General features: G+C 61.6%; 50 protein-coding genes, 1 tRNA gene and 1 pseudogene (1 of these 52 running past the window's edge). 25 read left to right on the forward strand and 27 right to left on the reverse strand.

The genetic code is table 11. From position 1 onward, the window contains the following. Positions 1-57 precede the first annotated feature (57 nt). The 8 genes from NW855_RS09345 to NW855_RS09380 form a co-directional block, all read right to left on the reverse strand. Positions 58-639: a Tfp pilus assembly protein FimT/FimU gene (locus NW855_RS09345; RefSeq protein ID WP_414508690.1), complete on the reverse strand. Its 582-nt coding sequence runs from the start codon at positions 637-639 to the stop codon at positions 58-60. Between the two features lie 5 nt (positions 640-644). Further along, the gene (locus NW855_RS09350; protein WP_414508691.1) at positions 645-1,763 is read right to left on the reverse strand and encodes a type II secretion system protein J; all 1,119 of its coding nucleotides are present in this window, start codon (positions 1,761-1,763) and stop codon (positions 645-647) included. A gap of 70 nt (positions 1,764-1,833) precedes the next feature. Beyond that, positions 1,834-2,583: a prepilin-type N-terminal cleavage/methylation domain-containing protein gene (locus NW855_RS09355; RefSeq protein ID WP_414508692.1), complete on the reverse strand. Its 750-nt coding sequence runs from the start codon at positions 2,581-2,583 to the stop codon at positions 1,834-1,836. A gap of 57 nt (positions 2,584-2,640) precedes the next feature. Further along, positions 2,641-9,966, reverse strand: coding sequence for a hormogonium polysaccharide biosynthesis protein HpsA (gene hpsA / locus NW855_RS09360; RefSeq protein ID WP_414508693.1), 7,326 nt, complete (start codon positions 9,964-9,966; stop codon positions 2,641-2,643). Between the two features lie 163 nt (positions 9,967-10,129). Further along, positions 10,130-10,726, reverse strand: coding sequence for a response regulator (locus NW855_RS09365; RefSeq protein ID WP_414508694.1), 597 nt, complete (start codon positions 10,724-10,726; stop codon positions 10,130-10,132). A gap of 97 nt (positions 10,727-10,823) precedes the next feature. Next, a complete protein-coding gene (locus NW855_RS09370; RefSeq protein ID WP_011429117.1) occupies positions 10,824-11,414 on the reverse strand; it encodes a pentapeptide repeat-containing protein in 591 nt (196 codons plus the stop codon). Between the two features lie 111 nt (positions 11,415-11,525). After that, on the reverse strand, positions 11,526-12,377 hold the full coding sequence (locus tag NW855_RS09375) for a DNA-formamidopyrimidine glycosylase (RefSeq protein WP_414508695.1): 852 nt from the start codon (positions 12,375-12,377) through the stop codon (positions 11,526-11,528). Between the two features lie 45 nt (positions 12,378-12,422). Continuing rightward, on the reverse strand, positions 12,423-12,644 hold the full coding sequence (locus NW855_RS09380; RefSeq protein ID WP_011429119.1) for a photosystem I reaction center subunit IV: 222 nt from the start codon (positions 12,642-12,644) through the stop codon (positions 12,423-12,425). A 279-nt stretch (positions 12,645-12,923) separates the two neighbouring features. On the opposite strand from NW855_RS09380, the gene NW855_RS09385 reads away from it, so the two are divergent. After that, the gene (locus tag NW855_RS09385) at positions 12,924-13,079 is read left to right on the forward strand and encodes a chlorophyll a/b-binding protein (RefSeq protein ID WP_414395779.1); all 156 of its coding nucleotides are present in this window, start codon (positions 12,924-12,926) and stop codon (positions 13,077-13,079) included. 56 nt (positions 13,080-13,135) lie between these two features. On the opposite strand, the gene NW855_RS09390 is transcribed toward NW855_RS09385, so the two are convergent. The 4 genes from NW855_RS09390 to NW855_RS09405 form a co-directional block, all read right to left on the reverse strand. Further along, positions 13,136-14,806, reverse strand: coding sequence for an NAD+ synthase (locus NW855_RS09390; protein ID WP_414508704.1), 1,671 nt, complete (start codon positions 14,804-14,806; stop codon positions 13,136-13,138). Positions 14,807-14,886: 80 nt separating this feature from the next. Then, positions 14,887-16,752, reverse strand: coding sequence for an excinuclease ABC subunit UvrC (gene uvrC / locus NW855_RS09395; protein WP_414508696.1), 1,866 nt, complete (start codon positions 16,750-16,752; stop codon positions 14,887-14,889). A 332-nt stretch (positions 16,753-17,084) separates the two neighbouring features. After that, on the reverse strand, positions 17,085-19,451 hold the full coding sequence (locus NW855_RS09400) for a transglycosylase domain-containing protein (protein WP_414508697.1): 2,367 nt from the start codon (positions 19,449-19,451) through the stop codon (positions 17,085-17,087). 3 nt (positions 19,452-19,454) lie between these two features. After that, positions 19,455-21,299: a serine/threonine-protein kinase gene (locus NW855_RS09405; RefSeq protein ID WP_011429124.1), complete on the reverse strand. Its 1,845-nt coding sequence runs from the start codon at positions 21,297-21,299 to the stop codon at positions 19,455-19,457. Positions 21,300-21,427: 128 nt separating this feature from the next. Here NW855_RS09405 and NW855_RS09410 point away from each other — a divergent pair, with 128 nt between their 5' ends. Next, positions 21,428-22,345, forward strand: coding sequence for a histone deacetylase (locus tag NW855_RS09410; protein WP_011429126.1), 918 nt, complete (start codon positions 21,428-21,430; stop codon positions 22,343-22,345). Positions 22,346-22,356: 11 nt separating this feature from the next. Here the strand turns inward: NW855_RS09410 and NW855_RS09415 are convergent, their stop codons facing one another. The 12 genes from NW855_RS09415 to NW855_RS09470 all read right to left on the reverse strand — a co-directional run bounded on the left by NW855_RS09415 (position 22,357) and on the right by NW855_RS09470 (position 32,318). After that, a complete protein-coding gene (locus NW855_RS09415) occupies positions 22,357-23,076 on the reverse strand; it encodes a Stp1/IreP family PP2C-type Ser/Thr phosphatase (RefSeq protein ID WP_011429127.1) in 720 nt (239 codons plus the stop codon). Then, a complete protein-coding gene (locus NW855_RS09420; protein ID WP_240530505.1) occupies positions 23,076-24,779 on the reverse strand; it encodes an ABC1 kinase family protein in 1,704 nt (567 codons plus the stop codon). The genes NW855_RS09415 and NW855_RS09420 overlap by 1 nt, the downstream gene beginning before the upstream one ends. A gap of 29 nt (positions 24,780-24,808) precedes the next feature. Next, positions 24,809-25,120 carry a DUF6825 family protein gene (locus tag NW855_RS09425; RefSeq protein WP_414508698.1) on the reverse strand — a complete coding sequence of 104 codons (312 nt, stop codon included), beginning with the start codon at positions 25,118-25,120 and terminating at the stop codon, positions 24,809-24,811. Between the two features lie 139 nt (positions 25,121-25,259). Next, complete coding sequence (locus tag NW855_RS09430; protein ID WP_011429130.1) at positions 25,260-25,985, reverse strand: phycobilisome rod-core linker polypeptide; 726 nt, start codon at positions 25,983-25,985, stop codon at positions 25,260-25,262. A gap of 42 nt (positions 25,986-26,027) precedes the next feature. Beyond that, positions 26,028-26,669, reverse strand: a complete 642-nt coding sequence (locus tag NW855_RS09435; protein WP_414508699.1) for a HEAT repeat domain-containing protein — start codon at positions 26,667-26,669, stop codon at positions 26,028-26,030. Between the two features lie 87 nt (positions 26,670-26,756). Beyond that, positions 26,757-27,527: a HEAT repeat domain-containing protein gene (locus tag NW855_RS09440; protein WP_228375394.1), complete on the reverse strand. Its 771-nt coding sequence runs from the start codon at positions 27,525-27,527 to the stop codon at positions 26,757-26,759. A gap of 72 nt (positions 27,528-27,599) precedes the next feature. Beyond that, a complete protein-coding gene (locus NW855_RS09445; protein ID WP_011429133.1) occupies positions 27,600-27,860 on the reverse strand; it encodes a phycobilisome linker polypeptide in 261 nt (86 codons plus the stop codon). 288 nt (positions 27,861-28,148) lie between these two features. Beyond that, positions 28,149-28,637, reverse strand: coding sequence for a phycocyanin subunit alpha (locus NW855_RS09450; protein ID WP_011429135.1), 489 nt, complete (start codon positions 28,635-28,637; stop codon positions 28,149-28,151). A 147-nt stretch (positions 28,638-28,784) separates the two neighbouring features. After that, positions 28,785-29,303 (reverse strand): phycocyanin subunit beta, encoded by a 519-nt coding sequence (locus NW855_RS09455; RefSeq protein WP_011429136.1) that lies wholly within the window; start codon positions 29,301-29,303, stop codon positions 28,785-28,787. 414 nt (positions 29,304-29,717) lie between these two features. Next, positions 29,718-30,533, reverse strand: coding sequence for a tryptophan synthase subunit alpha (gene trpA, locus NW855_RS09460; RefSeq protein ID WP_011429138.1), 816 nt, complete (start codon positions 30,531-30,533; stop codon positions 29,718-29,720). Positions 30,534-30,586: 53 nt separating this feature from the next. Next, positions 30,587-31,987, reverse strand: coding sequence for an ABC transporter substrate-binding protein (locus NW855_RS09465; protein WP_011429139.1), 1,401 nt, complete (start codon positions 31,985-31,987; stop codon positions 30,587-30,589). Positions 31,988-32,102: 115 nt separating this feature from the next. Next, positions 32,103-32,318 carry a hypothetical protein gene (locus NW855_RS09470; protein ID WP_011429140.1) on the reverse strand — a complete coding sequence of 72 codons (216 nt, stop codon included), beginning with the start codon at positions 32,316-32,318 and terminating at the stop codon, positions 32,103-32,105. A gap of 41 nt (positions 32,319-32,359) precedes the next feature. Between NW855_RS09470 and NW855_RS09475 the strand changes: the two genes are divergently transcribed. Next, a complete protein-coding gene (locus tag NW855_RS09475) occupies positions 32,360-33,172 on the forward strand; it encodes a class I SAM-dependent methyltransferase (protein ID WP_011429142.1) in 813 nt (270 codons plus the stop codon). Between the two features lie 10 nt (positions 33,173-33,182). Here NW855_RS09475 and NW855_RS09480 read toward each other — a convergent pair. Continuing rightward, positions 33,183-33,584, reverse strand: a pseudogene (locus NW855_RS09480) (amino acid ABC transporter ATP-binding protein); the annotation flags it as partial. Between the two features lie 15 nt (positions 33,585-33,599). On the opposite strand from NW855_RS09480, the gene NW855_RS09485 reads away from it, so the two are divergent. From NW855_RS09485 to NW855_RS09500, 4 genes are all read left to right on the forward strand, one after another. Next, positions 33,600-33,872: a hypothetical protein gene (locus NW855_RS09485; RefSeq protein WP_099834698.1), complete on the forward strand. Its 273-nt coding sequence runs from the start codon at positions 33,600-33,602 to the stop codon at positions 33,870-33,872. A gap of 20 nt (positions 33,873-33,892) precedes the next feature. Next, complete coding sequence (locus NW855_RS09490; RefSeq protein ID WP_011429145.1) at positions 33,893-34,138, forward strand: gas vesicle protein GvpG; 246 nt, start codon at positions 33,893-33,895, stop codon at positions 34,136-34,138. A 72-nt stretch (positions 34,139-34,210) separates the two neighbouring features. Continuing rightward, positions 34,211-34,828: a DUF3727 domain-containing protein gene (locus NW855_RS09495; protein ID WP_011429146.1), complete on the forward strand. Its 618-nt coding sequence runs from the start codon at positions 34,211-34,213 to the stop codon at positions 34,826-34,828. Positions 34,829-35,047: 219 nt separating this feature from the next. Then, complete coding sequence (locus tag NW855_RS09500; protein WP_011429147.1) at positions 35,048-36,868, forward strand: NFACT family protein; 1,821 nt, start codon at positions 35,048-35,050, stop codon at positions 36,866-36,868. Here the strand turns inward: NW855_RS09500 and NW855_RS09505 are convergent. Further along, entirely contained in the window at positions 36,855-38,039 is a 1,185-nt protein-coding gene (locus NW855_RS09505) for a serpin family protein (RefSeq protein WP_414508700.1), read from the reverse strand. The genes NW855_RS09500 and NW855_RS09505 overlap by 14 nt on opposite strands. 325 nt (positions 38,040-38,364) lie before the next feature. Here NW855_RS09505 and NW855_RS09510 point away from each other — a divergent pair, with 325 nt between their 5' ends. The 8 genes from NW855_RS09510 (at position 38,365) to NW855_RS09545 (ending at position 46,904) form a co-directional block, all read left to right on the forward strand. Then, positions 38,365-38,931: a DUF192 domain-containing protein gene (locus NW855_RS09510; protein ID WP_414402553.1), complete on the forward strand. Its 567-nt coding sequence runs from the start codon at positions 38,365-38,367 to the stop codon at positions 38,929-38,931. A gap of 124 nt (positions 38,932-39,055) precedes the next feature. Further along, positions 39,056-40,324, forward strand: a complete 1,269-nt coding sequence (locus NW855_RS09515) for a bifunctional sterol desaturase/short chain dehydrogenase (RefSeq protein WP_414508701.1) — start codon at positions 39,056-39,058, stop codon at positions 40,322-40,324. A gap of 185 nt (positions 40,325-40,509) precedes the next feature. Next, on the forward strand, positions 40,510-41,298 hold the full coding sequence (locus tag NW855_RS09520) for a DUF4397 domain-containing protein (RefSeq protein WP_011429151.1): 789 nt from the start codon (positions 40,510-40,512) through the stop codon (positions 41,296-41,298). Positions 41,299-41,372: 74 nt separating this feature from the next. Continuing rightward, positions 41,373-42,230, forward strand: a complete 858-nt coding sequence (locus NW855_RS09525; protein ID WP_011429152.1) for an FAD-dependent thymidylate synthase — start codon at positions 41,373-41,375, stop codon at positions 42,228-42,230. A 26-nt stretch (positions 42,231-42,256) separates the two neighbouring features. Next, entirely contained in the window at positions 42,257-43,030 is a 774-nt protein-coding gene (locus NW855_RS09530) for a class I SAM-dependent methyltransferase (RefSeq protein ID WP_049749699.1), read from the forward strand. 148 nt (positions 43,031-43,178) lie between these two features. Beyond that, the gene (locus NW855_RS09535; RefSeq protein ID WP_099812565.1) at positions 43,179-44,639 is read left to right on the forward strand and encodes a sugar transferase; all 1,461 of its coding nucleotides are present in this window, start codon (positions 43,179-43,181) and stop codon (positions 44,637-44,639) included. Between the two features lie 10 nt (positions 44,640-44,649). Continuing rightward, a complete protein-coding gene (gene purC, locus NW855_RS09540; protein ID WP_414349626.1) occupies positions 44,650-45,396 on the forward strand; it encodes a phosphoribosylaminoimidazolesuccinocarboxamide synthase in 747 nt (248 codons plus the stop codon). Between the two features lie 92 nt (positions 45,397-45,488). Continuing rightward, on the forward strand, positions 45,489-46,904 hold the full coding sequence (locus tag NW855_RS09545) for a DUF2157 domain-containing protein (RefSeq protein WP_414508702.1): 1,416 nt from the start codon (positions 45,489-45,491) through the stop codon (positions 46,902-46,904). A 1,050-nt stretch (positions 46,905-47,954) separates the two neighbouring features. Here NW855_RS09545 and hemC read toward each other — a convergent pair. Further along, positions 47,955-48,941, reverse strand: a complete 987-nt coding sequence (gene hemC / locus NW855_RS09550) for a hydroxymethylbilane synthase (protein ID WP_414402927.1) — start codon at positions 48,939-48,941, stop codon at positions 47,955-47,957. A gap of 275 nt (positions 48,942-49,216) precedes the next feature. Here hemC and NW855_RS09555 point away from each other — a divergent pair, with 275 nt between their 5' ends. The 10 genes from NW855_RS09555 to NW855_RS09600 form a co-directional block, all read left to right on the forward strand. Continuing rightward, positions 49,217-49,678, forward strand: coding sequence for a YlqD family protein (locus tag NW855_RS09555; RefSeq protein ID WP_011429159.1), 462 nt, complete (start codon positions 49,217-49,219; stop codon positions 49,676-49,678). A 137-nt stretch (positions 49,679-49,815) separates the two neighbouring features. Further along, on the forward strand, positions 49,816-51,312 hold the full coding sequence (locus NW855_RS09560; protein WP_240527293.1) for a glycosyltransferase: 1,497 nt from the start codon (positions 49,816-49,818) through the stop codon (positions 51,310-51,312). Positions 51,313-51,385: 73 nt separating this feature from the next. Next, entirely contained in the window at positions 51,386-52,378 is a 993-nt protein-coding gene (gene ilvC, locus NW855_RS09565) for a ketol-acid reductoisomerase (RefSeq protein WP_414402928.1), read from the forward strand. Positions 52,379-52,405: 27 nt separating this feature from the next. Next, positions 52,406-53,713: a serine--tRNA ligase gene (gene serS, locus NW855_RS09570; protein WP_414347049.1), complete on the forward strand. Its 1,308-nt coding sequence runs from the start codon at positions 52,406-52,408 to the stop codon at positions 53,711-53,713. Positions 53,714-53,804: 91 nt separating this feature from the next. Beyond that, a complete protein-coding gene (locus NW855_RS09575) occupies positions 53,805-54,239 on the forward strand; it encodes a BlaI/MecI/CopY family transcriptional regulator (RefSeq protein WP_011429163.1) in 435 nt (144 codons plus the stop codon). Beyond that, complete coding sequence (locus NW855_RS09580) at positions 54,236-55,108, forward strand: M56 family metallopeptidase (RefSeq protein ID WP_099812561.1); 873 nt, start codon at positions 54,236-54,238, stop codon at positions 55,106-55,108. Before NW855_RS09575 ends, NW855_RS09580 begins: the two co-directional genes overlap by 4 nt. Positions 55,109-55,257: 149 nt before the next feature. Further along, positions 55,258-55,329 (forward strand) — tRNA-Asn (locus tag NW855_RS09585). A 384-nt stretch (positions 55,330-55,713) separates the two neighbouring features. Next, on the forward strand, positions 55,714-56,232 hold the full coding sequence (locus tag NW855_RS09590) for an inorganic diphosphatase (protein WP_041438773.1): 519 nt from the start codon (positions 55,714-55,716) through the stop codon (positions 56,230-56,232). A gap of 98 nt (positions 56,233-56,330) precedes the next feature. Next, positions 56,331-57,080: a cytochrome c biogenesis protein CcdA gene (locus NW855_RS09595; RefSeq protein ID WP_011429166.1), complete on the forward strand. Its 750-nt coding sequence runs from the start codon at positions 56,331-56,333 to the stop codon at positions 57,078-57,080. Between the two features lie 76 nt (positions 57,081-57,156). Then, positions 57,157-57,671 carry the beginning of a cytochrome c biogenesis protein gene (locus tag NW855_RS09600; RefSeq protein ID WP_011429167.1) on the forward strand. Its footprint extends 922 nt past the window's final position, so 515 of the gene's 1,437 nt are visible here — the first part of the coding sequence; the start codon lies at positions 57,157-57,159; its stop codon lies beyond the right edge, outside the window.

Below are 57,671 nucleotides of genomic sequence, written 5' to 3' on the forward strand. Positions count from 1 at the left end.
TTTAGTTCCGTAAGACAATATGTTGTTCAGTAAATTCAGGACTAGAGGCTTGCCCAGCTATCCTTCCTCTGGCTCGCTGGTTACATCCTCTGGCTCGCTGGTTACATTGTCACACTCCGGATTGTTGTCCTTGCGGATGGTGCCTATCAAGGTGCTCACCACCACGCAGCGGTTTTCGCCCTGGGAGTAGGTGCTGCTAACTACAAAGCGACCCAGTCGACGGGCGCGGCCATCGGATTCAAAAACCGCCCTTCCGTCATTGAAGGTGTTAGCCACAGTTACAAAATTGTTCAGGCGTAGCCGCTGACAGGGGGTAGGTTCATCGCAGAGGCCCTCCTCATCCTGGATAACCAGAGTCGGCACGTTTGGCTCTGAATTGTCCACCCCCACCACCCAAGCTCGGCCCAGGAGAGAAGCTCTGGCGTTGGTGCGGGCGGTGCGCAGGGCGCGCTCCACCTTGTTTTGGGCATCCTCCAGTTGGATCCGCGCCCAGATGTTGATCCCGGAGGGGACGGCCAGCACGGCCAGAATGCCGATAATAACCACCACCGCCAGGACTTCTACCAGCGTAAAGCCCAGGGATCGAAGCGGCTGAGCTCGGCCAATTGCTTTTTTCTCCAAGGCCAACATGGTGGACATTCCCCCTAGGAGAGCTGACGGTTGATAACACCGCGGGCAGGAACCCGTGTTTGCATTGGCAGCAAGTAGCGCGACACCTCTGAGATATCGACGCTGGTGGCATTTCGGATGTAGCGACGGAAAAGGCCAGGGTTGGCCCGCTCCATGGCCGTGGCGGTGATGTTGATGATCACATCCTGCGGTCGGTCAGCACCGGGGCTTTGCCGCACGCAAACGTAGAAGCCCACGTCGTTTTGGTTATTTCCCAACCCCGAGAAGGTGACGCCGTTGGGTCTGCCGCCGCCAAAGGCATAGCCCTGCGGGCAAGCGGGTGCAACCTGCGGACTTCCCTCCCGGCTGCTGAAGATGTTGGAGACCAAAGTTGTCAGGCGGGGGCCATCTGTGCTGCCGGCAATCGGGATCTGGCGTGCTCGGGCCTGCTCGGAAGGCCAAGCGAGAAAACCATCTCGGAAAGGATCGGGATCTTCGACAAAGAACGGGCTGCGCCCGGCGCAGTCGTTGTTCCCCTGCCTTGCAAAAGGTCTCAGCTCAAAACGCTGGATCCGCGCGTTGCCTTCCCAAGGGGTTGTCGAACCATCCGCCAAGTTGCCAGCGTTGTTGTAGTTGCGGCGCAGGTAGTACACAACCAAGGTGTAGATGCCGCGGCGGCTGACAAGGGTTTCCCAATCCGCATTTTTACCGTTTGTGCGCGGAAACTCAGGAGGTGGTTCGGCGGGCAAGGTGGCACGGCCTTCTCGGATCTGTTGTAAGGTGGGGTTGCCCGCGTAGCATCCTTGCGGGATCGGCTCCAGCTTCCAAAAGGCGACAACCGGGATAGCGCCCGCGGGTTGGCGGATCCAGCCGGGGGTGTAAAGCCGCTGGATAACATCCGGGATCCCGTCTCCATTGGGTTGTTCGGTGTCGTTGTAAATGTAGAGAGCCTCCGCCAGATCCTGCTGGATATATTCCATGGCTTGGGTCAGCTCCGCCTGCACCTGGGTGCGCCCTGTCTCCTCCCGATCCAGCCGCATCGTCTCGATGACAATCATCGCGGTGGCCAGGAGAAAGATGGAGGCAACCAGCAGTGAGACCAACAGCTCAATGAGGGTAAACCCTCTGCTGGCTTGGCGGCGAAAGATCAACACAGGCCAACACCTCCATCTTTCAACAGGTTTTGCAGGAAGGAACTTAGGCTCTACCTCAGGGTACAGCAGGTCAGTTAGGCAAGGGGAAAGCCCGGCACCTCTGGTTGGGATCCTCGCCGCTGGCAATGGCTATCTGCCGGCAAACATCTCCCAAGTTGGCAGCAGGGTTAACTTCTACAAAGGAGGTGGCTAGTGGAAAGAGCCAGACATTGGCATTGGCCAAGTTCTGGTTAGCCGAAACCACCTCCGCCCTCAAGCCAGGCAGCGCTCGGCGAGTGTTTGGATCAAAAGAAAAGCGGTGGTAAACCCTCACCCCCATGAGAAAGCTGCAGGGCACCCCCTCAATGACCCTGTTTTCACGGCGGTCGATGCAAGGTGCCCCTGCGTCGCGGAAGGTTTGGATGACGTACTCTTCCGGATTCCGCCCCGGCACTTGAACTTGGGCCAGGCGAAGAGAATAGTTGTCTCTGTGCATGTAGTTGCCGGCATTTGCATCGGCGGGCATTTCGTCAGGGGGTGGGGTGTCTGCCAGCGGGTCGGCTCCTACCATAGGCAGTTGGGCCAACCGAACTGGATCCTGAAAAGCCCTTGGAGCAGCAGCCAGCTCGATATCCACCAGGGTGCGGATGCGATCCACCTCCTCCTGGGCCAGGCGATTGGCCAGCTCCACCCGCTCGCTCATGGCCCGCCGGTAGGCAACTAAGGTAAGGGCAGGGGCAAGAGCAGCCATGGCCAGCGCCACGATGATCACCGAAGCCAACACCTCGATGAGGGTAAAGCCCTCTGCTGCTGGTTGCCGCCAAATCCGTCCCTTGTCCATAGATCCCTCCCTGCTTTGCCCCTACCTTGAATCTACCCCTGGCCGAACGGGTTGATATCAGTTGAACTCATTGCAGCCGCCAATCTGGGCAGACGGATCCAACGGCACATCCGGCTGGTTCTGAAGCTCGCAGCGCAGCCGCCGCACATACGGATCCTGTGGATCCAGCTCGCGCAGGAACTCGGTGCGCGCGTTGGAGGGGAACTGGAAGCGGGCCGACACCGGGCCAGGGCGGCGGGCAATCTGCAGGCCCACGTCATAGCCGAAGCGGCGATTGGGCGGGAAGTAGTAGTCGAAGCCCCGCACAAAGGTTGGATCCGGCACCAAGTTGGGCGGCTCGAAGCTGTGCTGCAGGAAGGGCCCGGTGGCATAGGTGCTGTAGTTGAGCTGGATCATCGAGCCGCTGAAGAAGAGGTCGGTATTTCTCCACAGCTCGTTGAGGCGCAGGAAGTTGTGCATACCGCCGGCGGTTTGATCCAGCCGCGACGGGAGGACACCGCTAACGGCCACCGCGTTGACCCGTGTTTCTCGGGCCGGCTGCAGTTGCCAGTTTTGGCTGCCATTGTCGTTGCGGCGGCGCTGGTTCACATCGGTGGAGGCCAGCTCCTGGAAGCGAGGAATGGGAATGGGCCGCCGCGTCACCTCGTCCAGGATCACCCCCAGCACCGGGTTGTTGCCGGCAAAGCCGGTGGTGGGACTGTTCAGATCCAGGGTGAAGGGCTCCACATCTACCCACTCAGGGTTATTGCCACCGCCGCCATCCCGGTCGATTTGCACCTGGATGGTGTTGCCGTTGGGCTTGACGTAGAAGCACAGGCCGTTGCGGATGTTTTCACTCCCCCTGTGATCGATGTAGTAGCCGTCCGCGTACTTGGATGCGGGGGTGTAACCCTGCGCCGCAGCATTTTTGTTGACGCGGGCGTAGGGGTTGAGCGCCATCTGGGGCTGGATCTCTAGCCCTGGCTTGTTGGGATCCAAATCAAACCCAAACAGCGGATCCCGATCCAAAACGTTCGTCGGCTCGCCTGGATCCCAAGCGCCATTGCCGTTGAGATCCTCAAAGGTGGGATCAGCACCTCCGATGGTGCGCAACGTGCTGGGGCGGCTGGCACCGGTGTAGGCGGTGTACTTGAAGCGGTCGTTGAAGTTGGGGCGGAACACGCCGGGTACCCAGAAGCCACCGTCGGGGCCAACTTTTTCTTCAGAGTCGCAGCGGACGCTTTGATCCTCTTTGAGCAACCTCCGCCGCAGTAGCCGCGCCCAGTCATCGGTGCCTGGAGCCAGGTTGCCAGCAATCGGCTGAGCGACACTTTCAGCGGGGCGGATGCCCGGCTCTTTGCTGGGGTTGGCGATCTCGCTGAGCAACACGTTGCTCCTCAGGCCGTTGCGGGCGGCGTAGGCCGGCTCGCCGAAGATCCAATTGAAGGCCGCTTGCAGCGCTTCGGCAGGGCTGGGCCACTTGGGCGGCTTGGGCACGCCCGCCTTCACCTCCAGCACCGGCGAGAGCTGCGGCTCCAGAGCAATGGTCACGCCTTCAGTAGAAGCCTTGGCCACCGTGTTCACGCCGATCGTCTCCGGCTCTGGATCGGCTTGGATTTCGTGGACAGGGCGCAGCTCCACCGTGTTAGGCTTGGCCGCCATCCACTCGCCGAAGGGGCTCTTGCCGGGAGCCTCAGGCGCAAAAGTACCCGGCCCGCAAGGCCGCCCTTGACAGGTTAAAGATTGTGTCTGCGTTGTAGTGGGCGAGCAGGTGGGGCTGCTGGTGCTGGCGATGAGGGTGCCCGTCCGGGTTTGGGTAAAGGTTTTGGTTGTGCCGCAGGCGATCTGGTCGATGACCTCATCGCAACTGGCCGGTGACCAAGGGCCCCAGTCGTAGTTGCAAATCTTCGGGCAAGTAACCGTTTGGGTTTCTATAGTAGTGGTGGTTCCGCAGCTCGACGTGCAGGTCTTGGTGCGGGTTTGGGTCACTTGCAGGCCGCCGTTGGCCACCGTACACTGAGGAGTCCAGTCTGTGTAGGTGCAGGTAGCCCCCGGAGGCTGGCAGGTAAAGGCTCGGGTTTCGGTTTCGGTGAAGGGGCTTTGGCTGGGACACAGCGGCGTAACCGTGCGGCTGCGGCTCTGCGTAATGGTAGCCCGGCTGCACTGCTGCTGCTGGGTACACTGAGGCGTCCAATCCGACCAAGGCCCGTAGTTGTACTGCGGCTGGCAGGTGATCTGCCGAGTTTCCTGCGTTGGCGCGCTGCCAGGGCAACCGGCAGGCAAGGTGGCAGTTCTGGTTTGGGTAATAGTGGTTTGCTGACAGATGTTGGGGTCACATGCAGGAGTCCAGTCTCCCCAGATGGGATTGCAATTGAGAGGGGCTTCGCAGTACTTCTGGTTGGATAACAGAGGTTTATTCCGATCCGGCTGGCAAGGTTGGTTCACCCCCTGCAGCGGCTTCAGGTACCGCAGGTCGTAGTCTTCCAACTCGCTGCCATCGCGGGTGGCAAAGCGCAGGGAGGCACTGCCGGTATTTTCGTAAGTTTGGATCTCCACCAAGTAGGGCGAGGGCTGGGATGGATCCGCGCACTCCAGCTCTAATCGCAGGGTGACCAGGTTACCGCCGCCATCCTGCCAGGCTTCGGCACCCGCAGCATTGGGCCCTAGGCTGAGCGAAGTTCCGTGGTTGACAAAAGTGGCATTGGAGCCGTCCCGCCGTCGAATGATCAGCCGCGCGCCATCGTCGCCGTTGAGAATGCGGTAGCTCTGTAGGCCAGGCCAACGGGGATACAGCTCCCCTACCCAGCGCACCACGAAAAAGTCGTTGCCGTTGTTGTTGCCGCTGTTTGTCCCACCACTTCTGCGCCGCCAGCAGGAGCGCAGGAAGTTGAAGTGACCCGGGAAGTTGAGATCATCTGCGTCGGTCAGCAGATTCGTAAAGCCATTGTTGCCATCTGGCTCTCCGCAACTAGGCATCCAGAACCAGTCGCCGCGATCCCGTCGATCTGGGGTGCCAGCCGGCGCCGACAAGCGGCAAAGAGGCTGCCGAATGTCCGCCAAAGACCCGTCGCACCTAGAGTTGTCATACAGCCGCCGCTTGAAGGGAGAGTTGGAGTTCAGCGATGTGCTGCTGCCGAAAAAGTACTGGAAGCCTCCCCACCCAGGGAAACCGCTGCCGCTGCGGGCAAAGGGGGCCAGGTTGGTCGGGTTATCGATAGCATTGCGCACGCAGGCCCAGCGTTGGTTGTTGGTGCCACTTGGATTACAGGTAGGCGCATTGGTGGTATAGCCATTGTTGTACTGACCAATGGCGTCAGGTACTCCTTGCGCTGGGAACACCGGATCCGGCCAGCGCACCGCCCGCAGGTAGGGCAGGTTGCGGTTTTGGGCAGTTTGGAGCAGACCTACAGGACCTAGAGGATTATTGGGGTCGGCAAACCCTGTGTTGCGGTCGTACTGGTTCTGCGGGCTGCTGAGCCAGCCGTTGTAATACTCGGCCAGCAGGCCGGCGCCGCCCGGATTCGGACAAGGCCCGAGGGGAGCCACCATCACCCAACGGGAGGTATCCAGCACCGGGTTGCCCAGGGCCGAGATGCGCACGCCAAAGTTGGCATATTCCCGATCCGGCGCCCGCAACTGCCGCACCTCCGGCACGCCCAGACCCACCGTCCGGTCGGCCTCATTGGAGTTGGGATCGGTGCTGTTGCGGCGGGCAAAGAGGGTGTCGCGGGCAAACACATCCGGCCAGCCGGGCTGGTTGGTGTTGTCGCCCAGGTTCTGGGCCCCATTTGTGTTGTCGAAGCGCAGGACGCCACCGTTGCCCGGCCAGTTGTTGCCCCGGATCACCAGGGCCTGGTTGAGGAAGGAGGTGTTGGCCCCTAGGTTTGGCCCACTGCAGCCGTAGTAGTCGTTGCGGCGAGGGGCCGAGGCCCGTCCACCTGCGTAGTCTTGGCCGGAGGTGTAGTTGCTGCCGCCGCCATCGAGGGTGCCATCCTGGACAAAGCCGTCGTCGATGCTGCCGTCGCAGAAATCGGCGGAGAGGATATTGACCGAGTCGCCTATGACCTCGCTGGGCCGCCAGAGATCCTGGGCTGCCCGGGCAAAGCCCCGATCTTCATCCCTCCGGAGCCGCCTGTAGAAGTTGTCGTAGAGGCCGTTTTCCCCAAATCTGAGGCGAGTGGTGAACTCCTCCAGCTGACCGCCTCCCCTCGTCTGGTGCAGGTTAAAGTTCCCCTGGATGTAGACGGGGTTGTCGGAAACGAAGGAAAGGCCGAAGACGGCTTCATCGAGGTTGAACCCACCCCGCGCCAACACTGCCCCGTTGCGCAGCCGGAAGCCATAGGGCCGCCGATCCGGATCGGGGTAGTAGTCCACCGGCTTGGGGCTAAGCCCCTCGTTGGAAACAGGCGGATCGCCGACCGGTTGGTTGCGACCGGGCTGGCCGGCATTCATGATGAAGGGGAGAGTGCCGCGAGCATTTGCATCTCGCCAGGCGGTTTGATAGCTACCGAAGTTGGTCAAGGGCGGGCGGGCGATGGCATCTTCCCGCACCGCATCTTCCCGGAAGGCGTAGAAAATGCCCCCCTCGCGGCCTTCTTGCACGCCGGCAGGCAGCCAAGTATCTCCGTTGATCAGCCCGTTGGCCTGGCCATTGACGTTGTTGGTCAAAAGGGCCAGGTCGATGTTGAGGGCCCGCACCGCCATCGCCTCGCGGCCATCGTAAAACACCGAATCTTTGAAGGGCACGCGATGGCACTGGTCGCCGACCTGGATCAGCTCCATCTGGTTGCTGTTGGGGTGCCTGCCACCGAGTAGGGTGCTGCTGGGGCAAGTGGCAGCAGCGTGGGGCAAACGCCAGTCGCCGATGGTGGGGCGAGGCCGAAGAGCCACTCGCTCAAGGTCGGTGTCGGTTACCGCCCGGTAGGTGGCAGGCGGCAGCCACGAGTAGGCGCCTCGCCGCGCGCTCTCTATGGGATCCGCCTGGTTAAAGTCGCTGGTGGGGAAGATGTAGCGCAGCGGCAGGTAGAAGCGGTTGCGCTCAGGAGCATTCAGATCACCCCTACGACTGGCTCGGATATCATCCCGAAGGATCTGAGCTGCTCGATCCCCGGCGTTGGCAGCCGCCTCAATCCGCAAAATGTTGTCGGCCAGCATGCCCAACATGCAGCCCGCCGTCTGCAGCGTGGTCTGGTCGGCCAGGCTGAGCTGATCGACCCGCGTGCCTCTGTTAACCGTGTCGATCACCCGCCGCAGCTCGGAGAAGTTGCCAAAGGCGGTGATGAACGGATCCGGATGAATGCGGCCCTCTTCTTGCCTGGGTGGATAGGCCCCGTCGGGATCGCCGGCAAAATTGGCCAGGTTGGTGAGCGCCGTCCACAGTGGGGTGCCAGGCTGTAGCTGCCCTCTCATTGGCGTGGGATCATATTCCCAAACGTTGGTGCCCTCGCCGGTAAAGAAGTTGATGCTTTGGGGGCCGTTCCGGAAAGTGGAAGCCCGCTGCAAGCTCCAGGGAGAGCCGGGGTGGGCTACCGTGGCCAGGCAAGCAATGGGGAAGCGCCCATCTCGGTGGCTGTGGTGGTAAACGGCCGTGGCCTGCACCGCTGCCGGGTTGTCCCGTAGCGTTAGGCGTTGCCGCGCCTCGTTGCTGATGAAAATGGCCTGCAGCCTGGTGGGATCGTTGGGATCCCCGGGCGGCACCAGAGGCAAAGGCAAAGAATCGGTGCGGGTTAGTTCTAGCCGCTGCCCAACAATTACCCGCAAGCCCTCCACGCGTGCCCGCCGCTCCCAGTAGCCATCCAAGCCCACCTCGGAAAGGGCGCCTGGGGGTGGGTCGTCTGCAGTGAGGGATTCCCCCAGCTCATTTCTGGCATCATCCAGGATCTGGCCACCTGCCCTGGCGTTGTTGAACTCTTCCGCAAAAGTGGGCACGTTGCAGCCATTCTGCGGGTCAGGCGTCACGGGCGGACGCTCGTAGCTGGCCTTGGGCCCAAAACGGTTGTCGGCCCGATAGACATCGTCCACGTAGGGAGGGCAGACCTGGTCGGAACCGGACTGAAAACCACCGGCCTTAATCCGTCCGGGGTTCTCCCGCCGCTTGGCGTTGAGAGGAGAAGCCGCCCATCCCGCTGCGTCTTGCTGGTAATTCCCTCGGGGGCGGATGCGGCCAAAAAGGTGCAGCTCCAGCGGATCCAGGGCCACACTTTCCGGCTCTACCCCGTTTTGCACCGAGTCAAAGTTCAGGTTGTTTAGCTTAGGAGGCGGCTCGTTGGGCGGCACATCCGCCACGCCAGGGTGGGCATCGAAACTGAGAGAGTCGCTCACCTGCTGGCCGGCGTAGCCAATGGCTCCTGCCACCAGCTCCCCGAAGGCCGTAATCTCCGAGTTATCTGCAGGCATGTAGAAGCAGGATTCCTGCGAGCTGATCAGGAAAGCCCGGAACAAGTTGTTGGGGGCATAGCGGAAAAAGAGGCTGCCGCCGGCGTAGATGGCGCCGTTCCAGTTGTAGCCGGGAGTGAAGAAAAACTCTAGGTCGCCGCGGCTGAAGGCCCCCCACTTGTTGAGCAGATCGCGCTTGCGATCCTGCTGGAATTGCAAAGCCGAGATGGCGCGGGTGGTGGAGTCGGCCCCTTGAATGGGCAAGGTGACCGCGAAGACCTGGAAAGGCTTGTACAGCGCCGATCCCACCTGGAACCAGTCTCCCACGTTGGGGTTGATCGTCTGCTGAAGGGGGTTATCGTTGCAGCCAGCCAAGGCCGAGCCCTGCAGGGGGCCACTGCGGATCATCAGGCGCCGCGCCCGCTCCGTATCCGTTAGCCGGCTGTCCTCAAAGTCCCTGCCGCCGGCCCGACGGGTGTTGAGAATGGTGTAGGCAGTTACGGAGTCGTTGACGCCGTTGTTGTCGGTGTCCACCAAAAACCACCAGGCCGGCGCCCGCACCGGCACGGGCAGGGTTTGCCCGGGGTTGTTGGGATCCTCTACCTCGATGTTGGTTGTAATTACGAACTGGGTTTCATCGGGGAGGATGTAGGGATCGTTCTCATCCCGCGGGATCAGCTCTCCCGCCCCATCGTTAATCAAAGCCTCAACCAATTGGGCATCGGTGGGGTTGCTTGCGGGCAGGCGGGGATCGCGTATCAGGTAGTCGATCTTGGCCCGTGCCCGGTCGATGGCGGCGTTCAGTTGCCGGCTAACCGTCTGCCCCGCCCGTTCCACCTGGGTTTGGATGTTGCGCTGGGTGGAGCGGGTCAGCAGGCCCACCGTGACCAAGCTCAACACCAGCACAATTAAGATGGCGACCGGCAGCACAAAGCCGCGCTCGCGGATCCTGCGCCGATCCACCGGGATCTTCAGAGAGCTGAGCAGGCGCAGGGCAAGTTTGAGCAACAGCGGGGAAGGAGCAGACATGGCCGTATCTCGGATAACGGGGAAAAAGAAGTAGCCTCTGGGGGAACGCCAGGATAGCAACAGTATGCAAGGGATCCGAAGTTTCAAACATCCCCACCTCTGGGGGGAGGTGCTGGCTTGCCCTTTTCAAGTTCAAGATTTTTAAGAAATTCTCAGAATCCTTTTACAAAATCCCCAGTTGTTGCGCCTTGAGCAGGGCGGTGACGCGGTCATTGGCGTCCAGCTTGCGGTAGGCGGCGCTGGCGTATTCTTTCACGGTTTCGATGCTGAGGCCGAGGCGGCGGGCAATCTGCTTGTTGGCCAGGCCCTCCTTCATCAGTTGCAGCACACACAGCTCGCGGGGGGTGAGCTTGGGCAGTTCTTTGGGGGCGGGCAGCCAGTCTCGTTCGGGGTTGGCCAAGATCTGGCGGATGACGCGGGCCAATTCCGCCGGGTCAGTCTCTTTGGAAAGGTAGCCTTTGGCCCCGGCGCGGCGGGCTGCCTCAATCAGACCCGGCTCCTGAAAGGTGGTCATCATCACCACCACCACCGGCAGGCCCAGCTCGACAATCTGCTGGCAGGCCAGGATCCCGTCTCCATCCGGCATGCGCACATCCAAAAGGGCCACCTCGACGGGGCAACGGCGGCAGTACTCAACGGCCTGGGATCCCGTCTCGGCTTCGGCCACCACCTCAAATCCTTGCGCTTGCAGGGCAAACTTTAGCCCCAGCCGAAACAGGGGATGGTCGTCGGCAATCAGAACCCGGACAGGGGAACTCATGGCAGGGGATCCCGGCCTATGAGAGGGCTAAGCTTAATCTGCCCAAAAGAGGGAGCTAGCCCTCACCCCCAGCCCCTCTCCCTCAGGGACAGGGGAGCTAGTTTTTCACAAAGACCATGCCGCGGGCGCCGGGGTTCAGGGTGGGATCCAGTTGGGTTTGGGCGTTGTAGAGGGCGCCTGTCAGATCGGCTGCTTCCAAAAAAGCGCCGCGCAGGTCGGCCCCGCGCAGATCGGCCTGGCGCAGGTTGGCTCCTGTGAGGTCGGCACCGACGAGGACGGCCCCGCGCAAGTCGGCGCCGCTGAGGTTGGCCACCTGCAGGTTGGCGCCGGTGAGATTGGTCTGCTGCAGGTTGGTCTGGCTGAGATCGGCTTCCCACAGAAAGGCCCCGCCCTGATCCGAGCCGCGCAAGTTGGCGCCGCGCAAATCGGCCAAGTTGAGGATCGCCTGAGAGAGGTCGGCAGCTTGCAGGTTGGCCTGCCTGAGGATGGCTTCTTTCAGGTTGGCGCCGCTCAAATCCACTCCCGGCAGCTCGGCTCCCGTCAGATCGCAGGCGGGGCAATCTTTGCTGGGGGCAACAACCTGGGATCGGCCCAGTTGGGCATCCAGCTCCAGTTGGGCAAAAACAGGAAGTGCCGCGATCCCGACCACCCCGCCGAGGAGACCGACCCAGCACTGGGACCATGCCATTTTTTTCACGGGGATCCCTCCTGGCTGACCCTCACCCCCGGCCCCTCTCCCAGAGGGAGAGGGGAGCTGGAGATCAACCTAGAACTATAGCCGTTGGCGGGAGATACGCCATCAAGTCTCAACCCGGCCTGGAGGCGGCTGGCAGCGGGGGCAAAAGTGGGCCGAGCGGCCCGAGAGCTTACTCCGCTGAATGGGGGTGCCACAGAGGCGACAGGGATCCCCTTCTCGACCGTACACCCACGCCTGCCCCTGGTAGTTGCCGTTGAGCCCACGCAGATCCCGGTAATCGCGCAGGGTGGTGCCCCGCTGCTCCAGCCCCGCTTGCAACACCCGGATCAAGGCTTCTCGCAGGCGGCTCTTGGCAGCGTCGGAAAGCTGCGAGGCAGGTGTCAAGGGGTGGATGCCGCTCAAAAACAGGGCTTCGTCGGCGTAGATGTTGCCCACTCCCGCTAGCAGCGACTGATCCAGCAGGGCGGCTTTGATGGGGCGGCGGCTTTTCCGCAAGGCGGCTTGGAAATAGGTTTCTGAAAAGGCGGGCGAAAACGGCTCTGGCCCCAGCCTCTGCAAAGCCGTGATCACCGTCTCCGGCTCCACCCCGGCGGGCACCAGCCACATCTGGCCAAAGGTGCGCAGATCAACAAAGCGCAGCTCCCACCCCTGCTCCAGGCGCAGTCGAACCCGGGTATGGGCTGGCAAAGGCGCGGATCCCTGAACCCAGAGCAGTTGCCCGGTCATGCGCAGATGCACGCCCAGAACCGCTCCAGAGTCCAGGGATCCCAGAAGATATTTGCCTCGCCGCTGCCACTGGGTCAAACAGCTGCCTGCCAGCCCCTGCGCAAACTCGTCTTTGCCGGGGTAGGCCACGGTGCGAGGGAGAAGCACCTCCACCGCCAGGATGCACAGACCGAGGGTGAGGCGCTGCAGATCCCGCCTGACGGTTTCAACTTCCGGCAGCTCGGGCACAGGAAGAGGAAGCCAAAGAGCTTGGTTGAGTTGGCAGGGGCAGCCTTAGCTGGAAGCTTTGGCTTTGGGCTTGGGCTCCTCCACCACTTCCAGCTCATCTTCGCGGAAGTTGTTGGTGTTGATGTTGTAGTAGTTGATCTTGTCGAAGCGGACGATCACCGGGTAGAGAATGCCGCTGGTATCCACCGCCGCAACCGTTCCCACATCCCGATACCAGTAGGATTCTTTCCGCAACACCCGGACTTTGGCACCACGCTGAATCGCCATAGAGGTTCTCTCCATTGACCTGCCCTTCAGATTACCCTAGTCCGTGAGAAGGCTGCGATTTCCGAATTTTTGTAACGGGGATCCCTGTGGCTTCCCTGCAGGTGGGAATCTTCTGGACGCTGGTGCCGCCCCTGCGTTAGGGCAAAGCCCAGCCCCCAAGGCTGCCACTCCCCTGCTGCCGTCGGAAGCGGCTGGTGTTGCGATGTGAAGAAATGCAAACTATACTGAAGGGCAGGTGCTCCTCTTGTAGCCCTTCCCAAGCCCTAACTGGAGGTTTCCATGTCCAACCCCAACTTGTCTGAGCCCAAGTTTGGCTTTAACGAGTACGCCGAGCGCCTCAACGGCCGCGCAGCCATGATTGGCTTTGTGCTGGCCATCGTTATTGAAGCGGTAACGGGCCAAGGCGTCGCCTCCTGGCTAGGTCTAATTCAGTGATCCCCCTCAGGCCCTAGCACCAGATCAAGCCTGCCGTGGAGCAGGCTCTTTGTTCTTTAGCTGATCCCTTCTTGGCGCTTGGCAATCGGCATGCGCCAGCCGGTGCCAAAGGCTCGATCGGTAACCCGCAGGCCAGGGGGAGCCTGGTGGCGCTTGAACTCAGCATTCTGCACCAGCCGCAGCACCTGCTGCACCGTGTCAGGTTCAAACCCCTGGGCCACCAGCTCAGCGGCCGACTGGTGCTGTTCGATGTGCCGCTGGAGGATAGCGTCCAGCAAGTCGTAGGGAGGCAGGCTATCGCTATCTTTCTGGCCAGGTCGCAGCTCTGCTGAGGGGGGCTTGGTGAGGATGGGGAGGGGAATCCGTTCCTGGTGGCGGTTGATCCAGCGGGCCAGGCGGTAGACCCAGGTTTTGGGCACATCGGAAATCACGGCCAGGCCGCCGGACATATCCCCGTAGATGGTGCAGTAGCCTACCGCCAGCTCCGACTTGTTGCCCGTGGTCAAGAGCAGCCGGCCAAACTTGTTGGAGAGGGCCATGAGCAAGGTGCCGCGAATGCGCGACTGCAGGTTCTCTTCCGTGATGTCAGAGGGCAGGCCGGCGAAGGGCTCAGCCAGGAGGTGCTGGTAGCTCTCCATAATCGACTGGATGGGCAGCTTCAGGGTAGGGATCCCCAGGTTCTGCGCCAGTTGGTAGGCGTCCGTCAGGCTGCCTGGGCTGGAATAGGGAGAGGGCATGAGCACCCCCAGCACCCGCTCTGGACCTAGGGCGTCGGCGGCAATGACGGCAGTTACCGCTGAGTCAATCCCCCCCGACAGGCCCAGCAACACCTCGCGAAAGCCGCATTTGCTGACGTAGTCGCGGGTGCCCAAGACCAGCGCCTCGTAGAGCTCCGCTTCCGGCTCCGTTGGCCAGCGGGATCCCTGAACTTCCGGGCCTTCCTCAGGAGGGTGAACCAGCGCCTCCACATCTACCATCAGGCAGTCCGGCTGAAAGGCAGCGGCTTGGGCCACCACCCGGCCCCGGCAGTCTAGGGCGCAACTGGCCCCGTCGAAAATGAGGTCGTCGTTGCCCCCCACCTGGTTGACATAGAGGATGGGCAGGGCGTGCTTGCGGGCCAGGGATCCCAGCATCTCCACCCGCAATTTCTGCTTGCCCAGGCTAAAAGGCGAGGCCGATAGATTGATGAGCAAATCGGCGCCGCAGCGGGCCATCTCGTCTACCGGATCCCGGTGGTAGCGGCGGTGCTGCCAGAAGTCGCGGTCGTTCCAGATGTCTTCACAGATGGTGAAACCCAGGCGATAGCCGCCGTACTGGACGGGCTGGGGCTGGGATCCCGGCTCAAAGTAGCGGTCTTCGTCGAAGACATCGTAGGTGGGCAAAAGCGACTTCTGGAACCAGTGGCGGATCTGCCCCCCCTCTAGCCAGGCCGCGGCGTTGTAGAGAGGCCGCCCCTCCGGCAGGGGGTTGGGCTGCACGGATCCCACCACCACCGGAATGCTATCCCGCAGCCGGTCAGCCAACTGCTGCAAAACTTGGCCTGCCCTCTCGACTAGAGCAGGGTAGAGCAGCAGGTCCCGGGGCGGGTACCCCAACAAGGCCAGCTCAGAAGTAATGGCCAGCTCCGCTCCTGCCGCTGCCACCGCCTCGACCGCCGCACGGATGCGCTCGGCATTGCCGCTGAGATCGCCAACGGTATAGTTGAGTTGCAACAGCGCTACCTTCACTTGGCCCCCTTGGCCGAGAATGGCGGACTCCACGATGATAGGCCAGCTCAGGTCGTTCGGCTTGCCCACAGGCGGGTCGGCTACTCCGCTGTTGCTGGCAACTCTGTTTCGGCTTCTGGATGGAAGTAGCGGTAGATCTGGCGGGCCAGCTTGGGGCCAATGCCAGGTACTTGGGCCAACTGCTCCTCAGTAGCCATCTGGATGCGGGCAAGGGAGCGAAACGCCTCCATGAGCAGCTTTTGGCGCTGCTTGCCTAGGCCAGGGATCTCCTCCAAAACAGAAGCCTGTTGGCGCAGTTTCCGCTGCTGGCGATGGTAGGCAAGGGCAAAGCGGTGGGCCTCATCCCGTAGGCGCTGCAATAGCAGGCGAGCTGGATCTTGGGGTGGCAGCCGCAGCGGCTCGGGATCCCCAGGCCGAAAGATTTCCTCCTCCCGCTTGGCCAAGGCAATGACCGGCAGGTGATCCAGCCCCAGCTCCGCCAGAACAGCCATCACTGCAGCCAGTTGCCCTTTGCCCCCGTCGATGAGCACCAAGTCCGGCTGATCCTCAGGGGTCATTTTGCTAAAGCGACGCCGCGCCACCTCGGCATGGCTGGCAAAATCGTCGGAGTGGCCAGGACGCACCTCGGGGTTGCGAATCTTGTAGCGGCGGTAGTGCTGCTTGGCTGGCAGGCCGTCGATAAACACCACCTGGCTGCCCACCGCATCGGATCCCTGAATGTGGGAAATATCGTAGGCTTCCAGGCGGCGGGGGGCTGACGGCAGATCCAAAACTTCTGCCAAGCGCTCCAGGGCTGCTGCCTCCCGGTCTGCCAAGCGCTGGCTGCGGGCTAGCTCTAGCTGGGCGTTCCGCTCCACCAGTTCGATTAGCTCGGCTTTGCTCTGCCGCTGCGGGGCAAGGAGGCTGACCTTGCGCCCCTTTTTCTGGCTCAGCCAAGATTCCAAAAAATCGCGATCCGGCAACTCATACTGGGTCAAAATCTCTGAGGGAATTTCCACCGGGTCGCAATATTGGTAATGTTCCTGCAAAACCCGCTGCAAAATAAGAGCCGGGTCGTCGCCGCGGTTTTCGGCCACAAACCCTAGCCGTCCCACCAACTTGCCCGCCCGCACCTGAAACAACTGGATGCAAGCCCGCGAGTCGTTCATGGCCAAAGCTATGGCATCGCGGCTGGCGGTAGAGTTGGGCAAAGAGACCTTCTGGGATTGGCCCAGTTGCTCTAGGCCGCGGATTTGATCCCGATAGCGCGCCGCCGCCTCATAGTTTTCTTGCTGCGCTGCCTGGGCCATTTTCTCCTTCAACTCACGGATAAGCTCGTCCGTCTGGCCTTGGAAGATCATCGCCACTTGAGCAACGGTCTTGCGATACGCTTCCGGGCTAATCAAGCCCTGACAGACACCAGGGCAACGCCCGATGTCATAGTTCAAACAGGGGCGGTCCTTGTAAAGCGGCTTGGGGCGCTGGCGCAAGGGAAAAATGCGCTTTACCAGACCGAGGGTGTAACGCAGCAGGCCCACATCGGTATAGGGCCCGTAGTACTTATCTTGATTTTGGTTGAGACGGCGGTGGCGGGTAATGTAAATCTGCGGGTAAGGCTCTGACCACGTAATGCACAAATAGGGGTATTTTTTATCCTCTTTGAGGAGAACATTGTAGGGCGGCTGATAGGTTTTAATGAGATTGTCTTCCAGGGCTAGAGCTTCGCTTTCGTTATCAGTGACGATAAACTCGATCTCGCAAACCTGAACTACCATGCGCTGAATACGAGGAGACAGGTCGCCGGTAAAGCGAAAATAGGATCGCACGCGAGATCGCAACTTTTTGGATTTGCCCACATAGAGAATCTGGTCGGTGGCATCCCGCATCAAATAGACACCAGGTTCGGCAGGAATCTCCTTAAGGCGGCTTTCTAGAACCTCAGGGTTTTGAATCAGAGGGACAGTCATACAGCTTCGCTCCAACAGGCAAAGCCAGGGATCCCAAGGCTTTCATTCAGTGATGACCAAGTCACTCCCATCTTAAAATCATCCCATCGCCCAGTTGGCTGCAGTTCATTTTCTGGCCGGCTAAGTGTAGCTATCACTCGACTGAAAAACCTCCCAAGCGTTTCGCAACGCTGCCGGGCCGCAGCCCTGCCGCCCCTAAGCCCGTTTCCTTCGGGGGAGGAGATGTGACAGACGGTTTCGCGACAGCTTGCAACGCTCCCACCGGGCACTTCCCCCTGGAGAAGGGGGAGAGGTTTTCTGTCAAGTTGTTAGAACTTGTTTGCCAAGGTCGCCTATTGAATGACTTGGCTCATGTAGTTTCTCCAAGTTTGGGCGGCGATGCTGCTGCTGCCGCGGGTGGGGCTGGCGTCGTCGTTGCCCAGCCAAATGCCGGTTACCAGAGGCGGATTGGGCGTGTAGCCGACAAAGAGCAGATCCCTGTTGGCGGTGGTGGTGCCCGTTTTGCCGGCCTCCCCGATCCCAAGGCGGGCAGCGGTGCCGGTTTTGCCCGCCTCCCCGATCCCAAGGCGGGCGGCGGTGCCGGTGCCGGAGCGGATCACCCCTTGCAATACGGCGGTCATCTGCTGGGCGACGCTCTCCGACAAAACCAGCCGCTGCGAGCGGGGATCCTCGCGACCGGGGTAGATCTCGCGGCAGGTGCGAAAGTCGTCGGGGTTGGCGCAATCGCTGCTATCCAGGATGCGGCGGATGGTGTGGGGCCTAGACCAAAGGCCGCGATTGGCCAAAGGGGCAAAGGCCGCGGTCAGCTCCAGCAGGTTCACCTCCATCGTGCCGAGAACCAGGGAAGGATAGGGCTGTAAGGGGGATTGGATGCCCATTTGCCGCGCCATGGCCACCACCCGCTCCAGCCCTACCTGTTGGGCCAGCCGCAGGGCGATCACGTTTTCGGAGAGGATCAGGCCGCGGGCCAAGTCCATGGGGGCACTTCCCGAGCGGCAGCCCTGAAAGGTGAGGTTGCCCCAAGTAAGCGGCTCACAGGAGAGCACCTGCGACAGCGGGATCCCCTGGCTGAGGGCAGCGGCATAGGCGAAGACTTTGAAGGTGGATCCGGGCTGCCGTTGGGCTTGGGTGGCACGGTTAAAGGGGCTGGCGGTGTAGTCGATCCCGCCCACGAGAGCTAGGATCTCGCCGTTGCGGCTGTCGAGGCTGACCAAGGCGCCTTGGTTGAAGCCCAGGCGGGATCCCACCTCGCGCACCGTTTGGGCCAGGGCCTGCTCCGCCAGCCGCTGGTAGGGCAAATGCAGCGTCGTCTCGATGACGAAGTTGCCCTCTGCCGAGAGATCTTGCCCCAAAAGCTGCCGCAGCTCCTGGAAGACGGTGCTGTAGAAGTAGGGGGCAACTGTCGAGGTCTGGGAGCGCAGGTTGGGGTTGAGGGTGAGGCGGCTGCGCCGGGCCCGCCGAATCTCCTCTTCCGGGAAAACTTTGAGCTCGCTGAGGCGATCCAACACCCGATCCCGGCCCCGCACGGCGGCCTCGTAGTTGGCGACGGGGTTGAAGGCGTTGGGGGCGGGCAGAATGGCGGCCAGGGTGGCGGCTTCGGAAAGGCTGAGCTGGCGGCTGGGGATCCCGAAGTAGAACTGGGCGGCGGTCTCAAAGCCGTAGAGGCCGTTGCCCAGGTAGACGTTGTTGAGGTAGAGGGTGAGGATTTCGTCTTTGCTGTAGCGCCGTTCCAGCTTGAGGGCGGCGACGGCCTCCCGCAGCTTGCGGCCAAAGGTGTTGCCTGAGCCGGTGTAGTCGCGCAAGACGGTGCGAGCCAGTTGTTGGCTGATGGAGCTGCCCCCCTGCTGCACCTCCCCGGAGCGCAGGTTGACCCAAAAGGCGCGGGCAATGCCCAGCAGATCGACCCCGAAGTGGGAGTAGAAGCGGTGATCTTCGGCGGCCACCACCACTTTGGGCAGAATCGGGCCAAAGGCTTCCAGGTTGGGCAGCTCCCGGTAGAGATCCCCCTGGTGGCGGCGCAGCTCGGTTTGCCGATCCCCGGCCAGGACGATCAGGGGGTTGCGATCGGCGGCCAGCGGCGGTTCTACTGAGAACTTGCTCCACTCATGGCCGATCCAAAGCCTCGCCCCCAGCCCCAAGAGCGCCATCAGGATCAGGCAGCCGCGCACCCCGTACACCTGCGGCGGCGGTGGATCCAACACCTGAATAACCACGCTCTCCGGATCCCGGGGCGGGCCAAGGCTGAGTCGCTGGCCGTGGCGCAGGATCACCCGCCGCACCCGCTCGGCGCCGCCAAAGGGCTTGAGGCGAAAGACGCCGTTGGTGGAGTCTTGATCTTCCAGTTGGTAGCGACCAGCGTTCCACCCCAGCCAGTAGAGGAGGGGATGCAGAGGGATCCGCCACCCCAAGCCAGGCAGACGCCAGCCCGGACGCGGGCGAATGCGGGCGTGCAGATGGCTCACCGCAGGGGCGGGGATGCGGATGGTGGCCACCGTCTGGCTGCGACCAAGAATGTCGGATCCCTGCAGGACAAACACCTGGGGAGGCTCTCCTGGGCAGGTGATCTGCAGGCGCACCGGGCGTTTGGGGGGAGCAGGCTTGAGGAGGGCCGTAGGCCCGACCGGAAAGGGCCTCGCCAGGGTCTTGAAGAAGCGAGCGACGGTGCCCCGTAGGGAATTCTTGTCTTCAGAAGCAGACATGGCTCAATCTCCCCGCAATTCGCGCGCGCGGCGCAGCAGCTCCTGCAGGGTCTGGCCGGGACGAGGGCCGGCGGCGGCTGGAGTGGCTCTGGGGGCTGGGCGGGGCTGGGCAACGGGGACGGTGGGCGGGGGATCCCAAACGGCCATGTAGAGGTGGCCCTGGGGGGTGCGCTCGACCACGCCAGACCAGGGGCCGACGCGGAACTGGACGCGCTCAGAACGGTTTTCCCGCACCGCCTGCAGTTCTCGCTGCAACTGGGGGGGCAAGGGGGCCTGCAGCATGTCTTCCAGCAGCCCTTCCGCCTGCGGGGCGGGCACGTCGTCGGCGACGGTGGCCTCGATTTGTTGCAGCGCCAGGCTGGATTCGTCGTAGGTGAGGCTCAAGTTCATGCTGCCCAAGCGGTACAGGTCGTAGACGGTGTTGGGCCGAGCGCCTCGCCCCTGCTGGCTGGGGGATCCCAGGGCGGCCCGCACCACCTCGCGGGAAGTCTGGAGAGGGAAGGCGCGCAACACCGGCCCGCTGTAGGGTTCTAGCTCCGGTGCCGGATCCCGACGGGTTGCGCCCTCGTCCTGCCCAGCACTGCTGCCAAGGATATCCGGAACGAGAACTTCAGGGGCCGTATCGGGCTGCGCCTCCGCTCCTGGGCGCTCATCCTCTAACTCCGTGGCAGCTGGCGAGGGGCGAGAGCCGGAGAGCACCGGAGCCGCAGGGCGCTGCAGCAACCGTCCCAACCCCCAACTCACCAAGGCCAAGCCCAGCAAACTGCCCCCCAAGAAGGGGATCAGGCGGGCCCAGAGCAGGGATCCCCTGTTCTCGCTGGCCATTGTCGGGGGCGCAAGCCGCAGCGTGCCGGCCGTGGCCAGGGGGGGCGCCGAGGGAAAAAGCGGGCCAGAGGGGATCGCTGGAAATTGAAGGGCAACAGCCTGGGAAGCTCCTCTGGGGGATCCCTGCGCTCTGGCTTGGATGCGCTCCAGCTCCGCCAACACATTGGCCACCGTGGGCGGACGGGCGGCCGGATCTTTGGCCAAACAACTGAGGATCAGATCCGACAAACCGGCGGGCAGCGCCAACGGCAGTCCCAGCTCTTCCAAAGGCAGGGGACGCTGCTTGTGGTGGGCCTGGTACCAGCCCGGGAAAGATTCGGTGGTAGGCTGGAGGGGCATCTGGCCGGACACCATCTGGTAGAGCATGATCCCGAAGCTGTAGATGTCGGAGCGGGCATCCAGCGGCAACCCTTCCAGTTGCTCCGGGGAGGAGTAGGCCAGCGTCCCCAGGTAGGCGTGGGTAAGGCTGAGCGACTCGCGGGTGTTGAGCAGCTTGGCAATGCCAAAGTCCACCAGCTTCGCCAGCTCCCCCAAGCTTTCGTCGGCCAGCACGATCACGTTGGCCGGCTTGAGGTCGCGGTGGATCACCTGGATCCGCTGTCCTTCCAGGAGGATCCCTTCGTGGGCTGCTTTGAGCCCCAGGCCAATTTGGCGGGCCAGCCGAAAAAAGCGCTCCAGCGGCAGAGATCCCGTCGCCAGAATGTCCTTGAGGGTTTGGCCGTTGAGGTATTCCATCACATAGAAAGGCACCCCATCGGCAGTGATGCCGTAGTCGCTTACCTTGACAATGTGCAGGCTTTTCTGGCCCAAAGCGGCGCAGGCTTTGGCTTCCCGCTCAAAGCGCAGGCGGGCCTGCTCGTCCATCGCCGGCTGGGAGAGCAGCTTAACGGCCACTTCCACCCCGCCAAAAAGCAGATCCTGGGCCAAGTAGACCCGCCCCATGCCTCCTTGCCCCAGCAGATGGGTCAGGCGATAGCGCTGGGCCAAGAGGCGACCCAAAAAGGGATCCGACGCAGTAAACATAGGGAATCGCGGCGGTAGAGAGAACAGCGCAGAGCCCCCGCAGGGATCCGGCCAGAGTGGGCTACCTCTACCATAAGCACTGGGGCCCCAATAGGCTATGCTCACCCCCGTCGATCCGGTTGCTTGGAATGTCTTTGCCCGTCGTTTACCACCCCGACTACAGCGCCCCCCTGCCGCCGGGCCATCGCTTTCCCATGCCCAAATTCCGCCTCCTGCACGAGCTGCTGCTGCGGGAAGGGGTGATCCGCCCTCAGCAAGTGCATCAGCCGGAACTCCCCCCCCTGGCTTGGATCGAATCGGTGCACACGCCAGAGTACGTGCGGGCCTACTGCGAGGGATCCCTGGAGGCCAAACTGCAGCGGCGCATCGGCCTGCCCTGGAGTCCCGAGCTGGTGCAGCGCACCTGTCGCGCGGTGGGCGGCACCGTCCTGACCGCCCAATTGGCCCTGCGCCACGGCCTGGCCTGCAACACCGCCGGCGGCACCCACCACGCCTTTCCCGCCTACGGCTCCGGCTTCTGTATTTTCAACGACCTGGCCATCGCCGCCCAAGTCCTGCTGCAGCAGGGGCTGGTGCAAAAGGTTCTGATTGTAGACCTGGATGTGCACCAGGGCGACGGCACCGCCTGGATCTTCCGCTCCGAGCCGCGGGTGTTTACCTTTTCCATGCACTGCGCCGCCAACTTCCCCGCCACCAAGCAGGCCAGCGACCTGGACGTGCCCCTGCCGGTGGGCCTGGAAGACGAAGCTTATCTGCAAACCCTGGCCGACTACCTGCCCGATCTGTTGGCTCAGGTGCGCCCGGATCTGGTGCTCTATGATGCGGGGGTGGATCCCCACCGCGAAGATCTCTTGGGCAAGCTGGCCCTCAGCGACGAGGGGCTCTTCCGCCGCGATATGCAGGTGCTGGACACCTGCTTAAAGCGAGGCTACCCCGTTGCCTGCGTTATCGGCGGCGGCTACGGCAACGACCTCGCTCAGCTTGTCTACCGCCACTCGCTCCTGCACCGGGCTGCCGGCGAAGTGTACCGGCAATACCGTCTCTAGCTGGCCGCGAACTAGGCGTATTCGGCGATCACCACCGTGATGTTGTCCCGACCGCCCCGCTCTTTGGCCGCCTCGACCAACTGGCAGGCCAGTTGATCCAAATCCTCCACCTTCAGGCAGTACTCGGCGATGACCTCGTCATCTAGCTCTTCGGTGAGCCCGTCACTACACAACAGCAGGCGATCCCCAGGGCGCATTGTAATCGGCTGAACAGCAGGCGGCCCTGCATCGGGGCGGCCCAGGCAGCGCTCGAGAATGTGGCGCCAGGGGTGCATGCGGGCTTGCGCCTGGGTCAACTCCCCTTGGCGAACCGAGCGAGCTACCAAGGTGTGATCCTCCGTCATCTGCTGCATCTCAGATCCGCGGAGGCGGTAAAGGCGAGAGTCGCCGATGTGAGCGCTCCAGCAATTGTTGTTGGGATCCACCAGAGCCACCACCACGGTGGTGCCCATGTCGGCCCGCTCCGGGTTTTCTCGTTGGTCTTTAAGAATGGCCTCGTTGGCCGCTTCTATCGCCTCGCTGAGCAGCTTGGGCGCTGGCACGGTCTGCCAACCCCGCTCAAGGCACTCGCGAATGACCTCGACCGCCAACAGGCTGGCTGTTGCTCCGGCAGCGTGCCCTCCCATGCCATCGGCAACGATGAAGTAACGTCCTTCTGGATCACAGTAGTAGGCATCCTGATTGCTGCTGCGGACCTTGCCTGGATCCGTAGCGCAGGCATATCGTCGCATCACATCAGTGGCTCTGATCCATTTGCCTTTAAGAGTACCCTGACCAGCGCCAAAGCGGCGAGAACGGCCAAAGCCAGGGTGACGATCGCTAAAGTAGCATGCCCAGCCGAAAATAGCTGGGTTGCGCTGAGAAAAAAAGTTGCAAACAACACCGCGTAGATAACTCCCCGTCCGGTGCTGTTCAGCTTGCGCAGCAAACGCTCTGCCTCGCTGGATCGCACCCGCAGGCGTAGCTCCCCCTGTTCCAGCTTGCTCAAGGTCGCTTCAAGACGGCGGGGCAAGCTGAGGCTGCTGCTGGTGAACTCTGCCGCCTGGCGGCTGACCTGGGCTAGCAGAGTCTCCGTCTCCGGTTTGCTGCCGTTCATCAGCTCCTCCGCGAAAGGCTTGGCCACTTCCAGGAAATTGAACTCCGGATCCAAGCTTTTCCCCAGCCCCTCCAACGTGGTCAGGGCCCGCATCACAAAGGTAAAGGTGGCGGGAAAGCGAAACGGCTGATCGTAGGCCAGCTCGTAGAGGTCTTCGCTGATGGCCATCACCGAGATCTCGTCGGAGCTGTTGGAAAAGGGCTTGTCCATGAAGTGATCCAACATGTACTGCACCGAGCGGCGTACTGGCGCCAGATCGGCAGTGGGCACCAACACGCCCAGCTCCACCAGCGAGGCCACCACCAGGTCGGCATTTTTGGCCACCACAGCCGCCAGCATGGCCACCAACTTTTCCTTGATGCCAGGGCGAATGCGCCCCATCATGCCGAAGTCGTAGAAGATCAGCGTGCCATCCGGCTTGACGGCAATGTTGCCAGGGTGGGGATCGGCGTGAAAAAAGCCGTCTTTGAGCAGTTGCCGCAAATAGGCCTCTGCCCCCAAGCGGGCCAAGAGCTTGCGATCCAGCCCCGCCGCGCTCAGGGCTTCGTAGTCGCTGATCTTGATCCCTGGCAGGTATTCCAGCGTCAGCAGGCGGGGGGAAGTGTAGCGCCAGTACACTTTGGGGACGGCAATTTGTGGCATGTCCCGAAAGTTGCGGCGAAAGGTGTCGGCGTTGCGGCCCTCGTTGAGGTAGTCCACTTCCTCCCAGAGGGTGCGCCGACACTCTTCGTAGATGCCGATCCAGTCGCGGCCCGGCCCGCCCCAACGGGTGTGGTACTGAAAGAACTCGGCAATACCGCGGCAGATCTCCAGATCGATCGTGAACAGGCGGGTCAGGCCCGGACGCTGCACCTTGACCACCACTTCTTCGCCGGTCTTGAGCTTGGCCCGATGCACCTGCCCCAAGCTGGCCGCCGCCAAGGGGGTGGGATCGAAATAGCTGTAGATCTGCTCAATGGGCTTGCCCAACTCTTGCTGCACGATGGCTGCCACCTGTTCGTAGCCAAAAGCAGGCACCCGATCCTGCAGCTTGGACAGCTCCTCGACGTACTCGGAGGGGAAGAGATCGGCCCGGGTGGAGAAAAACTGCCCCACCTTGATAAAAGTAGGACCGAGGTGGAGCAGCGTCTCGCGGATCCAGATGGCCCTGGCGCGGCGGCGTTTGGCTTTGCGCTCCGCTGTGGGCTGCCCCCCGTAGCTCCACGCCTGCTGATCCAGCCAGAGGTAAAACAGCCAGGTGAGCACAAATCGCCAAATATCAATGAGGCGGCCCCAGCGGGTGTAGTTTTCTCGAGCCCAACGGTAGGCGGTATAGGGCTTGGCGGGTTCGGATCCCAAAACGGCTCGGGATGGGAGTGTGCTGGCGTTCAAGCGTTTCGACTCCGATACTTCTGCAATTCGGAGCGCAACTGCGCCACCTCTGCCCGCAGGTCGTCTAGGGTTGCCTGCAGGTCTTCTGCCTTGAAGGGGGGTGCCGCCATTTCCTGGGCAGCTAGCGATGCTTCCGCCTCAGCCCGGGCCATGACATCCTGGGCAAAGGTCTGCCAGCCCTCTTGGAGCTCCGCCCACACCTTGCCCACTTCCCCGGCAAGGTCGGCAAGGGTGCTCTCCAGGCGCTCTCGCAGCACGTCGGCCACCGCCTTGCCGACAAAAAAAGCCCGCACAACTGGCTTGTTCATGTAACCCAAGTGTTAAGAAGCATCACCCAGATTATAACGAATCTTGCCCCAACCAAGCCGAAGAGCCGATCCACCCGAACGGCGTCGGATGATCGGCTTGAGAGCTTGGCAAGGGCGCAGTGGGTAGGAGGCCCAACCCTCAGCGGCGGTTGGTGGTCATGTCGGGGATCTTCAGATCGAAGACGCTGATGTTTTGCCGCGCTGCCGGCTTGGGATTGAGCATGCGGGCCATGTTGAGGAAGTTTTCCGGATCCCCGGGCTTGGGAGGCCGAGTAATCCGGTAGGTGCGCACCACTTCCCGCGTCGAGCGCTTCACGCCGGAAACATCCCGCCACCGCGCCCCGTAGCGGGGGTTGAGCAAGTTGGTCGGCTTCTCGGAAAGGCGGCGGCGCTGGTAAGGCACCACATCGTCCCCGAAGGCGGCGTTGTACTCCTCACTGTCGACAACGGCGTCGATAAAGCCGTTCAGACCGCGGGTGGCCAGGATGATGGAGTACTTGATGCGCTCCTGCTGGCTGTAGGTGGGCCGGCCCAGGAAGCGCTGGAAGGTGATCTCGACGAAGCGGTAGTTGTCGTTAGGAACCATGACCAGATCCCGGTACACCTCCGACTTGCCCAGGCCACGGATAAACTCCTTCACCGAGATCGCCCCGTTGCGCAGCTGGGACTCCAGCGCTTTTTGCCGGTAGCTCTCCAGCATCAGGTGTTCGCTGAAGATCTGCCGGTAGGCGGCGCGGATGACATTTTCGATGCCCGTCGGGTCGTCGGGGCGATAGGCGGGCGGGGTTTCGTCGCTGGGTACAAAGTAGCGCTCCACCCGCACGCTTTGCGTGGTGGGGCGATCGGCAAGCAGCGGAAGAGTCATAGGTTATGCTCCTGAGGAAACGAAACAACAAAATGGCAGGGGTTATGGTTCAGCAGCCAGCTCCTGCTGGCTTAGGCGGGCGCGTAGGGGAATCAAGGGATCCGCATCCTGCAAGGCCATTTGCAGGGCTGCCTCGACGGCAGATCGCAGGGACGCCTCTCCCAGCCGAGCCAAATCCGTCAGGGATCCGACGGCGGCATAGCGAACTCCCCAGTCGGCGTCGCCCAGGCATTGCCGCAACAGGTGCAAGGCTCGCTCTTGATCGGAGAGGGGCCGCCGTGCCGCTACCTGTCCCAGCCCACGGGCCGCCGCTCGCCGCACGCTGGGGGCGAAGTCCGCCACAATGGCTTCCGCCAAAAAGGGGTAGGCATCGCCGTGGCCGATACGGGCCAACGCCCGCACCGAATAGGCGCGCGCCCCATAGTCGAAGCCATCGATGTTGGCCAGCAAAGGCCCTACCGCCGCCTCCCCAAAGCGCAACACCTCTTCCAGCGCGGCCTCCCCCACGGCAGGGCGGTTGAAGCCAAAGGCGCGAATGAGCAGGGGGATCCCTTCCACGTGGCCCAAGGATCCCAGCGCTCTCACCACCCGCAACAGTTCTTCCGCTGAGGTGGCCTGTTCCAGTTCAGCGGCCAGTTGAGCCACAGCAGCGGGAAGCACTTGCGCAGCCGAGGAAGAGGACATAGACAACCCAGAGGCCAAGGTAAGTAAAAAACTAACGAAACATCCAAGCGAGCCAATAGGGGGGGAGAGCCCCAAGCCCTTTCACGTCTAGAACAGCCTGTCCAGTTGCGGGATGATCGCTGCTGCCACCCGATCCGGCGGCACTCGCCCTAACTGCAGCGCCACGTCGAACAGTCGCTTCAGAGCATTGATGCGCAGGTTAAGCGCCACATCGGCTGTCGCCAACAGCGGCGCCCCTGCCACCCAGCCGGATTCTGCCAGATCGAAAAGGGCCGCCTGGCGCAGGCTGAAATTGGGGTGGGCCAGCAGCGCCACCAGAACTTGGGTCAGCTCCTCGGCTTGTGTAAAGCGATAGAGCACCCAAGCGGCTGCCGAACGCACCCGCTCCGAGGGGTGGCTTAAGAAAGGCCGAATCGCCGCCTCGGCCTCGGTGGCGTTGAGCTGGCCCAGCGCCTCGATGAAGGCTTCCCAGGGCTGCTCCTGCTCCCGCGACTGCAGCAAGGCCAGCAAGGGAGCCACCGCCCGCCGGTCTCCCAACTGGGCCAGGGCATAGGCAGCCTCTTCCCGCACATGCAGATCGCTACAGCCAAGGGCCTCGATCAGGCCGGGCACGGCCCGCACGTCGCCAATTTGCCCAAGGGCTTTGGCCGCATTGCGCCGTAGCGGGTAGCCCCCCAAGGCGGTGCGATCCCGCTCATCTCGCAACGCCAACAGCAGTGGCTCTACCCCCCGCGGATCCCGAACCGTGCCCAAGTACCAAGCGGCATAGTACCGATCTTGCGGGTCATCCCCCTGCAGCCGCGCTATCGCCTGCTCCCAGGTGAGCGGCTGGGGCAGCACCGCCGTGTTGGATGTCATGGGAACCCTTGCAGAGCCGTCCATGGAATCGAGGCCACCTTGCCGATGACTGCCGTTGAGCAGAGGGATCCCTTACTCAGCAGCGCCGTTGCTCTGGGCAGGGGCCGCCGATAGAGCAGTGACCTGCACGATTTTGCCGCCCATCCGCAGAATGCGCTGCATCTCCGTGGACAGCCGGCTGTAAGGAACTGTGATGCTCATGGTACTGCGACGCACCTTAGCCGAGGTGGCCAGAGCATCGGGTGGGTTGAGCAGGCCAGTGTACTCAACCTTGTAAACCCGGCTGCCGGCTTCCGTCAAAGTTTCAGGGCCGCTGGTGCTTTGACCAAACATCGTTTTCCCCCGAGTCGAGTTCAACTTTGTGCGGCACCTGGGCACGAAGACCTCCTGACCGCCAGAGAGGCCGCAAAAGCCACCTCTAGAGGCAGAACTGTACCCAGGCACAAAAGCTTGGGAAGCAGGCAGACAACCTAGCTGGCTCGAAGAGAGCCGCGGCGCCGAAAACCTGGAAACGACCAGCTCAGCTCCACTTGGGCTGCTGCCTGCTCTGTAGGGGCACTCAATTGGAAGACGAAGAAAGAGATCGCTCCCCCAAAAACGGGATCTCTACTCTGGCATCCCTTAGCTAAGGGCGTTGATGGCGTAGTCGAAGTAAATGGCTGCTTCGTTCGCCGCTTGGCCCTTCAGCATGCCCAGAGCACGGCTCTTCATGTGCTGCAGAGCTACAATGTACCAGCTCGGGGAGAGGTTAAAGGAGCGGTTCACCTCCCGCAGGCCCGCCACCAGGTATTCATCGAGGGGGCCCGTGCCGCCTGCAACCAGCGAGTAGGTGATAAAGCGCAGGTAGTAGCCAATGTCGCGGGCACACTTGGCCTGAAACACATCGCCGTGACCCATTTCGCCCGGCTGGGTCAGGTAGGGGAAGCGCTTGAACACTTCCTGCACCGCTTCGCGCACCAGCGTTTGTTGGTTTTGGGTCAAGACACGGGCCGCTTCCAGAGAGGCAGCAGCGCGCTGGTAACGACCATTAACGGCCTGCAGCTCGCTGGCATTGAGAAAACGCCCTTGATTGTCAGCAGCGGCAATCGCTTCGGTAATGACAGTTTTCACCTTGCAACTCCTAAATGCGTTGACTGTTAGCAAAAGTCTTAGTTGAGCAGCCGGCACTCCTCCAAGTTGGGAATGCCTGTCTGCCTGTCGGAAAAAAGGGATCTAGGCGATCTCACGGAGCTTTAAAGAGGGACGACCGCTTTTAACTTAAACAATGGCGGCAGCCGCCTTGTCGAAGTAGCTGGCCACCTCGCTTTGCAGCGCCGAGCAGTCGCCAGGGGTGATGCCGTTCGGATCCATGATCTTGGCCAGGGCTTCCTTCTTCATGGCCGCAATGGCGTTGGCCATGGAGCTGGTGGGCACCCCCAGCGCAATGTAGGTCTCCCGCAGGCCGTTGAGGCAGCGATCTTCCAGCACCGAGCTATCCCCCGCCAAGGTGGCGTAGGTGATGTAGCGCAAGATGATCTCCATGTCCCGCAGGCAGGCGGCCATGCGACGGTTGGTGTAGGCATTACCGCCAGGGGCGATCAGATCCGGCTCCTGGGCAAACAGGGAACGAGCCGCGTTGGTTACGATTTGGGCGGCGTTGCTGGTCATGCGGTTGACAGCATCCAGGCGTTTGTTGCCTTCTGCCACCAAAGCCGCCAGACGGTCGAAGTCTTGATCACTTAAAAAGGCACCGCGTGCATCTGCCTGAGCGATCACCCGGGTAAAGGCGTCTTGCATGATGGATCTCCTTCTGGTCTTTCCAAAAAGCGATGGGCGACTGGCTGAACCTCTCAAAAGTGGGATCCCAAACTCTGTTGTTTGCGGGATCCTCCTTGCCCAAAAACCGGGGATCCTGTGGAGCGGGTTGCTCAAAACTACCCCCACCGAAGCCCCAGATTTTGAGACAGGTCAAGAACCTCTGCGACTTTCAGACAGCCGAGCATCCAGGTCAATTTTATAGCGTGGGAGGGATGAGTGTTTTGTGAAGATTTACAAATAAACAGGCACCAGAGTGTCTGCTTGGCCGCCAATCCTCTGGCTCTGTTGGGTCAGCAGGCCAGAAACTGGTCGGCGAGGGCAGTAAAAAAATGTAAACATTCGTTTCACTTGTTTTGAGATAAAGGCAAGCCTCTTGCCCACACACTGCAGCAGTCAATGTTGCGGGGTACCTATGCCTTGCAGGGCAGCTTTGAGATCCCGGCAGAAGTGGGCAATTTGTTGCAGCCCTTGGGCGGGGGTGGGGGCCTTGGCCAGCCGTTGCACAAAGGCACTGCCCACGATCGCCGCATCCGCTCCCCAGAGAGCAATCTGGCGGGCCTGGTCGGGGGTGGAGATGCCGAAGCCTACCCCAATCGGCAGGGAGGTGTATTGGCGCAGTTGCTGCAGCAAGGCCGGGATCCGCTGCTCCAGGGTGGCCCGTTCGCCGGTGACGCCGGTGGTGCTGACCAGGTAGATAAAGCCGCTGGACTGTTGGGCAATACGGCGCATTCGCTCGGCGGGGCTGGTGGGGGCCACCAGCAGGATGAGGTCGATCCCCTCCGCCTGCGTTGCTTCCCGCAGGGATCCGGCCTCTTCCAGGGGCAGGTCGGGGACGACCAAGCCGGCACAGCCGGCCTGGCGCAGTTGCCGCACAAAGGTGGGGATGCCGAGCTGGTGGATGGGGTTGTAGTAGGTGAACAGGACGAGGGGAGCCCGCAGCGAGAGGCCCCGCAAGCCCTGCAAGATGTCGCCCAAGGTGACGCCCCGGCTGAGGGCGCGGGTGGCTGCTGCCTGGATCACCGGCCCATCGGCCAGGGGATCCGAATAGGGCACCCCCAACTCGATGAGGTCGGCGCCGTTCTCCTCCAAAACTTGCAGGGCCGCAAAGGTGGTTTCCAAGTTGGGATCCCCGGCGGTGAGGTAGGGGATGAGGGCGGCTTCGCCGCGGCTGCGCAGCGCCTGAAAACACGCGGTGATCCGGCTGGGCATGGGATCTGTCCAAGCTGAGGAGATGGAGAGCACCCCCTACTGTAGCGCCTGCCCTAGGGGAGGGGCACAAAATCGTAGCCGGTGCCGGAGCGGTTGCCCCGTTCAATGCGCACCAGCACATGGGGAGCATCGCGGTCGCCGGAGGGCAAAAAGCGCACCTCCCCGGAAGCGCCGTCTGGCAAGCGGAAGTTGGGGTCGCCCAGGGCAGTGAGAATGCCGCTGCGGCTGGGGGATCCCTGCCGAATAGCCTGGAGAAAAACACGGGTGGCGTCGTAGGCCAGTGCCGTGCGCCAACTCACCTGCCCTCCCCACATCTGGGCTGCCTTCTGGGCAAAGCCGCGGTTGCGGGGCACGTCGGGATGCCAGGGCACCGCCACCACCAGCCCCTCTACTGCTGCCCCCCCTTCCTTGAGGGTGGTGAGACTAAACAGCACATCCCCCCCCACCAGGGCGAGGGGCTGGCCAAGGGCAGCGTTCTCGCGGGCAACGGCCAGCGCTTTTTCGGCCACGGAAGCCGTGGGCGCCAAGAAAGCCGCCTGAGATCCCTGCCCCAGAGCTGTCTGCAGGCTGGCCTGGGGGTTGAAATCGGCTGCCGACAGGTCGAAGGTCGCCAGCACAACGCCCCCTTCGCTGGTCAGGGTAGCGGCAAAGGCGTCGCGCAGGCTGGTGCTGTAGGCGCTGTTGGGGTTGTAGAAGATGGCCACCCTCTGCAGGCGCAGTTTGTTAAGGACATAGCGGGCCAGTTGCGTGCCAGCAATCTGGTCGGAGGGGACGGTGCGAAAGATGGCGTTCCCCAGCAGGCTGATGCGGGTGCTGGTGGAGGTGGAGGAGATCATGGCCAGGCCGGCAGACTGATAGATCTCAGCCGCCGCCAGGGTGGCATCGCTGGCGTTGTGGCCGATCACCCCCAGGATCTCGGGCTGGCCCACCAGGGCTTTGGCCACTGCCGCCGCTCGCTCTGGGTTATCCCCGTCGTCGGCAATCACCACCCGCAGCAGCCGCCCTGCAATACCCCCTTGCTGAAATAGCTCCTCTTGGGCCTGGGCCACGCCGCGCAGGGTCTCCTTGGCGCGGTTGGGGTTGCTGGAGATGGGCACCACCACGGCTATGCTCAAGGGGTTGCCCTGCTGCTGGGCGCGGGCGTTGTTGAGGAAAATGCGAGCTTCCGGGTCGTTGCGGTTGTTCTGTAGCCCCATCTCTAGGAGCGGGATCGCCGCGCCGAAATTGCCCTGGCGCAACAGCTCTGCTGCAGCCACGGCGGCGGGACTGCTATCGGCAAACAGGGTGCGCTCGCCGCTGGTTAAGAGCAGATCTTGGGCCCTACCGCCCAACCCTGGCAGAGGGATCCCTTCTGGCCAGCGGATGTAGCCCGCCTGCCAGGCGCGATGACCACCCCAGAGGAGCAATAGCCCTAGGGCAATGTAGACGATAGGGGGTGGAGACTTCGCAGCCATGGGCCCCAAGGAAGAGAACAGCAGAATCCGGACAGCAGGGGTACCGCTCACGCCTTCAGGAAGCTCTTGGACCCCCCCTCTTCAAGGATCTTCAAGAACTTTCTTGAAGCATACGCTAAGGATCGGGACGGTAGGAAGGGCTGTTGCGGTATTGGCGCTCCAGTTGCTCCACAATGGAAACAGGAACAGATGGGGTTGCCGGGGGCTCTTCTGGAGGTGCGCCGGCCTGTGGCTCGGTCTCCAAGTTAGCCGGCTGAGAGGTGGCCCAAACGACTCCTGCGATCAGCAAAAGAACCAAAGCGGCAGCGTAAAGAAATGCGGCAATGGCCATTGGGGCAAGACTCTAGCTTTCCCTTTCCATGATAGAGTCCCATGATAGAGGTTGTCGAAAACCCTTTGCCTCAGGATCCGCTCGAGCAAGCCCTGTGGGACTGGCACCGGGGCCAGGCGAGGGGATCCCTGCTCTTGCACGCCTACAGCGCCGAGGGGATCCCGCTGGCAGAGGAGCCCCAGGTGGTCTCGCCGGAGGTGTTCTTCACCCAAGAGCTGCCGGAGGTGGAGGCCCTGGCCTTAGAGCTCTGCCGCGGTCGGGTGCTGGACATTGGCGCCGGCACGGGCCGCCACAGCCTGCTGTTGCAGGAGGAGGGGTTTGCCGTAGCCGCCCTGGATCGCTCGCCGGTGGCGTTGCAGATCATGGCCGAACGGGGGGTGCATTGCCGCATCGCCGCCGACCTGTTCCACTGGGAGGGGCCGGAAGAGCCCTTCGATACGCTGCTGCTGCTGATGAACGGCGCCGGCCTGGTGGGATCCCTGGCGGGGTTGGAGCGCTTTTTAAGCTTGGCCCGCCACTGGGTTCAGCCCACCGGCCAGTTGCTTGTGGATTCCACCGATCTAGCCGATCTCAGTGAAGAGGGCGACGCGGCGGATCTGCCGCAGGTAGAAAGTTCAGCTAATTCTGAAGCCGAGGATCGGGAGAAGGGGAGAGACTGCAGAACAGCGGGCGAGGCAAAAGCCAGGGTGGTGAACTTTGTGGCCGAGTACGGCGGGCAGCGCGGGGATCCCTTTCCCTGGCTGTTTGTGGATCCGGAAACCCTGCTGCGCTGTGCCCACGCCAACGGCTGGCAGGGACAAATTCTCTACCAAGAGCCGGAGGGGGCCTTTCTGGCACGGCTTGCGCCTCTCTAAGCGCAGCCCCTTAGTGGGAAAGGATCTGCGACAAGAAAAGGCGAGAACGCTCTTCCTTGGGGTTGCTGAAAAACTCTTGGGGGGTGTTTTCTTCCACGATCTTGCCGCGGTCGAAGAAGACAATCCGATCCGCCACCTCGCGGGCAAAGCTCATCTCGTGGGTTACACACACCATGGTCATGCCCGAGCGGGCCAGCTCCCGCATCACGTCCAGCACCTCTTTGACCATCTCCGGATCCAAGGCCGAGGTGGGCTCATCGAAGAGCATCACCGCCGGATTTATGGCCAAAGCGCGGGCAATCGCCACCCGCTGCTGCTGCCTCCCCGAAAGTTGACCAGGATACTTCTCGGCTTGCTCGGCGATCCCCACTCGTCTCAACACCTCCATAGCCCGTTCAACTGCCTCGGCCTTTTTCTATCTATTTCTATGAGCGCAACTGCTGAAGCGAGTGGAGCTAGCTTTCTGGCCCGCCATCGGCGGAACATCGCTGTCTCTCTGGCCCATCGTCTAGAAGCAGCCAGGGCAGCCAACAACACCCACCTGCTGGAGTTGCTGGAACAGGAGCAACGGCAACCAGCAGCAGAGTCCAGCGGCAGGGATCCCTCTGTTTCGGGTCTATGGCGCCACCTTTGGGAGGGTCTGAGCATCGGTTATCGGGCTTTAGGCGGAGGTGGGATCCGCTTGTTAGGATTGACCTAAATCACGGGAGAGGCGCGGGGATGGTTTGGCAATTGCTGACGTGGCCGGCCCAGAGCTTGCTGTGGTTGGCGGAGCAGATTCGCGAGCGGGCCGAGGCACAACTCGACAGCAAAGAAAACCTCCAGAAAGAACTCACCGCTCTCCAGATTCAGCTCGATCTGGGGGAGATCGATGAAGAGACCTATAGCCAGCGAGAAGAGGAGATCCTGCTGGCTCTGGAAGCCCTGGCCCAGGCCGAAGCCGGCAGTGCCGACGAGGATCCCTGAGTTCTGCGGGGGATCAGAACATGGGAGAATAAGCTCTGGTTGACCTCATTTTCCTACCCTGGGTTGCTTTCCATGGCCGAATCCCGCGAAACCTTAGTGCTCCGCGACGAGCAGAACCAGCCTCTGAAATGCGAGATCCTGAGGCAGGTGGTCATTGAGGAACAAGCCTATGCACTGGCCACGCCCGTGGACGCCGTGATCAAAGTTCTGGTTTGGGAGGGGGAAGAAGAGCCCGGCCAAGCGGTGAACGGAGATGCGGACATGGAAGGGATCCTGGATGAGCCGGATCCAGAGGAGCTCCAGGCTGCTATCCCCACCATCCAGGCCGTCTTGGAGGAGTTGAACTTGACTCTGCAGCAAAACGGCTTCGACATCCTGACGGTGCAGGGAGAGTTGCCCCCTGTTGAAGAGGAAGATGTGTTCGAGCTGGGCGAAAGCGAGGAAGATGCCCAGGAATTCCAACTGCTGGCTACCTTCTTCTACAAAGACAAGAAATACGGCATCTTTACGCCCCTCGACCCAGTTCTGGTCTACGTGGCCCTGCCTGACGAGGGGGATCCCTACCTACTGAACCCAGAGGACTCGCCAGCCCTGTTCGACCAACTCAATGCTGTGCTGCTCGATCTGGACGAGGTAGTGGAAGAGGAGGAGTACGATGATGAAGAATATGACGATGAAGACGAGGACTAGGCAGCTCGGGGTTTCTGCCTGAGAATTGAAGGCACCTGGGCCAAAAAGCCCAAAGGTGGAAGTACCAAGCCTCTTGCCCCAATGCAGCCCCTTGGTTGCCGCTCAAGTCGATTGGGCGGAGTCTTTTTGTTGCCAGCGCCAGCTAGGGGAGCGGAAGATAATGGAAGGAGGCCCTCGTTCAGTTCCCCAGGCGTTGCCCGATCCCAAGGAGCAGCAGGGATGCAACCGGTTGACCTGACCACCCTCCGTGCTGTGCTGGCAGATCTAAAAGGGGCTGAGGCCGGGGGGGATCCCTTGCTGCCTGCCCGCGTGGAGTGGATCCAGCAGACGGATCTGTGGACGGTGGTGATTGGCCTGCGCACCCTCAAGGCGCGTCCTTGCTTGCTACTGTCTTGGCATCCTCAGGCGGCCCGAGTTCACCTCTGTCAGGCTCCCCCCAAGGAAGCAGAGGACTTGCCCTTTAGCCAACACCTGCAACGGCACCTGCGGGGTTTGGCGCTGACGGAGCTGGCGCTGCTGGACGAGTGGGAGCGGGTGATTGACTTTCGCTTTGCCCCTCGCCCCGCGGATCCCCCTCAACGCCACCTTTATCTGGAAGTGATGGGCAAGTACAGCAACGCCATCTTGGTGGACGAGGGGGGCATGATCTTGGCCTGCGGCCACGGGGTAAGCGAGCGACAGTCGCGGGTACGGCCGGTGCAGCCAGGTCTACTTTACGAAGCTCCCCCTGCCCTAAGCGATCCCATCCCCCAGCGAGCCGAGCCCTTCTCCCAGTGGCAAGAGCGTCTTGCCCTAATCCCTGGCCCCATTGCTCAGCGGCTGCTGCGCTGCTACCGCGGCCTGAGCCGGCATTTGGCAGAGGCCATGTGCCTGCAGGCCGGGATCCCACCCCAAACCCCCAGCAACCAACTCTCGCCCCAGGAGTGGCAGGCCCTGTTTTTTTGGTGGCAGGACTGGCTGGCCCGCCTGGAAACGGCTCAGTTTAAGCCGGCCCTTACCCCCCAGGGGTACACTGTTCTCGGCTGGAGGGGCTCTGGCGGGGATCCCTCTACACCCAACTTGCATCAGCTCCTGGAAGCCTACTACCAAGCCCAGCTCAACCGCGAACGCTTTGAGCGAGAGCGGCAGCGCCTGGGGCAAAAGCTGGCTGCCCTGCTGAAAAAACTCCGCCAGCGGCAAGAGCACTTCGAGAGGATGCTGGCCGACTCGGCCCAAGCGGAAGCCTCCAAGCAGGCTGCCGATCTGCTCATGGCCCATCTCCACCTCTGGCGGCCAGGGCTGAGCTTGATGGAGCTGCCAGACTTTTTTAGCGGCCAGATGGTCAAGATCCCGCTGGATCCGGAGAAAAACGCTGTTCTCAACGCCCAGGCCTACTACCGCAAGCACCGCAAACAAAAACGAGCCCAGGAGGCCGTCCAGCCCTTGCTAGAAGCTGTAGCGCAAGAGATCCGCTACCTGGAGCAGGTGGAAGCGACCCTGCAGCATCTGGGAACCTATCGGGATCCCCAGGACTTGGCCGCCCTTCGAGAAGTTGAGACCGAGCTGATTCAACAAGGCTACCTAGAGAGCCCCAGCCGGGCAGAGGGATCCAGACGGGCCTCTTCAGCCAGCTTCAACCCCTATCGCTTCACTAGCCCCAGCGGCTTCTCCATCTGGGTGGGGCGCAACAACTGGCAAAATGATCGGCTGACCTTCCGCGTGGCCCAAGACCAAGATTGGTGGTTTCACGCCCAAGAGATCCCCGGTAGCCACGTGCTGTTGCGCCTGCCTCCGGGCGCGGTGGCCGAAAGTGAAGATCTGCAGGCGGCTGCCGATCTGGCGGCGTATTTTAGCCGCGGTCGCTTCAGCGACCAGGTACCGGTGGTGTATACCCGCCCTAAGTGCGTCTTCAAACCCAAGGGATCCCCACCCGGCATGGTGGTTTACCAGCAGGAGCAGGTGCTGTGGGGCCGTCCCAGCCGTGCCCAGTTGCTTGTGGAAAAGGAGGGGGCGCCCAAGCCGGAGGTTCCAGCAGAGCTACAGCCCTCTACTTGGGGTTGACTACGGATCCCATAAACAGCACAGTTTGCGCCTCCCGGTTGGCTCCGGAGGCCACAATGGCAAACCAGAAGGGGCGATCTGCTACGAACTGGAAGGGCTCTTGCCGGTCGCTGGCGGTGCGGGAGACGATGACCCCGGTGGCGGCTGCCGCCCCGGATCCCTTTTCATCTACTTCGATGGCCGCCTTGTGCAAGACTCTACTGACCTGCGTCGGCTCTGGGGTCATCTGGCTGAAATCGGCCTGAGGGGAAAAGGCGATCCCCAGGCCCAACTGTTGCAAAGCCGGCACCAGATCGGTTTCGTAGGCCAGCTTAAACTTGGGGAGCCGCAGCGAGCCGGGGCGGGTGGGCAGGGATCCCGTCCATTCTTGCCAAGTTTCTGGGCTGAGCTCCTGTCGCAGGGCTTCCAGGCTCACCCCTGGCTTGGGCAGCAGGATCACCATAGCCAGTTCCCCTTCCCCATAGGGCAGGCGCACCACCTGGAGCTGCTCGGTCTCCCGGTAGCCGTAGCGACCGGATTGGGCCATCAGCGGCACTTGGACACGGCGGCCATCTGGGCGGGTAAAGGGCTGGGGCTCTGTCAGGGCCGGATCGAAGGGTTGGGTCCACTCTCCCTTGAAGTAAATGGCGTTGAGCAAAACCAGCCTGTCTTCCCGGCTGAGGCGATCCACGATGCGGTCGATCTGGCCCTGGGTGCGCTCGGCTACCCAACGGTTAATCGCCTGCACCGTCTGGCGGGATCCCAGCTCCACCCGATTGGCCACTGCTTGGTAATAGGTGGCCAGCGCCTGCAAAAAGGGAGGCCGCAGGGTGAGGGTTTGATCGACCCAAAGGCCGTTGGCAATTTGCACCTGGATCGGCCCTTCTGCTTGGGATCGCTCCACCAGCCAGCGCGCCATCTGGGCATTGGTCCAGTTCAACTCATGGAGGGAGAGGTCTTGGGCCTCCAGCACCTCGGCCATGGCCGCCTGCGTTTCCCCAGCGGCGCCGTTGTACAGCATGCTCAGAGCCAAGTGAATGCTCAAAGGAGAGAAAAAGAGGTTCTCTTGCGGCTGCTGCTGGAGCAGGCGATCAAACAGCTTTAGCGCAAAGCGACTTTGGGCTTGTTGGGCCACAGCCTCTTCTCCATAGCCTTCCCCATAGGTCACGGTCGGCTCAAACGGGATCCGCACCGGGGCCTCCTGGGATCCCATCCCCTGTGCGGGCCAGAGACCCAAAAGCAATAGGCCAAACAGAGCCAGAAGCGAGCTCCGGCTCAGCGAGGATCTGCTCAAAAGGTCTTTCATGGGGTCTCTCCTGGCCGGGTGGGGAACGATAGATAGACTCTATGGCTATGGTATCGGGTTGGGGGTGGATGGCTCTTTGCGCTTGAGGAGAGATCGACAGGCCAAAGCCCGCAGGAGATCCCGGCCAAACTGGCTACGGATCCCCTCCCTCTTCAACCTAAAGAGCAGGGTAGGATCAAGCCTGCACAGCTAGCTCGGCAGGAGACAAGGGATGAGTTTGCGGGCAAGGGAGGGGCGGCGCTCTCGCCGGGTTGCCACAGCGGGCGGGATTGCCTTAGGCCTGGCTCTGCTGCTGGGATGTACTGCTGGGGGATCCTCATCTTTAGAAGCCCAGGAGACGGCAGCCGTTGCCAACGCGACCTCGGCCAAAGGAGAGCCCCAGCACCTGCCGGTGGCAGCAGAAGTCACCATCGCTGGCCGGCGCTTTGAGCTGGAAGTGGCCCGCACCCCTGAGCAACAGCGGCTGGGCCTGATGTTTCGCACCGATTTGCCGCCTGATCGCGGCATGTGGTTTCCCTTCGACCCGCCCCAGCCGGCTGCCTTCTGGATGTTTAACACACCGCTGAACCTGGACATTATCTTTCTCCACCAAGGCCGGGTGGTGTACATCGCCGCCAATGTGCCCGGCTGTCCCGCCCTGCCCTGCCCCACCTATGGGCCTCCCCCCAGCCAGCTAGTGGACAGCGTGCTGGAGTTCCGTGGCGGGACGGCAGCGGCCTTGGGCTTGCAAGTTGGAGATACGGTTGAGATCCGCGAGCTCTCGCCCAAAGCTCCTTGAGGGTCCTGTTGGCCGTCTTGATTGCGATTGGGATGGCCTCTTTGCGATGATTCTTCCTAGGGGTCGCTGATGCAAAGAGGCGACGGCGAGCTCAGGATGGTTCGGCTACTGCCAGCAAAGCCCTATGGAGGTTAGCAGCGTAGCCCAGTGGCTGGGGGTCGGGGCTGTGGCCCTGGCTTCTGTGCTTTGGGCCGAGATTGTGCGGGATGTGCGCCATTGGCTAGCTCACCAGTGGCCCTGGCTGATGCCCAAACACACCCTGCACCACCGCCTGTTTCGCCCCGATCTCAGCGTGGTAGACCCAAAGTTATACCGGGAATCCCAGTGGCACCACGATGTCCCCGAAGCGGCGACGATGATCCTGGCCGGGATCCCTTGGGTGGTGCTGTTGGGACAGGGATCCTGGCTGTATGGCCTAGCGGCGGCGGTGGGGGTACTCTACTCGGCCAGTTTTCTGGTTGCCGGCATGTTGCGCGGCTGTGGGCTGGCCCTGCAGACGGACATTACCCACCAACCCGGGCCTTTCCCTGCTCCTCCTGCCCAGTGGCATGTCAACCGCGCCTACCACTGGCGGCACCACTTCGACGATACCAACGCCTACTTTTGCGGCACCCTGACCTTAGTGGATCGGATCATGGGCACCAGTCTCTCCTTTAAAGGCAAGCGCGTGGCCGTCACCGGTGCCTCTGGCACTCTGGGCCGGGCCCTCTTGAAGCACTTTTCCCGCCATGGGGCCAAAGTCATCGCCCTCAGCTCCCATGCGGATTCGGTCGCCATCGAAGTGGACGGCCAGCCCCAGCCGGTGGAGACCATCCACTGGCAGGTGGGTCAGGAGGGATCCCTGGCCGGGCTCCTGGAACGAGTCGATATCTTGGTGATCAACCACGGCCTCAACGTGCATGGGGAGCGGGATCCCGAGTCGGTCCACCAGTCCTATGCTGTCAACACCTTCTCCGCTTGGCGCCTGATGGAGCTGTTTTTCCAAACGGTGCGCGGCAATCGGGAAATGGCCACCAAAGAGGTTTGGGTGAACACCTCCGAAGCCGAGGTCAGCCCTGCTTTTAGCCCTCTCTACGAGCTCTCCAAACGGGCCCTGGGCGATCTGGTTACCCTACGCCGTCTCGATGCCCCCTGTGTGGTGCGCAAGCTCATCCTCGGGCCCTTCAAGAGCCAGCTCAACCCGATTGGAGTCATGTCAGGCGATTGGGTGGCCGCCCAGATCCTGGCCCAGGCCAAGCGCGATTGCCGCAACATCATCGTTACCATCAACCCCCTCACCTACCTGCTTTTCCCGCTGAAAGAGTTGGCCGTCAGCACCTATTTCCGCTTGTTCAGCCGCCGCTCTTCTCGCCCAGCTCTTCTGGGTCCGGCCGCCGGGATCCCTTTGATTTAGGGGGGCCGCAAATCCTGGCCGGCTCTATGGCATCAGGCGCAAAACTGGGGTAAGACAAGAGCAGGTTCCTTGGCGGCAGGGGATGGGATCCCTTGCGCTAACCCGAACTTTTGGGGAGCGAGAGGGCTCTTCCGCTCGATCTCCCTTATGAACCCTGGGTGTGAGGAGTAGGAGTGAGTGTAAACATGGTGCGACAGTGGGTGAGCGCAGTCCTCTGCGTGGTGGGCGGGGCTTTAATGCCGGGGCTTTTGTCCGGCTGTGCCATCCCGATGCCTTCGGCATCCGCGGGAGTTTCTGAGATCCAGGTGCGCTTGGTGCATGTGGCCCCCAATGCCCCTCGGATCGACTTGGAAGTGGGGGGGGTAAGGGCTGCTCAAGGTGTAGCCTATGGCTCGGTGAGCGAGTACGTGCGTATGCCGGCGGGCGAGTACGACATTGTTTTGTTTTCAACCCCTGAGACGACCAGCCCTGGCCAGCCCGCGAGTTTTAAGGACTCCGTTCCGCTAGCGCGAACGGTTGCGGCCAGAACTGTGGCCAACCTCAGAGGCGGGGGAGTGTTCTCGGTGGTGGCTGCTGACGAGCCCAATCGCGTGACGGCCTTAGTTTTGGAAGACAACATCAACTCGCTGTTTGACCAAGCCCTGGTTCGGTTTGTTCACGCTGCCCCTGATGCGCCGGCCCTGCAATGGCAGGGGGAGCAAGGGCGGGTGCTGATACCTCAGTTGGCCTTCGGGCAAGTTTCCACCTTTCAAGCCATGCGACCCGGCTTTACCCAAATTCAGGTGGCCATAGCTCCTTCAGCCCCCGCGCCAGGTGGGCAGTCGTCTCCTGGCCGGAGCATTCCCTTGCAACGGTTTGACCTCCAGTTAGAGGCAGGGAAAGTCTATACCCTTTACGTGGCGGGGCTGATGCGCAGCAATCCGGGCCTAAACTTGGTGCTGGCAGAGGAAACGCGGGCTCGTAGGCTCCTATAGCAAGGCTGCTTGCGGCTTGATCCTCTCTATACTGTGAGACTAGCCAGTCGTCTCTAGCTTTGGGGACACAGCCCGTGGATGCCTTATTTCAAGTGGTGGTGCTCAGCCAAACCCCAGATCCCGAACGGGTGATCTACCAGGCGATGCACCAAGATCACAGCCCTGATTTTGTTACCCCAGAAAGCCGGATCCCGGAAAAATATGGCGAGGCCGTGGTGCGGCATCTGCTGGAGGGCAACCGTGGCCACTATGGGCCGCTGGAGCACCCTCAGATCACGTTTGGGGTAGGCTATTTTCCCCATGCTGTCATGCAACAGGCCCGTACTCATCGGGTGGGAATTTCTTTCGACGTTCAATCTTTTCGATATACAGGCCAGCAAATTGCCGATTTGGGCAAAAGACTCTTGTCTGGGCCCCGGAGAACGCCCCCCAACCCCCCGCCCGGCCCCCCCAACCAGCCCCCTAGCCCCCCGTATACGGGGGGCTGGGACGAAACTTCTGCTTTTGCCGACAAAACCGGGGCAGAGTTAGCTTTGCAAGAGTTGGAAACTCTATTTTACGTTCCCGCCAGCGTCAAGGAAGGCAAAGCCAAAACCCGCCAAGGCTTCAAGCCCATCTCTCCCGAGGCCCTAAACATCATTCTTGAGCAGTATCGCAGCCAGGCCATTGCCTATTATCGCCTGGTCGAAGAGTGTGGGGTGCCCTATGAGGATGCTCGTAACATCATCGGCTACGGGATCCGCCAACATTTTGTAGTGTCTTTTAATTGCCGCAGCTTGATGCACTTTCTGGATTTGCGGGCTAAGGAGGATGCCCAGCGGGAGATCCGCGAGCTGTGCGAGTTGATGTGGCCCCACTTCGAGGCTTGGTGCCCCCATGTGGCCGCCTGGTACCGCCAAAACCGCTGGGGCAAGGCCAGGCTTTCTCCCTAACAAGTTCCCAACCATTGGGGACGACTATGGATCCCAAAGCTTATGAACAAATGGCAGGCCTAGAGGATCGACATTGGTGGTTTGTGGGCCGCCGACAGATTCTCAGCCGGGTTATTGCAGGGATCCCTCTTCCTCCCTCAGCTTGTATCTTGGAAGCGGGATGTGGCAGCGGTGGCAACCTGGAAATGTTGTCTCAGTTTGGCCAAGTCTGGGCCATGGAAAGAAGCGAAATAGCATTGCCTTTGGCCCGGGCTCGTGGCATTGCGATTGTGGAAGAAGGCGAATTGCCGCATCGGATCCCTTTTGGCTCTCAACAATTTGATTTAATTGCTCTGCTGGACGTTCTGGAACATTTAGACGAAGACACAGCAGCTCTGGAAGCCCTCATCCAGAGGTTAAAGCCATCTGGCTACATGGTGATCACGGTGCCGGCTTATCCCTGGCTGTGGAGCGCCCATGACGAGCTCAATCACCACAAGAGACGCTACACAGCGGCACAACTTCTCTCCTTACTCAAGAGCGCCGGCTTGCAAATTCATACCTTTACCTTTTTCAACAGCTTTCTCTTCCCTCTGGCAGCAGGGATCCGCCTAGCCCAGAAAATACTTCGCCTGCGGGAAAGTCCAGACTTGAAAATGCCGCCCCTTTGGCTCAATCAACTTCTAGCAGAGATTTTTGCCGCGGAAGCCTATTTGATCCCCAAGTTTTCGTTGCCCTTTGGCCTGTCGTTGTTGGCGGTAGCCAGCCCTATTGCGGCAGCGGGACGGAGCCCTTTGAAAATTGCTCCTCTGGGAAACTGAGCCTCTTAATCCTCAACTTCTCGCCGTTATTACCAGTTTTTTGAGTCAACTTGGCCGATCGCGCTAGCGAGACGGAGTCCTTGCAGCCTCAAGGGGATAATCTTTTCATAAGATTGTTCCCAGTCTTCGTTTTTGGAGGAGATAGCTCTTGGCCGATCGCGCTAGCGGGACGGAGTCCTTTCGCACCAGGGAGACGGAACCTTTGCGCAGCTACGCCCTTCGCTTGGATCCGCATCGTCTGTGGGTGCCCCTAGCTTGCTTCGGGGATGGCCTTTGTATTTGGTTGGCCTTTGGGGCAGGTTACTGGCTGCGCAGCTTGCGCCCTCACCAGCTTTTGCCGTGGGATGTTTATGCCGGCCTGGGATTGCTGACCGTTCTCAGCTACTGGGGCGTTCAGGCCGGTTTGGGCGGATATGGCGAATCGAAGCGCCTATCCCGCTTTGAGGAATGGGCCAGTTTGCTGCTGGGGCTGGGGGTGACCTTTGGCCTGGTGTTGGCAGGGGCCTTCTTCGTGCGCTCTGTCTCGCTGTCGCGCTTGGTAGTGGGCTATGCCGGCCTGCTGGCCCTGCTCGGCCTGACGGGGATGCGGTTAGCGCTGCGGCTGGGCATGGGCTGGCTGTATGCCCGCGGCCAGGGGCGGCGACGGGTGATCTGGGTGGGATCCGGCTTGCTGTTGGCCGAGGTGCTGGAGCGGCTAGAGCGCTGCCCGGCTTTGGGGTTTGAGATCAAGGCTTGGGCCGTGGCCGGGGATCCCTCGGCGCCAGAAGCGGGGCCTCTGCAAAAGCTGGAGCGCCTGGATCCCGCTCATCTGGTGGCCTATGTGCAAGCTCACCCTGAGATCCAAGAGGTGTGGTTTGGGCAGCCGGAGCTGGCCAACGCGCCCCTGCTTCTTACTTTGCAGGCTCTGTCGGTGCAGGTGCGCCTGGTGCCAGATATTCTTGGCTTCTTAACGGTTAACCTGCAGTTCCACTCTCTGGACGGGATCCCGCTGCTGACGCTGCGCCACCCCCCTTTGCGCTACGCCCACAACCGTTTCCTCAAGCGAGCTATGGACATCTTGGGAGCTTCCCTGGGCTTACTGTTGCTCAGCCCCCTGTTTGTGGTCATCGCCGTGCTGGTGGCCTGCAGCAGCCCCGGCCCCATCCTGTATTGGCAGGAGCGGGTGAGCTTGGATGGGCGTCGCTTTTGGATTGCCAAGTTCCGCACCATGCGGGTGGATGCTGAAGCACCCGGCCAGCCGCGCTGGACGCGCCCCGGGGATCCGCGCCGAACCAAGATAGGAGCCTTTTTGCGCCGCACCAACCTGGATGAGCTGCCCCAGCTTTGGAACGTTTTGAAGGGGGAAATGAGCTTGGTGGGCCCCCGCCCGGAGCGGCCCTACTTTGTCGAGCAATTTAGCCAGGAGATCCCCAAGTATCTGGATCGGCATTTGGTCAAAAGCGGCCTCACCGGCTGGGCTCAGATCCACGGCCTGCGGGGAGACACCAGCATCGCCCGCCGCACCCAGTATGATCTCTACTATGTGCAAAACTGGTCCCTGTGGCTGGATCTGCGAATCCTGGCCATTACCCTTTGGCAAGGGATCCGCGGACGGCTGACCGGATATTAGGGGTTAGCGTATGCCATTCTCCCCCCAAGAGCTGCTCTACGAGGGCAAGGCCAAGCGCATCTACCGCACTGCCGATCCCAGGGTTTATCTTTGCCAATACAAAGACGACGCCACCGCCTTCAACGCCCAAAAGCGGGGATCCATCGCCGGCAAGGGAGAGGTGAATTGCACCGTCTCCAGCCATGTGTTTGCCTACCTGGCGCAGCAAGGGATCCCCAACCATTTCTTGGCCCAAACCGGCCCCACCGAGATGCAGGTGCGAGCCTTGCACATCCTGCCTTTGGAAGTGGTGGTGCGCAACCGCACAGCGGGTAGCCTCTGCCGACGGCTGGGCCTGGAGCAGGGCCTTCCCATCGAGCCGCCGCTGGTGGAGTTCTATTACAAAAACGATGCCTTGGGGGATCCCTTGGTGACCACAGATCACATCCGCCTGTTGCAGCTGGCCACGCCGGAGCAGGTGGAGCGCCTCGGATCCCTGGCTTTGGCCATCAACAACCATCTGCAGGCTTTCTGGCGAAGCTGCCGCCTAGAGTTGGTGGACTTTAAGCTGGAGTTTGGCCTGGACGAGAAGGGAGAGATCCTGCTAGCCGACGAGATTAGCCCCGATACCTGCCGTCTTTGGGATCTGGAGGGATCCGAGCCGCGAGTGCTGGACAAGGATCTCTTTCGCTTTGATCTGGGGGATCCAGTAGCTGGCTATCAAGAGGTGTTGCAGCGGGTGCTTCAGGCAGTGGGATCCCAATTCCTTCTCTCCTAGAGGGAGAGGAGCCAGGGGTGAGGGACTATAATCGCCTCAGCGATCCCACTCCCTTAACGCCCGAGCCTCCTTTCGCTTGTCGGGATCCCGCCATGACCTCTCCCCGCCCCCCCTACCCCGGCGAGCGTTTCCGCCGCCAACTGGCCGACCTGCTGGATGCCTGGGTGGAGCAGGGGTTGATTGAACCTGAGCAGCGGGATCGGCTGTGGGAGTACTACCAACTGGATAGCTTGCCCCGAGCGGCCGGCAGCCGTTTTGTCTTGGTGCTGCTACTGTTTGGCGCAGTTCTGGTAGGCCTGGGGGTGATCTCCTTTGTGGCGGCCAACTGGGCTGCCATTCCCCGCTGGGCCAGAGCCTGGGGGTGCTTGGCCCTCATGGTAGGGCTGCAGGTGGCGGGCTTCCAGGCTTGGCAGCAGGGATCCCAGCGTCTGGGTAGCGCCCTGCTGATAGCCGGTGAACTGACCCTGGGAGCCTGTATTGGCCTGATGGCCCAGTGGGTTCAGCTTGGGGGATCTGCGGCAGGCTTGTTTTGGGCCTGGGGGATGGGCGGTTTGGCCATGGCCTACGGCTTGCGTCACAGCCCCAGTGGTGTACTGGCCTGCCTTCTGCTGGGCTTGGGGATGGTAGCCGACTTCGTGGATTGGGGGACTGTCAACTTCCTCTATCCTTGGTTGACCCTGGGCCTGCTGGTTCCTCTGGCCTATTGGTGTTGCTCTCGCTGGGTTTTTGCCCTGGCCGTGGTGAACTTTGGCCTGGCGTTGCAAGGGTTAGCCGAGCGTTTGGGCAGCTCTTTCCAAGGTTTAACCCTTTTGCATCTGCTTGGTGTTGCAGTTGTGTGGGGGTTGGGTCTGTGGCACCAACGCCATAAGCCTTGGCTAAGCCGGGTTTTAACTGAAGGAAGGGATCCAGAGCTTCCCGGCGAGCTGGAGCAAGGCTTGGATTTGGCCCCGACAGCCCAGAACTTGGCTCTGCTGGGGCTGGGTGTCCTGCTCTATGTCTGGAGCTTTGTCGGGACGTGGGTCGATCTTTCCGAGGATCCCCTCTGGAACGTTGGGGATCCCTGGGCGAGCTTGTCGGCAGTGGGGTTGCTGCTGCTGACGGGCTGGGGCTGGTGGCAGGGTTGGCAGGAGAAGAGATCCCAGCCCGTTTCGTCTTGGCTGAAGGATGCTGCTGTTCTGATTTCTCTGGTTGCCTTGGCGCTTTTGCTGGGGATCCGCAGCGCCCTGCCTTTGAACCTAACCGCAAAGGTAGCCTTGGCCTTCTTTGCTCCCTGGATCGTGACCCTTTTGCTCGTGGGATTGTCGGTGGTGCTCTGCTGGGAAGGGCTGCAGCAGGGGCGGCGGGGGCGCTTCTGGCAGGGACTGTTGGGGCTAACCCTGGTGGTGCTGACCCGCTTTTTCGAGTACCCAACCGGCCTGTTGGCCAAGTCGGCGGTGTTGGTGGCCTGTGGGATCGGGGTAATCTGGCTGGGGCTGAAATTTGAGCGGCGGATTTTCTCCCGTCTCTAATTCTTGCCCTTCTAGGAAGCCAAGCCCCGCTACATGATCAAGCAAAGGAAAAAGCTGGAATTGAGCTGGAATTCACAAGAATTTACAAAGTTTAAGGAACCTGCTTGTATTCCCCAACGTCTTTGCTAGTGTATTCTCAGCTTTGGCTTGAGCTGAGAAGGAAGTGGGCATCTCTATCAAGATAATGAAAGTAGGACTGCGTTTGGGCATTTTGGCTTTGCTACTTACGCCCCTTTGGGAGAGTGGTTCTCTTTCGGGTGTTGCCTTGGCTGAAGATCATCTTTTAGTGGCTCAGGCCCCGGAGCCAGCTAGGCAGCCTATGCCTTCTGTGCCTAGATCGATACCCTCCCTAGTTCCCATAGCTCCGGTAGTATCCTCAGAAACTGTAGATGAGCTATTCCGCCAGGTTCCTTTCCCCCTTTCGCCAAGACCTCTGCCTGGCCTTCCGTGCTCGAGACCCATGGTGTTGCGCTCAGTAACCCTCAGCGCTCCTCCGCCAAACCCTGCTTCCCCCCTTCAATCGGAGGTTCCACCCAAAGTTTGGGAAACTCTCCAGGGCCCTTTCGGGACAGTCAACTGGGGAGATCGCCGACCCGATAAAGTCTTTGCTCATACCTTCCAATGGAGCCCCCCTTGTAAAACAGGCTGCCGGCTGGGAGGTACCCTGACATTTGCCTACCGCAACAATCTGCCGGCTAGCAGTAGCAGTGCTCCGGATGCGGGCAACGACAAGTACTACGTGTACAACGGCGGCACTCTAACTCAATCGGGGTTCTTATATGCTTCACCTGTGAGTTCGGCCGGTCAGACTTTTACCAAAACCCTAACGCTCTCTCCCGCTGAAGTTGCCAACAACAGAGTTACGTTGGTGGTTCAAGACGACACGGCTGTTTTGGAAGCTAAGGTAGAGCTCAACTACTGCTGCTGTGAATGTGAGTTCCCTATCTGAGGCAAGTCCTTGGCAGCAGTAACGGCAGAGGGGGGGATCTAAAACTCTCCCTGCCGTTTTTCTTTCCCTTGGCCAGTTTCCCGAGAGCTAGCCAAGAGAATTTAGCAGCGAGCCCGGGCAAAGATCTCCTGCAAGATCTCGTCGGCTCCCTGCTGCTTCAGCTTCTCCGCCAGGGCCACCCCAACCGCTTCCGGATCGGCGGTGGATCCCGTCTGGGTATCGCGGATGAGCCGTCGCCCCTCTAGGTCAGCCACCATGCCGGTCAGGTGCAGCTCTTCCCCTCGAACTTGGCTGTGGACGCCGATGGGCACCTGACAGCCCCCCTCCAGCGCCCGCAGGAAAGCTCGCTCGGCCAAACAGCGGGCTGTCGCCTCCGCATCAGCCAAGGGTCGGATGAGCTCCAGAATCCGCTCGTCCCCCTGCCGGCACTCGATGCCGAGGGATCCCTGGCCAACCGCGTACAAGAACACGCTGGGATCCAGCACCTCGTGGATCCGGTCGGTTTTGCCCAGCCGCTTTAGGCCGGCCACCGCCAAAATCAGGCCGTCGTACTCCCCCCGCTCCAGCTTGGCCAAGCGCGTGTTAAGGTTGCCCCGCACGTCCTTAAACTGCAAGTGGGGAAAGGCGTGGCGCAGTTGGGCCAGTCGCCGCAGCGACGAAGTGCCAATCACCGTCCCTTCGGGCAGGGTGGCCAGTTGGTAGCCACGCAGCTCCTCCCGCAGCACCAGCGCGTCCAAAGGATCCTCCCTTTGCGTAATCGCCCCTAGTACCAGGCCTTCCGGCAAACGGGTGGGCAAATCCTTAAGGCTGTGCACTGCCAGATCGCTGCTGCCGTTGAGCAGGCTGACCTCCAGCTCCTTGGTAAACAAGCCCTTATCGCCAATTTTGGCCAGCGCCACATCCAGGATGATGTCTCCCTGGGTGGAAAGGGTGTGCAGCTCTAGCGGCAATCCCGGATGGTGGGCCTGCAACTGCTCCATCACCCAGTGGGTCTGGGCCAAGGCCAGCTCACTTTTGCGGGAGGCGATCCGCACCGGCTGGGCAGCCCCTGCCGAGGGCCGCAAGGGAGTTGAGGCCAGTTCGCTCATGGCTGCTGCAAAATCCGAGAACACCGTCTTTCACGCTAACTGACTTTGCGGCGCCGCACGGCAGCGACCTTCAAGATCCTTAACCAAAACTGCCATTTCCCCCCGATCCAGACTTTACTACGGGGATCCCAGCCGGTAGGATAAGTAGACGGATTCTCCGCCGCGGCGGGGAGAGTTGTGGTCTGTCAAGCCTCCTTCTCCAAGGTTGCTAGAGGACAATTCTCTGTAAGCACAGGGCCCCCTGATTTGCTTGGTAGTCTGCCTGGATAGGTCTTATGGAAGAAAACAACGTCGGCAACGGCACTCAGTTACTGCTCAAGCGCACCATCCCTGTCAAGGTGGTGGTCACCCCCCTTTGGAAGAAAGAAATGCAGGAGCAATTGGAGCGGCAGATCGAAGCCACCGATGCTCAGATGCAGCAACTGGAGTTTCAGGGCAAGCGGGCCATTGCCGAGCTGGAGAAGCAAAGCCCTAACCCCAACAGCCCCCAGGTGCTCCAACAGGTGGAAGCGGTGAAAAGCCGCGTGAACGAGCAAAAGATCAAGCTCTTGGATCAAAAAAACCAGTTGCTTCAGCAGATCAACCAACTGAACAACCTGGAGCTGAACCAAGAGGTGCTCCAGGGCAGCGTGGAGAGCTTCTTCCGCGTGCAAAAGGGAGACAACCTGATCCAGAAAATGCAGGTGGAGATCCTGCTGGAAGATGGGGTGATCAAGGAAATTCGCGGCAACCCATAAGCTCTTCATATCCTTTGGGAGGACAGGGATCCCTTGCTGTGGGGTAGCAGATCAAGACCTTTGGTCTTAACCCAAGTCGGTGGCAACACAATAGGTGACAATAATTAACGGCCTCTTAACAGCCGCTGGGCTCAAGCTTGGGACGGCTGGTGCGTACGGGCAAAGTTGTTACCTACGAGATGCTCGCCATGTCTGAGTTTGTCTGGTCAGAGCCTGCCCCCCTCGAGGACCTACATCTTCCCGATTGGTTGCTCACCTCGGCTCAGCGCCGCCGTCTCAAAGCTTTCCTGGTTCTGGCGACGGTGTGGGGGCTGGTCAGCCTGATGCACCAGGTAGCGGTAGCCCGCTGGTTTACCGTTGGCCTGGCCACCTTCATGGTCATCCACATCAACCGCCTGTTCCGGCTGCAACCGGCGGCTCTGCCGCCCCCCTTGAGGCTTTACCCTCCTGGAACAATGGCCTGGGATCCCGCCGCCGCCGAAACGGCCTCCCTGCCTTTGCCTGAGGTGGGCGGGGCTCAGCCCTTAGCGCTGGCGGGTTCTCCTCTGCCGCGAGTGGCGGTGTTGATCCCGGCCAAAAACGAAAGCGCAGTGCTGCCGCGGCTGCTGCACAGCCTCACCCAGTTGGATTACCCCAGCAGCCACCTGGAGCTGTGGGCCATTGACGATGCCAGCAGCGATGCTACCCCCGACATCTTGCAGGAAGCCCAAAAGCGGATCCCTCACCTGCGAGTTTACCGACGGCCACCAGGGCGAGGAGGCGGCAAGTCTGGCGCCCTCAACGAGGTGCTGCCCCTGACGCGGGGGGAGATTATCTTGGTCTGCGACGCCGACGCCATTGTGCCCCCGGATTTGCTGACTCGCACCCTGCCGCTGTTCGGCCAGACCCCCCGCCCCGGCAGACGGACAATCGGCGCCGTTCAGGTGCGCAAAGCCTTGAGCAACCCCAACGTCAACTTCTGGACCCTGGGCCAGGTGGCGGAGATGGCCTCCGATGCCTACTTGCAGCAGCAGCGGGTGGCCATCCGCGGGATTGGGGAGCTGCGAGGCAACGGCCAACTGGTGCGACGGGATGTCCTGGAAAAGTGCGGCGGCTGGAACGAGAACAGCCTCACCGACGACCTGGATCTTACTTTTAAGTTGCACCTGGCGGGGGTGGATATTGCCTTTTTGACGGAGCCGGCCATCGTCGAAGAGGGAGTCACCTCTTGGAAAAGCCTTTGGCACCAGCGTTGCCGCTGGGCGGAGGGGGGCTACCAGCGCTACCTCGACTACTGGCCAGGGATCCTCAGCCGCCGCCTGGGCATGGCCAAGACAGTCGATCTCTGGGCCTTTTTCATCTCTCAGTACCTGCTGCCGATGGCCTTAGTTCCCGATACCCTCTGGGTGCTGTTGACGGGCCACTCCTCGGTGCTGCTCCCCTTGAACGCCCTGGTCATGGGATCTGTGACGGTGGCCTTCTACCGCGGCCTGCGCCAGGTGGAGGGGCTGCGCGGGCGAAAACTCTGGTGGCGTACGGCTCTGGGCTTGGTGTACATGCTCCACTGGCTGCCGGTCATGATCGTGACCACGGCTCGTATGTGTGTGCAGCCCAAGCGGTTGCGGTGGGTAAAAACGGTGCACCATGGCCTCTAGTTCTGCTGTTGGGGATCCCCCAGATCCTGCTATCCTAATCAAACGCCAGCTCACCAAACTACCCAGCCCGACTATGGCCCGCCTCTACTACGACACTGACGCCAACCTGGATCTGCTGGACGGCAAGACCGTCGCCATCATCGGCTACGGCAGCCAGGGCCATGCCCACGCCCTCAACCTGCGCGACAGCGGTGTCAACGTCCTCGTCGGCCTCTACCCCGGCAGCCCCTCTTGGCCCAAAGCGGAGCGGGACGGGTTGACGGTCAAGACTGTAGCAGATGCTGCGGCTGCCGCCGACTGGGTGATGATCCTGCTACCGGACGAAGTGCAAAAGACCGTCTTCCAGAGCGAGATCCGCCCGCATCTAAAGCCGGGGAAGGTGCTCCTATTTGCCCACGGCTTCAACATCCACTTCGGGCAGATCCAGCCGCCCGCAGACGTGGATGTCATCATGGTCGCTCCCAAGGGCCCCGGTCACCTGGTGCGGCGCACCTACCAGGAAGGCCAGGGGGTGCCGTGTCTGTTTGCCGTCCATCAAGATGCCTCCGGGATGGCGCGGGAGCGGGCCATGGCCTATGCCAAGGCCATCGGCGGCACGCGGGCCGGCATTTTGGAGACCAGTTTCCGCGAGGAAACTGAAACAGATCTCTTCGGCGAGCAGGTGGTGCTCTGCGGCGGCCTCACGGCTTTGATCAAGGCGGGGTTTGAGACCCTGGTGGAAGCAGGCTACCAGCCGGAGCTGGCCTACTTCGAGTGTCTGCACGAGGTTAAGCTAATCGTGGATCTCATCGTCGAGGGGGGCCTGGAAAAGATGCGCCACAGCATCTCCAACACAGCAGAATACGGCGACTACACCCGTGGCCCCCGCATTATTACCGAGCAAACCCGCGCTGAAATGAAGCGGATCCTGTCAGAAATCCAAAGCGGCCAGTTTGCCCGCGAGTTTGTCTTGGAAAACCAGGCCGGCAAGCCCGGCTTTACGGCAATGCGCCGCCGCGAGGCGGAGCACCTCATCGAGAAGGTGGGCAAAGAGCTAAGGGCCATGTTTAGCTGGCTGAAGCAATAGCCAGAGGTCGTCTCACAGGCAAGTCTCGTGCTGGATCTGAAGCTGCTGCGGGATCGCCCAGAAGAGGTACGCCAAGCCCTGGACAAGCGCGGGGCCAGTGTCGACCTGGACGGCATTCTCCAGTTGGATCGGGAGCGCCGCCGCTTGGAGGCCCGACGCGGCTCTCTGCAGGCAGAAAGCAACAGCCTCGGCAAGAAGGTCGGCGAGCTCATCCGCCAGGGAGCGGATCCCCAGGGAGCGGAGGTGGCGGCCCTGCGGCAGCAGGGGGCAGATCTCAAGGCCGAGATCGCCCAACTGGAACAGCGGGAGCGGGAGCTGGAGGAGGAGGTGCGCGCCCGGTTGCTCACCTTGCCCAACTTGCCCTTGCCCAGCGTGCCGGTTGGCCAGGATGAGGCCGACAATGTGGAGGTGCGCCGCTGGGGCGATGAGCTAAAACCCACCCACCCCGTCCTTCCCCACGACGAGGTTGCCGAAAAGCTGGGCCTCCTGGAGGTTGGCCGTGCCGTCAAGGTAGCCCAGAGCCGTTTTGTGGCTATGGTAGGGGCAGGGGCGGCTCTGGAGCGGGCCTTGATCGCCATGATGCTGGAGCGCCACATTGCCGCTGGCTACACCGAGGTGATCCCTCCCTTTTTGGTCAACAGCGCTGCTCTGGAGGGGACAGGGCAACTGCCCAAGTTTGCCGCTGAGAGCTTCCGCTGTGCCGACGACGACCTCTGGCTGATCCCGACGGCGGAAGTGCCCCTCACCAACCTGTACCGGGAGGAGGTGATCCCAGCCGAGCGCCTGCCGCTCTATTTCTGTGCCTACACACCTTGCTTTCGCCGCGAGGCCGGCAGCTATGGCCGGGACACCAAGGGCCTGATCCGGCTGCACCAGTTTCAAAAGGTGGAACTGGTCAAAGTTACCCACCCCACCCAGTCGGAGGCAGAACACGAAAAGCTGGTGCAAGATGCCGAGGCCATTTTGCAGATGCTGGAGCTGCCCTACCGGGTAGTGGAGCTGTGTACCGGCGATCTAGGTTTTTCAGCAGCCCGCTGCTTCGATCTGGAGGTGTGGTTCCCCTCCCAAAACCGCTACCGCGAGATCTCCAGTTGCTCCAACTGCTGGGATTTCCAGGCCCGCCGCGCTAACCTGCGCTACAAAGAAGCAGGGCAAAAGGGCACCCACTTCGTCCACACCTTGAACGGCTCCGGCTTAGCGGTGGGACGGGCTCTGGCCGCCCTGTTGGAAAATCACCAGCAGCCGGACGGCTCGATTCGCATCCCCCAGGCGCTGCGTCCTTTCCTCAGCTCCCGCTTCCTCTCGGAAGACGGCGCTCTCCGGACTGCTCCCTGAGCCATTCTGCCGCGGTGCTCCAGCAAGCCATAGCTGTGGAGAGTATGAGAGTATGTCAATCTAGATAGGGATCCCTACCCTGCCAGGGTTTATGTTGCCCAAGCATCGTCCCAAGCAACTCTCACTAGGCCCTCTGGAATCCGAGATCCTCGATATCCTTTGGGAGCTGGGCAGTGCCAGCACCCGCCAAATCCACGAGCGCATCTTGGCCGATCCCGACCGAGAGTTGGCCTATGCCTCTGTAACTACCGTTTTGCGGCGCCTAAGCCAGAAGGGCTGGGTGAGCTGTGAACGTCGCACCGATGCAGAAGGGCGGAGTCTGCCGATGTTGTGGCGGCCCCGTCTTTCTCGCCAGGAAGCTGCCAGCCTCAGGGCCTTTGCCCAGTTGCAGCAGTTTTTGGCGGTGGGCGACCCAGACACCGTGGCAGCCTTTGCCGATAGCCTGGATCAGGCCAGCGTGTCCCAGTTGCAGGCGATTGCCGAGCGGTTGCGGGCGGCCCGCGAGGCCAGGAGGGATCCCCAATGAGCCACTTGGGCATGTTGCTGTTGGGTTTGGCCCTGAGTTGGCTGTGGCGGGCCCAGGTGCGGCTGGATCGAGCTGGTTCCTGGGCCCAGCGCTGGCAGTGGGCCTGGATCCACTTCTTGCTGCCGCCGCTGTTTTTGCTAATGACTGCCCTTGCTTTGGCTTGGATGGGGCCGTGGGGACAAATGGCCGGGGCAGGAGGCTGGTTCTGCTACGGCTGTGCGCTGCTGTTGCTGGCGCTGGCTGCAGGCGTGGCCCTGCGCTGGGCTTGGGAGTACTGGCGCGTCTGCCGACGCGCCCGCCTGCGGGCTCTGGCCCAAGTCAATTTGTATGGCTCTTCGGCCTATGTCTTGAATTTGGAGATCCCTTTTGCTGCCCAAGTGGGGGTATGGAAGCCGCAATTGGTGGTCAGTCGCGGCCTGCTGGAGCAGTTGGATGAAGAACACCTGCGGGCGGTGCTGGCCCACGAAGAGGCCCACCGCCACTACGGCGATACCTTGTGGATGTTTGCGGTGGGCTGGCTGCGCCATCTCAGCGGCTGGCTGCCGAATACAGAGGTCCTCTGGCAGGAATTGCTCACCCTGCGGGAGCTGCGGGCAGATCGCTGGGCGGCCCAACGGGTGGATCCCTTGGTGCTGGGAGAGGCTCTGGTGCAGGTGGTGGGCTATGGCATGGCGCAGCAACCGGCAGCGGCTTGGGTTGGCTTTGCCCTAGAAATGGGATCCGGTGCGGGGGGACGGCTGCAAGAGCGCATCGATGCCCTATTGCAGCAAGAGGAGTCAGGCCCGGTCGCCTCCCACCTTTCCCTGCAGGGTTGGGCCTGGCTGGGGCTGGCTCTCCTGCCTCTGTTGGCCATCCCCTTTCACAACTGAGGTTGACGCCATTCCCCAGCTTGCCTTGGCGCGCCGGTGGGCAGCAGCTTTACAGCCGCTTGAACCATGGCCTGGACAGAGCCAAGAATTTCTTCCTCCGCGGGAGTTGCTTGATGGCCTTTTTTTTCCTACGATGGAAAATACTTCGATCCTCGGTAGCTCAGCGGTAGAGCGGTCGGCTGTTAACCGATTGGTCGCAAGTTCGAATCTTGCCCGAGGAGTTGGGCGGGGGGATGCAAGCTTGATGTTCTCCTCAGCCCGAGAGGACGAGGATTCTTTCTCGCTTGTCGCAAGCTACGCGGACGGGCTGGCGCCGCTGCCACCGCGCCCCCTTTTTCCCACCCTATACGGGGGGATGAAAGGGAGGCCGGGGGCGCCATCACCCCGACTCCTGGGCGACGGCAGGGACATCGAAAGCGTGGGCAGTCGACTCCAGCCTGCAGGATGTCGAGATGGGGAGACTTATCTCCAGGACTAAAGTCCGGGGCTTGTGCCTCCCGACTTGCTGGTCACCCCTAGTTGGGGTTGGGATGCCGCTGCTGAAGGAACGCTTCGATTTATAATGCCCTCTGGCCGTTTCACCTATTCCGAGGGTAATTGCTGTGATCGACCTGTCGCGGATCCCTGCCCAACCAAAGCCAGGCCTACTTAACCTCCTGATTGAGATTCCGGGCGGGAGCAAGAACAAGTACGAGTTTGACAAAGACATGGGCGTAATGGCCCTAGACCGGGTGCTCTACTCTTCGGTGCAGTACCCCTACGACTACGGCTTTGTGCCCAATACGCTGGCAGGGGACGGGGATCCTTTGGATGGCCTGGTGATCATGGATCAGCCCACCTTTCCAGGGTGTGTGATTGCGGTGCGCCCGCTGGGCATGCTGCAGATGATCGATGCGGGGGAGCCGGATGAGAAGTTGTTGTGCGTGCCCGCTAAGGACCCTCGCTATGCTTCCGTAACCAGGCTGGAAGATATTGCCCAGCACCGCCTGGACGAGATTGCCGAGTTTTTCGCCACCTACAAGCGCCTGGAGAAGAAAGAAACCCAGATCTTGGGCTGGAAAGGCCTAGCCGAAACCGAGGCAGTGATCGCCAGCAGCATTGCCACCTACCAACAGTCCAAGTAGCTCCCCAACTTTTCTGGACTGAAGCTCCCAGTTGGCGCCAATCTGTTCTGGCTTGGATTCCTCGAGCTAGCTTAGGGTTGGACTCGATGGCTTCTGCTATGGCCGATACCCTTCAGCTTTGGCTTTACCACCTGGAACAATGGGCAACGCAACTTGTCCAAGGCCAACTGCAGCACCTTTCTCCGCTGAGCCTGCTGCTGGTGGGTCTGGCAGGTCTGGTCACCAGCCTTTCTCCCTGTATGCTCTCCCTGTTGCCGGTAACCATCGGCTACATCGGCGGCTACGCTCCCACTACCCCCGCCGCTGCCGGAGAAGTGCGCTGGCAGGTTTGGGTGCAATCGCTAGGCTTTGCGGCTGGCGTGGCTTTGACGCTCAGCGGGCTGGGCTTGGGAGCAGCTTTGCTAGGCCGGGTTTATGGACAAACCGCTGCCTTTGGATCCCTAGTGGCGGGAGGGATCGCCATCCTCATGGGCCTGAACCTGCTGGAAGTTGTCCCCTTGCGCTTCCCCGATTGGTTTAACCGGTTGGAGATCCCTGGCCAGTGGCCTGGGCTAGGCCGGTCGGTGTTGCTGGGATCCACCTTTGGCCTGGTAGCTTCTCCCTGCAGCACGCCGGTTTTGGTGGCCCTGCTCGGCTGGGTCTCCACCACAGGGCAGCCCTGGGTGGGGGGCGGGCTGCTGCTGGCCTATGCGCTGGGGCTGGTCTCGCCGCTGCTGTTGGCGGGGGTGTTCGCCGGCTCGATGAAGCAACTGTTGGCCCTGCGGCGCTGGTCGATCTGGTTTACCTATGCCAGTGGCGTGGTGTTGGTGGGCTTTGGCACCGTGACGATCCTCTCCGCTTGGGCCTAAGGGATCCCTGCTGCAAGCTAAGATGGGGCTGCCCTCCAGTTGGGGGGCAGTTCAGATCTTGAGCTGACAACTTCCCATGGTTATTCCCTCTCTGCCGCTGTCGCGGTGGCTTTCCCCCTTGCGTCGGTACTTTCGCCATGAGCTGCTGCCGCTGCTGGCGGATCTGCGTCTGGCCATCGGCCTTTTCTTGGCAATTGCCCTTTTGAGCGCGGTTGGCACGGTCATCGAGCAAGAGGAAACCGTGGCCTTCTATCAGGCCCACTACCCCGAGCATCCGGCCCTGTTTGGCTTTCTCACCTGGCGGCTGATCCTCAAGCTGGGGCTGGATCACGTCTATCGCACCTCTTGGTTTCTGGCCCTGTTGATCCTCTTTGGCAGCAGCCTGGCCGCCTGTTCTTTGACGCGCCAGTGGCCGATGCTCAAGGTGGCCCGTCGCTGGAGCTACCTCACCCGTCCCCACTCCTTCCAGCGGCTGCCCTTTTGGACCTATCTGCCCCAACGCTCCCTGCAGGGGCTGCCGCAGCGGCTGCGCCAGCGGGGCTATGCGGTGTTTCAGGACGGATCCCGACTTTACGCCCGCAAGGGTCTGAT

This window comes from Synechococcus sp. RC10B2, assembly GCF_047502635.1.

Coding starts and splice junctions, on each gene's coding strand:
- NW855_RS09345 (WP_414508690.1), bottom strand. CDS start 639: ATGTCCACCATGTTGGCCTTGGAGAAAAAAGCAATTGGCCGAGCTCAG.
- NW855_RS09355 (WP_414508692.1), bottom strand. CDS start 2,583: ATGGACAAGGGACGGATTTGGCGGCAACCAGCAGCAGAGGGCTTTACC.
- hpsA (WP_414508693.1), bottom strand. CDS start 9,966: ATGTCTGCTCCTTCCCCGCTGTTGCTCAAACTTGCCCTGCGCCTGCTC.
- NW855_RS09365 (WP_414508694.1), bottom strand. CDS start 10,726: ATGAGTTCCCCTGTCCGGGTTCTGATTGCCGACGACCATCCCCTGTTT.
- NW855_RS09370 (WP_011429117.1), bottom strand. CDS start 11,414: ATGGCATGGTCCCAGTGCTGGGTCGGTCTCCTCGGCGGGGTGGTCGGG.
- NW855_RS09380 (WP_011429119.1), bottom strand. CDS start 12,644: ATGGCGATTCAGCGTGGTGCCAAAGTCCGGGTGTTGCGGAAAGAATCC.
- NW855_RS09385 (WP_414395779.1), top strand. CDS start 12,924: ATGTCCAACCCCAACTTGTCTGAGCCCAAGTTTGGCTTTAACGAGTAC.
- uvrC (WP_414508696.1), bottom strand. CDS start 16,752: ATGACTGTCCCTCTGATTCAAAACCCTGAGGTTCTAGAAAGCCGCCTT.
- NW855_RS09400 (WP_414508697.1), bottom strand. CDS start 19,451: ATGTCTGCTTCTGAAGACAAGAATTCCCTACGGGGCACCGTCGCTCGC.
- NW855_RS09405 (WP_011429124.1), bottom strand. CDS start 21,299: ATGTTTACTGCGTCGGATCCCTTTTTGGGTCGCCTCTTGGCCCAGCGC.
- NW855_RS09410 (WP_011429126.1), top strand. CDS start 21,428: ATGTCTTTGCCCGTCGTTTACCACCCCGACTACAGCGCCCCCCTGCCG.
- NW855_RS09415 (WP_011429127.1), bottom strand. CDS start 23,076: ATGCGACGATATGCCTGCGCTACGGATCCAGGCAAGGTCCGCAGCAGC.
- NW855_RS09425 (WP_414508698.1), bottom strand. CDS start 25,120: ATGAACAAGCCAGTTGTGCGGGCTTTTTTTGTCGGCAAGGCGGTGGCC.
- NW855_RS09430 (WP_011429130.1), bottom strand. CDS start 25,985: ATGACTCTTCCGCTGCTTGCCGATCGCCCCACCACGCAAAGCGTGCGG.
- NW855_RS09435 (WP_414508699.1), bottom strand. CDS start 26,669: ATGTCCTCTTCCTCGGCTGCGCAAGTGCTTCCCGCTGCTGTGGCTCAA.
- NW855_RS09440 (WP_228375394.1), bottom strand. CDS start 27,527: ATGACATCCAACACGGCGGTGCTGCCCCAGCCGCTCACCTGGGAGCAG.
- NW855_RS09445 (WP_011429133.1), bottom strand. CDS start 27,860: ATGTTTGGTCAAAGCACCAGCGGCCCTGAAACTTTGACGGAAGCCGGC.
- NW855_RS09455 (WP_011429136.1), bottom strand. CDS start 29,303: ATGCAAGACGCCTTTACCCGGGTGATCGCTCAGGCAGATGCACGCGGT.
- trpA (WP_011429138.1), bottom strand. CDS start 30,533: ATGCCCAGCCGGATCACCGCGTGTTTTCAGGCGCTGCGCAGCCGCGGC.
- NW855_RS09465 (WP_011429139.1), bottom strand. CDS start 31,987: ATGGCTGCGAAGTCTCCACCCCCTATCGTCTACATTGCCCTAGGGCTA.
- NW855_RS09470 (WP_011429140.1), bottom strand. CDS start 32,318: ATGGCCATTGCCGCATTTCTTTACGCTGCCGCTTTGGTTCTTTTGCTG.
- NW855_RS09475 (WP_011429142.1), top strand. CDS start 32,360: ATGATAGAGGTTGTCGAAAACCCTTTGCCTCAGGATCCGCTCGAGCAA.
- NW855_RS09485 (WP_099834698.1), top strand. CDS start 33,600: ATGAGCGCAACTGCTGAAGCGAGTGGAGCTAGCTTTCTGGCCCGCCAT.
- NW855_RS09490 (WP_011429145.1), top strand. CDS start 33,893: ATGGTTTGGCAATTGCTGACGTGGCCGGCCCAGAGCTTGCTGTGGTTG.
- NW855_RS09495 (WP_011429146.1), top strand. CDS start 34,211: ATGGCCGAATCCCGCGAAACCTTAGTGCTCCGCGACGAGCAGAACCAG.
- NW855_RS09500 (WP_011429147.1), top strand. CDS start 35,048: ATGCAACCGGTTGACCTGACCACCCTCCGTGCTGTGCTGGCAGATCTA.
- NW855_RS09510 (WP_414402553.1), top strand. CDS start 38,365: ATGAGTTTGCGGGCAAGGGAGGGGCGGCGCTCTCGCCGGGTTGCCACA.
- NW855_RS09515 (WP_414508701.1), top strand. CDS start 39,056: ATGGAGGTTAGCAGCGTAGCCCAGTGGCTGGGGGTCGGGGCTGTGGCC.
- NW855_RS09520 (WP_011429151.1), top strand. CDS start 40,510: ATGGTGCGACAGTGGGTGAGCGCAGTCCTCTGCGTGGTGGGCGGGGCT.
- NW855_RS09530 (WP_049749699.1), top strand. CDS start 42,257: ATGGATCCCAAAGCTTATGAACAAATGGCAGGCCTAGAGGATCGACAT.
- purC (WP_414349626.1), top strand. CDS start 44,650: ATGCCATTCTCCCCCCAAGAGCTGCTCTACGAGGGCAAGGCCAAGCGC.
- NW855_RS09545 (WP_414508702.1), top strand. CDS start 45,489: ATGACCTCTCCCCGCCCCCCCTACCCCGGCGAGCGTTTCCGCCGCCAA.
- hemC (WP_414402927.1), bottom strand. CDS start 48,941: ATGAGCGAACTGGCCTCAACTCCCTTGCGGCCCTCGGCAGGGGCTGCC.
- NW855_RS09555 (WP_011429159.1), top strand. CDS start 49,217: ATGGAAGAAAACAACGTCGGCAACGGCACTCAGTTACTGCTCAAGCGC.
- ilvC (WP_414402928.1), top strand. CDS start 51,386: ATGGCCCGCCTCTACTACGACACTGACGCCAACCTGGATCTGCTGGAC.
- NW855_RS09575 (WP_011429163.1), top strand. CDS start 53,805: ATGTTGCCCAAGCATCGTCCCAAGCAACTCTCACTAGGCCCTCTGGAA.
- NW855_RS09580 (WP_099812561.1), top strand. CDS start 54,236: ATGAGCCACTTGGGCATGTTGCTGTTGGGTTTGGCCCTGAGTTGGCTG.
- NW855_RS09595 (WP_011429166.1), top strand. CDS start 56,331: ATGGCCGATACCCTTCAGCTTTGGCTTTACCACCTGGAACAATGGGCA.